The organism is Streptomyces sp. NPDC051921 (genome assembly GCF_040680975.1).
Classification (GTDB): Bacteria; Actinomycetota; Actinomycetes; order Streptomycetales; family Streptomycetaceae; genus Streptomyces.
In genome coordinates this window covers 110,720-167,687 of the sequence record NZ_JBFAXU010000001.1, presented here as the reverse complement: position 1 = coordinate 167,687, position 56,968 = coordinate 110,720, and the positions used below count along the sequence as shown (strand labels likewise).

52 protein-coding genes (2 of these 52 cut by a window edge) are annotated in these 56,968 nt (G+C 72.8%); 21 read left to right on the top strand and 31 right to left on the bottom strand.

Annotated elements, in window-relative coordinates; genetic code table 11:
- From AB0M16_RS00800 to AB0M16_RS00785, 4 genes are all read right to left on the bottom strand, one after another.
- Positions 1-156, bottom strand: partial view of an ATP-binding protein gene (locus AB0M16_RS00800; protein WP_365337279.1) — the start only. It extends 279 nt beyond the left edge of the window; only the first 156 of its 435 coding nucleotides appear in the window; the start codon lies at positions 154-156; its stop codon lies beyond the left edge, outside the window.
- 378 nt (positions 157-534) lie between these two features.
- The gene (locus tag AB0M16_RS00795; protein WP_365337277.1) at positions 535-1,398 is read right to left on the bottom strand and encodes an acyl-CoA dehydrogenase family protein; all 864 of its coding nucleotides are present in this window, start codon (positions 1,396-1,398) and stop codon (positions 535-537) included.
- 8 nt (positions 1,399-1,406) lie between these two features.
- Positions 1,407-2,540, bottom strand: a complete 1,134-nt coding sequence (locus tag AB0M16_RS00790; protein ID WP_365337275.1) for an acyl-CoA dehydrogenase family protein — start codon at positions 2,538-2,540, stop codon at positions 1,407-1,409.
- Positions 2,540-3,730 carry an amidohydrolase family protein gene (locus AB0M16_RS00785; RefSeq protein WP_365337273.1) on the bottom strand — a complete coding sequence of 397 codons (1,191 nt, stop codon included), beginning with the start codon at positions 3,728-3,730 and terminating at the stop codon, positions 2,540-2,542. The genes AB0M16_RS00790 and AB0M16_RS00785 overlap by 1 nt, the downstream gene beginning before the upstream one ends.
- Positions 3,731-3,890: 160 nt before the next feature.
- Between AB0M16_RS00785 and AB0M16_RS00780 the strand changes: the two genes are divergently transcribed.
- Entirely contained in the window at positions 3,891-5,402 is a 1,512-nt protein-coding gene (locus AB0M16_RS00780; protein ID WP_365337923.1) for an AMP-binding protein, read from the top strand.
- Between the two features lie 233 nt (positions 5,403-5,635).
- On the opposite strand, the gene AB0M16_RS00775 is transcribed toward AB0M16_RS00780, so the two are convergent.
- Positions 5,636-6,010 carry an STAS domain-containing protein gene (locus AB0M16_RS00775; protein ID WP_365337271.1) on the bottom strand — a complete coding sequence of 125 codons (375 nt, stop codon included), beginning with the start codon at positions 6,008-6,010 and terminating at the stop codon, positions 5,636-5,638.
- A gap of 261 nt (positions 6,011-6,271) precedes the next feature.
- Here AB0M16_RS00775 and AB0M16_RS00770 point away from each other — a divergent pair, with 261 nt between their 5' ends.
- Positions 6,272-6,826 (top strand): sigma-70 family RNA polymerase sigma factor, encoded by a 555-nt coding sequence (locus tag AB0M16_RS00770; protein ID WP_365337269.1) that lies wholly within the window; start codon positions 6,272-6,274, stop codon positions 6,824-6,826.
- Entirely contained in the window at positions 6,823-8,130 is a 1,308-nt protein-coding gene (locus AB0M16_RS00765; RefSeq protein WP_365337267.1) for a maleylpyruvate isomerase N-terminal domain-containing protein, read from the top strand. The genes AB0M16_RS00770 and AB0M16_RS00765 overlap by 4 nt, the downstream gene beginning before the upstream one ends.
- Positions 8,131-8,262: 132 nt before the next feature.
- Here the strand turns inward: AB0M16_RS00765 and purU are convergent, their stop codons facing one another.
- Positions 8,263-9,114, bottom strand: coding sequence for a formyltetrahydrofolate deformylase (purU, locus tag AB0M16_RS00760; RefSeq protein ID WP_365337265.1), 852 nt, complete (start codon positions 9,112-9,114; stop codon positions 8,263-8,265).
- A gap of 145 nt (positions 9,115-9,259) precedes the next feature.
- On the bottom strand, positions 9,260-9,778 hold the full coding sequence (locus tag AB0M16_RS00755; protein WP_365337263.1) for a hypothetical protein: 519 nt from the start codon (positions 9,776-9,778) through the stop codon (positions 9,260-9,262).
- Positions 9,779-9,899: 121 nt separating this feature from the next.
- Between AB0M16_RS00755 and AB0M16_RS00750 the strand changes: the two genes are divergently transcribed.
- Positions 9,900-11,174 carry an ABC transporter substrate-binding protein gene (locus AB0M16_RS00750; protein ID WP_365337262.1) on the top strand — a complete coding sequence of 425 codons (1,275 nt, stop codon included), beginning with the start codon at positions 9,900-9,902 and terminating at the stop codon, positions 11,172-11,174.
- A gap of 42 nt (positions 11,175-11,216) precedes the next feature.
- Here AB0M16_RS00750 and AB0M16_RS00745 read toward each other — a convergent pair whose 3' ends face one another.
- On the bottom strand, positions 11,217-12,491 hold the full coding sequence (locus AB0M16_RS00745) for a hypothetical protein (RefSeq protein WP_365337260.1): 1,275 nt from the start codon (positions 12,489-12,491) through the stop codon (positions 11,217-11,219).
- Positions 12,492-12,638: 147 nt separating this feature from the next.
- Entirely contained in the window at positions 12,639-14,021 is a 1,383-nt protein-coding gene (locus tag AB0M16_RS00740; protein ID WP_365337258.1) for a transcriptional regulator, read from the bottom strand.
- Positions 14,022-14,340: 319 nt separating this feature from the next.
- Here AB0M16_RS00740 and AB0M16_RS00735 point away from each other — a divergent pair, with 319 nt between their 5' ends.
- From AB0M16_RS00735 to AB0M16_RS00720, 4 genes are all read left to right on the top strand, one after another.
- A complete protein-coding gene (locus tag AB0M16_RS00735; RefSeq protein ID WP_365337256.1) occupies positions 14,341-15,018 on the top strand; it encodes a bifunctional DNA primase/polymerase in 678 nt (225 codons plus the stop codon).
- A 93-nt stretch (positions 15,019-15,111) separates the two neighbouring features.
- Positions 15,112-15,951, top strand: coding sequence for an ABC transporter ATP-binding protein (locus AB0M16_RS00730; RefSeq protein ID WP_365337921.1), 840 nt, complete (start codon positions 15,112-15,114; stop codon positions 15,949-15,951).
- The gene (locus AB0M16_RS00725; RefSeq protein WP_365337254.1) at positions 15,948-17,597 is read left to right on the top strand and encodes a transporter; all 1,650 of its coding nucleotides are present in this window, start codon (positions 15,948-15,950) and stop codon (positions 17,595-17,597) included. Before AB0M16_RS00730 ends, AB0M16_RS00725 begins: the two co-directional genes overlap by 4 nt.
- 485 nt (positions 17,598-18,082) lie before the next feature.
- Complete coding sequence (locus AB0M16_RS00720; RefSeq protein WP_365337919.1) at positions 18,083-18,469, top strand: subtilase-type protease inhibitor; 387 nt, start codon at positions 18,083-18,085, stop codon at positions 18,467-18,469.
- A gap of 23 nt (positions 18,470-18,492) precedes the next feature.
- Here AB0M16_RS00720 and AB0M16_RS00715 read toward each other — a convergent pair whose 3' ends face one another.
- The 4 genes from AB0M16_RS00715 to AB0M16_RS00700 form a co-directional block, all read right to left on the bottom strand.
- Positions 18,493-18,798 (bottom strand): hypothetical protein, encoded by a 306-nt coding sequence (locus tag AB0M16_RS00715; RefSeq protein WP_365337252.1) that lies wholly within the window; start codon positions 18,796-18,798, stop codon positions 18,493-18,495.
- 24 nt (positions 18,799-18,822) lie between these two features.
- Complete coding sequence (locus tag AB0M16_RS00710; RefSeq protein ID WP_365337250.1) at positions 18,823-19,827, bottom strand: hypothetical protein; 1,005 nt, start codon at positions 19,825-19,827, stop codon at positions 18,823-18,825.
- A gap of 257 nt (positions 19,828-20,084) precedes the next feature.
- Positions 20,085-20,936 carry an alpha/beta hydrolase gene (locus AB0M16_RS00705; RefSeq protein ID WP_365337248.1) on the bottom strand — a complete coding sequence of 284 codons (852 nt, stop codon included), beginning with the start codon at positions 20,934-20,936 and terminating at the stop codon, positions 20,085-20,087.
- Positions 20,937-21,409: 473 nt separating this feature from the next.
- Complete coding sequence (locus AB0M16_RS00700) at positions 21,410-22,102, bottom strand: metal-dependent transcriptional regulator (RefSeq protein WP_046906584.1); 693 nt, start codon at positions 22,100-22,102, stop codon at positions 21,410-21,412.
- A 150-nt stretch (positions 22,103-22,252) separates the two neighbouring features.
- Here AB0M16_RS00700 and AB0M16_RS00695 point away from each other — a divergent pair, with 150 nt between their 5' ends.
- Entirely contained in the window at positions 22,253-23,008 is a 756-nt protein-coding gene (locus AB0M16_RS00695; protein WP_365337246.1) for an SIS domain-containing protein, read from the top strand.
- A gap of 194 nt (positions 23,009-23,202) precedes the next feature.
- On the opposite strand, the gene AB0M16_RS00690 is transcribed toward AB0M16_RS00695, so the two are convergent.
- The 3 genes from AB0M16_RS00690 to AB0M16_RS00680 all read right to left on the bottom strand — a co-directional run bounded on the left by AB0M16_RS00690 (position 23,203) and on the right by AB0M16_RS00680 (position 29,042).
- Positions 23,203-26,337, bottom strand: a complete 3,135-nt coding sequence (locus AB0M16_RS00690) for a hypothetical protein (protein ID WP_365337244.1) — start codon at positions 26,335-26,337, stop codon at positions 23,203-23,205.
- A gap of 114 nt (positions 26,338-26,451) precedes the next feature.
- Positions 26,452-27,801, bottom strand: a complete 1,350-nt coding sequence (locus AB0M16_RS00685) for a PAS domain-containing protein (RefSeq protein ID WP_365337242.1) — start codon at positions 27,799-27,801, stop codon at positions 26,452-26,454.
- A 101-nt stretch (positions 27,802-27,902) separates the two neighbouring features.
- Positions 27,903-29,042 (bottom strand): helix-turn-helix transcriptional regulator, encoded by a 1,140-nt coding sequence (locus tag AB0M16_RS00680; protein ID WP_365337240.1) that lies wholly within the window; start codon positions 29,040-29,042, stop codon positions 27,903-27,905.
- 259 nt (positions 29,043-29,301) lie between these two features.
- Here AB0M16_RS00680 and AB0M16_RS00675 point away from each other — a divergent pair, with 259 nt between their 5' ends.
- From AB0M16_RS00675 to AB0M16_RS00635, 9 genes are all read left to right on the top strand, one after another.
- Positions 29,302-29,964, top strand: a complete 663-nt coding sequence (locus AB0M16_RS00675; RefSeq protein WP_365337238.1) for an NAD(P)-binding domain-containing protein — start codon at positions 29,302-29,304, stop codon at positions 29,962-29,964.
- Between the two features lie 56 nt (positions 29,965-30,020).
- Positions 30,021-30,884, top strand: coding sequence for an AfsR/SARP family transcriptional regulator (locus AB0M16_RS00670; RefSeq protein ID WP_365337236.1), 864 nt, complete (start codon positions 30,021-30,023; stop codon positions 30,882-30,884).
- 143 nt (positions 30,885-31,027) lie between these two features.
- Positions 31,028-32,401: an FAD-binding oxidoreductase gene (locus tag AB0M16_RS00665; RefSeq protein WP_365337234.1), complete on the top strand. Its 1,374-nt coding sequence runs from the start codon at positions 31,028-31,030 to the stop codon at positions 32,399-32,401.
- 137 nt (positions 32,402-32,538) lie between these two features.
- Positions 32,539-33,903 carry an MFS transporter gene (locus tag AB0M16_RS00660; protein WP_365337232.1) on the top strand — a complete coding sequence of 455 codons (1,365 nt, stop codon included), beginning with the start codon at positions 32,539-32,541 and terminating at the stop codon, positions 33,901-33,903.
- Positions 33,904-34,072: 169 nt separating this feature from the next.
- Positions 34,073-35,131: a phenazine biosynthesis protein gene (locus AB0M16_RS00655; RefSeq protein WP_365337230.1), complete on the top strand. Its 1,059-nt coding sequence runs from the start codon at positions 34,073-34,075 to the stop codon at positions 35,129-35,131.
- Complete coding sequence (locus AB0M16_RS00650; RefSeq protein ID WP_365337228.1) at positions 35,131-36,507, top strand: aldehyde dehydrogenase family protein; 1,377 nt, start codon at positions 35,131-35,133, stop codon at positions 36,505-36,507. Before AB0M16_RS00655 ends, AB0M16_RS00650 begins: the two co-directional genes overlap by 1 nt.
- A gap of 40 nt (positions 36,508-36,547) precedes the next feature.
- The gene (locus AB0M16_RS00645; RefSeq protein WP_365337226.1) at positions 36,548-36,940 is read left to right on the top strand and encodes a tyrosinase family oxidase copper chaperone; all 393 of its coding nucleotides are present in this window, start codon (positions 36,548-36,550) and stop codon (positions 36,938-36,940) included.
- 29 nt (positions 36,941-36,969) lie between these two features.
- Positions 36,970-37,890, top strand: a complete 921-nt coding sequence (gene griF / locus AB0M16_RS00640) for a grixazone synthase (protein WP_365337224.1) — start codon at positions 36,970-36,972, stop codon at positions 37,888-37,890.
- A gap of 81 nt (positions 37,891-37,971) precedes the next feature.
- On the top strand, positions 37,972-39,225 hold the full coding sequence (locus AB0M16_RS00635; RefSeq protein ID WP_365337222.1) for an MFS transporter: 1,254 nt from the start codon (positions 37,972-37,974) through the stop codon (positions 39,223-39,225).
- 60 nt (positions 39,226-39,285) lie between these two features.
- Here AB0M16_RS00635 and griH read toward each other — a convergent pair whose 3' ends face one another.
- The 4 genes from griH to pdxH form a co-directional block, all read right to left on the bottom strand.
- Entirely contained in the window at positions 39,286-40,392 is a 1,107-nt protein-coding gene (gene griH / locus AB0M16_RS00630) for a 3-amino-4-hydroxybenzoic acid synthase (RefSeq protein WP_365337220.1), read from the bottom strand.
- A 33-nt stretch (positions 40,393-40,425) separates the two neighbouring features.
- Entirely contained in the window at positions 40,426-41,256 is an 831-nt protein-coding gene (locus tag AB0M16_RS00625) for a 2-amino-3,7-dideoxy-D-threo-hept-6-ulosonate synthase (RefSeq protein ID WP_365337218.1), read from the bottom strand.
- 67 nt (positions 41,257-41,323) lie between these two features.
- Positions 41,324-42,586: an aspartate kinase gene (locus tag AB0M16_RS00620; protein ID WP_365337217.1), complete on the bottom strand. Its 1,263-nt coding sequence runs from the start codon at positions 42,584-42,586 to the stop codon at positions 41,324-41,326.
- A gap of 371 nt (positions 42,587-42,957) precedes the next feature.
- Entirely contained in the window at positions 42,958-43,584 is a 627-nt protein-coding gene (gene pdxH, locus AB0M16_RS00615) for a pyridoxamine 5'-phosphate oxidase (RefSeq protein WP_365337917.1), read from the bottom strand.
- Between the two features lie 236 nt (positions 43,585-43,820).
- On the opposite strand from pdxH, the gene AB0M16_RS00610 reads away from it, so the two are divergent.
- Complete coding sequence (locus AB0M16_RS00610) at positions 43,821-44,930, top strand: citrate synthase 2 (protein WP_365337215.1); 1,110 nt, start codon at positions 43,821-43,823, stop codon at positions 44,928-44,930.
- Here the strand turns inward: AB0M16_RS00610 and AB0M16_RS00605 are convergent.
- From AB0M16_RS00605 to AB0M16_RS00555, 11 genes are all read right to left on the bottom strand, one after another.
- The gene (locus AB0M16_RS00605) at positions 44,900-45,940 is read right to left on the bottom strand and encodes a 2-oxoglutarate and iron-dependent oxygenase domain-containing protein (RefSeq protein ID WP_365337213.1); all 1,041 of its coding nucleotides are present in this window, start codon (positions 45,938-45,940) and stop codon (positions 44,900-44,902) included. The two genes, AB0M16_RS00610 and AB0M16_RS00605, sit on opposite strands and share 31 nt — an antisense overlap.
- A 311-nt stretch (positions 45,941-46,251) precedes the next feature.
- Complete coding sequence (locus tag AB0M16_RS00600) at positions 46,252-46,830, bottom strand: TetR/AcrR family transcriptional regulator (RefSeq protein ID WP_365337211.1); 579 nt, start codon at positions 46,828-46,830, stop codon at positions 46,252-46,254.
- The gene (locus AB0M16_RS00595; protein ID WP_365337209.1) at positions 46,818-47,552 is read right to left on the bottom strand and encodes an enoyl-CoA hydratase family protein; all 735 of its coding nucleotides are present in this window, start codon (positions 47,550-47,552) and stop codon (positions 46,818-46,820) included. Before AB0M16_RS00595 ends, AB0M16_RS00600 begins: the two co-directional genes overlap by 13 nt.
- Positions 47,549-49,135, bottom strand: a complete 1,587-nt coding sequence (locus AB0M16_RS00590) for a 4-coumarate--CoA ligase family protein (protein WP_365337207.1) — start codon at positions 49,133-49,135, stop codon at positions 47,549-47,551. The genes AB0M16_RS00595 and AB0M16_RS00590 overlap by 4 nt, the downstream gene beginning before the upstream one ends.
- A gap of 211 nt (positions 49,136-49,346) precedes the next feature.
- Positions 49,347-50,480 carry an MFS transporter gene (locus tag AB0M16_RS00585; protein WP_365337205.1) on the bottom strand — a complete coding sequence of 378 codons (1,134 nt, stop codon included), beginning with the start codon at positions 50,478-50,480 and terminating at the stop codon, positions 49,347-49,349.
- A gap of 62 nt (positions 50,481-50,542) precedes the next feature.
- A complete protein-coding gene (locus tag AB0M16_RS00580) occupies positions 50,543-51,514 on the bottom strand; it encodes an LLM class flavin-dependent oxidoreductase (RefSeq protein WP_365337203.1) in 972 nt (323 codons plus the stop codon).
- Positions 51,511-52,509 (bottom strand): FkbO/Hyg5 family chorismatase, encoded by a 999-nt coding sequence (locus AB0M16_RS00575; protein WP_365337201.1) that lies wholly within the window; start codon positions 52,507-52,509, stop codon positions 51,511-51,513. The genes AB0M16_RS00580 and AB0M16_RS00575 overlap by 4 nt, the downstream gene beginning before the upstream one ends.
- Position 52,510: 1 nt before the next feature.
- On the bottom strand, positions 52,511-53,200 hold the full coding sequence (locus AB0M16_RS00570) for a DsbA family oxidoreductase (protein WP_365337199.1): 690 nt from the start codon (positions 53,198-53,200) through the stop codon (positions 52,511-52,513).
- An 86-nt stretch (positions 53,201-53,286) separates the two neighbouring features.
- Positions 53,287-53,772: a nucleoside deaminase gene (locus AB0M16_RS00565; RefSeq protein ID WP_365337197.1), complete on the bottom strand. Its 486-nt coding sequence runs from the start codon at positions 53,770-53,772 to the stop codon at positions 53,287-53,289.
- Between the two features lie 114 nt (positions 53,773-53,886).
- Positions 53,887-54,297: a multidrug efflux SMR transporter gene (locus AB0M16_RS00560; RefSeq protein WP_365337195.1), complete on the bottom strand. Its 411-nt coding sequence runs from the start codon at positions 54,295-54,297 to the stop codon at positions 53,887-53,889.
- 67 nt (positions 54,298-54,364) lie between these two features.
- Positions 54,365-54,685 carry an SMR family transporter gene (locus AB0M16_RS00555; RefSeq protein WP_365337193.1) on the bottom strand — a complete coding sequence of 107 codons (321 nt, stop codon included), beginning with the start codon at positions 54,683-54,685 and terminating at the stop codon, positions 54,365-54,367.
- A 143-nt stretch (positions 54,686-54,828) separates the two neighbouring features.
- Here AB0M16_RS00555 and AB0M16_RS00550 point away from each other — a divergent pair, with 143 nt between their 5' ends.
- A complete protein-coding gene (locus AB0M16_RS00550; RefSeq protein WP_365337191.1) occupies positions 54,829-55,278 on the top strand; it encodes a MarR family transcriptional regulator in 450 nt (149 codons plus the stop codon).
- Positions 55,279-55,618: 340 nt separating this feature from the next.
- Positions 55,619-56,968, top strand: partial view of an AMP-binding protein gene (locus AB0M16_RS00545; protein WP_365337190.1) — the 5' portion only. 147 nt of this gene lie beyond the right edge of the window; 1,350 of the gene's 1,497 nt are visible here — the first part of the coding sequence; its start codon is at positions 55,619-55,621; its stop codon lies off the right edge, out of view.

The window sequence follows — 56,968 nt, the reverse complement described above, 5'->3', positions numbered from 1 at the left end:
CGTCACGAGCTCGGAGATCAGCAGCACCAGCGTCTCCGCCAGCGGCTCGTCGTCCTCTATCCCCGAGCCGGCCATCCGTGACCGCGCCCACCGCCGGGCGCGCCCCACTTCCGCCGGGTCCGGCCCGACCTCCAACTGAACCTGAAGCACCTGCACCGTTCACACCATCCGAACCGGCGTCCTCGACGACCTAACGGAACGTGATTCCCTTGTGAGACAGCATGGTTGACGTACAGTCACCGCAACAAGCGCTTCGGGCATATTCCAGCGCGAAGGAGTACGCATGGTCCATACTGTGCGACGCACGTTGCGGGGAGTCGAACAGAGGCGCGCGCGAGGCCGCCAGGGGGCGCGAGCGGCGGGCATTCCCGAGCGCGGAACCACCGCAGGGGCGGCACCGGCGCGATCCGGGCACACGAGCACTCGCATCTCACGGAGCGTACCGGAGCCGGAGGGTGACTCCGGCCCGTGACGACCTCGCCGAAGGACACAACCCGATATCGACGCTGCGTGACGCCGCGACCACTCCGGCACCTACAGCGCGGCCGCCACCAGCTCCTCCGCCGCCGCCCCCGAGCCGCCCCGCTCGGCCCGCAGCCAGGCCCGTTTCAGATGCAGGTGCACATCGGCCTCCCAGGTGAAGCCCATGCCACCGTGCACCTGCAGGCAGTCACGGGCACAGCCCACCGCGGCCTCGTCGGCGAGCAGCCGGGCGCCGGCGATCTCGACCGGATCGGCCGTCACCGCCGCCGCGTAGACCGCGGCGCGGGCGACTTCCGTTCGTACGAGCATCTGGGCGCACAGGTGCTTGACGGCCTGGAAGGCGCCGATCGCCCGTCCGAACTGCTCCCGGCCCCGGGCATGGGCGACGGCCAGCTCCGTGGTCCGGCCGGCACTGCCGAGCTGCTCGGCGGCGGTGAGCAGGGACGCCTCGTCCCCGAGGGGCGCCGCGGCGACGGGCAGCCGGTGCAACGGCGTCAGCGGATCCACGGACCGGATCGGGGCGGCCCCCTCGGTCGGGCCGAGCACCACGTCCGCCGCGTCCAGCCACTCGACGAGCTCCCCGTCGGCCGCGGCGACCACGACCTCCCCCTCCGCCGCCCCGGCCACCCGGCCCGCGGCCAGGTGCGTGGCGACCAGCGGCCCCGGCAGCAGCACCCGGCCCGCCTCCTCGAAGAGAAGGACCGCCTCGGGCAGGCCGAGCCCCACCCCGCCCTCGTCCTCCGGCAGCCGCAGCGCGAAGAAGCCGGCCGCACCGAGCTCGCGCCACAGGGCACGGTCGAGCGGACCGCCCGCGTCGACCGCGGACCGCAGCGCGTCCCGGTCGAAGTGGCGGCCGAGCAGCTCCCGCACCCCGCGCCGCAGCGCCCGCTGGTCCTCGGTGAGTCGGAAGTCCATGCGGCGGTTCACCGGCCCTTCGGCAGGCCGAGGATGCGCTCGGCGACGATGTTCTGCTGGATCTGCGAGGTGCCGGCGGCGATCGTGTACGACAGCGAGGACAGCCGGTCGAGGTTCCAGTCGCGCCCCAGGTCGAGCGCGTCGGGCCCGAGAACGGCGGCGGCCGTGTCGTACAGGTCCTGGCGGGCTTGCGAGTAGCGCAGTTTGAAGACGGAGCCGCCGACGCCGGGGACCCCGCCGGTGGCCTGGGCCTCGCTGACGTTCCACTGGGTGAGCCGCCACAGGGCCTGGAACTCGGCGCCGAGCCGGCCGAGCCGGCGGCGCAGCACGGGATCGTCCCAGCGCCCGTTCTTGCGTGCCGCGCGGGCGAGTTCTCCGAGGACCCTGCGGCAGGCGACGACCTCGCCGACGAAGGCGGTGCCGCGCTCGAAGGACAGGGTCACCATGGTGACCCGCCAGCCGTCGTTCTCCTCCCCCACCCGGTCGGCCACCGGCACCCGCACCTCGTCGAGGAACACCTCGGCGAACTCCGTCGACCCGGCGAGGGTCCGCAGTGGCCGGACCGTGATGCCGGGGGCGTCCATGGGCATCGCGAGCCAGGTGATGCCGCGGTGCTTCGGCGCGTCCGGGTCGGTGCGGACGAGGAGTTCGCACCGGTCGGCGACCTCGGCGTGCGAGGTCCAGATCTTCTGGCCGGTGACGACGTACGCGTCGCCGTCCCGTACCGCCCGGGTCCGCAGCGAGGCCAGGTCGGAGCCGGCCCCGGGCTCGCTGAAGCCCTGGCACCACACCTCGTCGCCGCGCAGCACCGGCTCCAGCCAGCGCTCCCGCTGCTCGGGCGTCCCCTCGGCGGCGATCGTGGGTCCGGCGTGCAGGAGGCCGACGAAGTTGGCGCCGACGTAGGGGGCGCCGGCGCGTTCGGTCTCCTCCAGGAAGATCAGCCGCTGGGTCGGGGAGGCGTCCCAGTGGACGTGCCCGTACCCGGCGTCGTACAGCCGTCGCTGCCAGCCGCAGTCGTACGCGCGCCGGCCGGGCCAGTCGAGCGGGTCGGGCCGGGCCGGCAGGGCCGGCAGCTCGGCGGCCAGCCACTCCCGCAGCCGGGCCCGGAAGTCTTCCTCCTCCTCCGTGTACGCGAGCTCCATCAGACGATTCCGAGGTCGAGCATGCGGATGGCGTTGCCGCGCATCAGCTTGTAGACCGTCTCGTCGTCGAGGCCCTTCACGTGGTCGAGGGCGACCTCCTTGGTGTGCGGGAAGGTCGAGTCGACGTGCGGGTAGTCGGTCTCGAAGGTGGCGTTGTCGCGTCCGACGACGTCCAGCGAGGCGATGCCGTGCTTGTCGCGGAAGAAGCAGCAGAAGATCTGCCGGTAGTAGTACGTGGACGGCGGCTCGGGGATCAGGTCGCGCACACCGCCCCAGGCGCGGTGCTCCTCCCACACGTCGTCGGCGCGCTCCAGGGCGTACGGGATCCAGCCCATCTGGCCCTCGCTGTACGCCAGCTTCAGCCGCGGGAACTTCACGAGCACCCCGCTGAAGAGGAAGTCCATCATCGAGGCCATGGCGTTGTTGAAGCTGAGCGAGGCCTGGACGGCGGGCGGGGCGTCGGGCGAGGCGGCCGGCATCTGGCTGGACGAGCCGATGTGCATGTTGACCACGGTCCCGGTCTCCTGGCACACCGCGAAGAAGGGGTCCCAGTAGCCGGAGTGGATCGACGGCAGGCCGAGGTGCGTCGGGATCTCGGAGAAGGTCACGGCCTTCACCCCGCGGGCCGCGTTGCGCCGGATCTCGGCCACCGCGAGGTCGATGTCCCACAGCGGGATGATGCAGAGCGGGATGAGCCGGCCGCCGCTGTCGCCGCACCACTCCTCGACCATCCAGTCGTTGTAGGCGCGGACGCAGGCGAGGGCGACCTCCTTGTCCTTCGCCTCGGCGAAGGTCTGGCCGCAGAAGCGCGGGAAGGTGGGGAAGCAGAGCGAGGCCTCGACGTGGTTGAGGTCCATGTCGGCCAGCCGCGCCTTGGGGTCCCAGCAGCCGCGCCGCATCTCCTCGCGGGTGATCCCTTCCAGGGTCATGTCGTCGCGGTCGAAGCCGACGGCCGCGATGTTCCGCTTGTACGGGAACTTGAGGTCCTCGTAGATCCACCAGTCGGTGGGCGGGCCGTCGGGGTCCATCGTGATCTGGTACTTGCCGCCGATGTACGCGAGCTCCCCGATCCCGGCCGTCAGGGCCTTGGGCCCACGGTCCCGGTACGCGGCCGGCAGCCAGGTCTCGAAGAGATGCGCGGGCTCGATCACGTGGTCGTCGACGCTGATGATGCGGGGCAGTTCCGTCATGACCCCTCCGGTTTCTGATGACCCGTCAGATACGGGCTCCGCATCAGGCTAGCCCCGCACCCCTGGACCGACAAGGACCGGCCCTCTACGCTCTCCGCACGATCTGACGGATTGTCAGTTGCGGGAGTCGTCAGCCAGGGGAGCCGTCGTGACCGAAGCCGTGACCGAAACCGCACACGCCCTGGGCGCGTCCCGGACGCTCTGGGAACTCGTCGCACGCCGGGCCGCGCTCACCCCGGACCGGCCCGTCCTGCTCCAGGGCGACCGCACCCTCACCTTCGGCGAACTCCGCGACCGCGCCGAGCGCTGCGCCGCCGGGCTGTACGGGATGGGGGTGCGCCCCGGGACCGTCGTCGCCTGGCAGCTGCCCACCCGCATCGAGACCGCCGTGCTGACCTTCGCGCTCGCCCGGCTGGGGGCCGTGCAGTCGCCGGTCATCCCCTTCTACCGGGACAAGGAGGTCGGCTTCGCGCTGCGCGGGTCCGGCGCCGAGTTCTTCGCCGTGCCCGGGGTGTGGCGCGGCTTCGACCACACGGAGATGGCCCGTCGGCTCGGCGCGCGCGGGGTCTTCGAGGCGTACGACGCGGACGACCTGCCCGACGGGGATCCCGGCGTGCTGCCGCCCCCGCCGACCGACGGGACCTCCGTCCGCTGGATCTACTGGACCTCGGGGACCACCTCCGACCCCAAGGGCGTGCTGCACACCGACCGTTCGCTGATCGCCGGCGGCTCCTGCCTGGCGCACGCCCTGCACCTGAGCGGGACCGACGTCGGCTCGATGGCCTTCCCGTACGCGCACATCGCGGGCCCCGACTACACGGTCATGCTGCTGCTGTACGGATTCCCGGCCGTCATGTTCGAACACTTCGCGCTGCCGGACGCGCTGGACGAGTACCGCAAGCACGGGGTCACCGTCGCCGGCGGGTCCACCGCCTTCTACTCCATGTTCCTCGCCGAGCAGCGCAAGCATCCGGGCGAGCCGGTCATCCCCACCCTGCGGCTGCTCGCGGGCGGCGGCGCGCCCAAACCGCCGGAGATCTACCACGCCGTCGTACGGGAGATGGGCTGCCAGCTCACCCATGGCTACGGCATGACCGAGGTCCCCATGATCACCATGGGCGACCCCGGCGACACCCCCGAGAACCTGGCCACGACCGAGGGCCGCCCGCCCGCGGGCATGGAGATACGCATCGCGGAGGGCGGCGAGGTCCGGCTGCGCGGCGAGGCGGTGTGCCGCGGCTACCTCGACCCGGCGCAGACGGCCGCCGCCTTCGACGAGGACGGGTTCCTCATCACCGGGGACGTGGGGCACCTGACCGGGAGCGGCCACCTCGTGCTGACCGGCCGGGTCAAGGACATCATCATCCGCAAGGGCGAGAACATCTCGGCCAAGGAGATCGAGGACCTCCTCCACGAGCACCCCGGCATCGGCGACGCGGCCGTCGTCGGGCTGCCCGACCCCGAGCGCGGCGAACGGGTCTGCGCGGTGGTCGAACAGCCCCCGGGCGCCGCACCGCTGACCCTGGAGACCGTGACGGCCTTCCTGCGCGCGGCGGGCCTGTCCGTCTTCAAGCTGCCCGAGCAGCTGGAGGTGGTGGACGCGCTGCCGCGGAACGACACACTGCGCAAGGTGCTCAAGTACAAGCTGCGCGAGCGGTTCGCGGATTCCTGAGGCCCGGCGGTCCGGTCAGGCGGCCGGGCGTGCGGGCCGGACGTGCCGACCGGTCGGGCGGGTTCGCGTCGGCGGGCGAGGCACGACGGACGAGCCCGGCGGGTTCGCACCGGGCGGGCGAGGCACGACGGACGAGCCCGGCGGGTTCGCACCGGGCGGGCGAGGCACGACGGGCGGACCGGGCGGGTTCGCGTCGGACGGGCGAGGCACGACGGACGGACCGGGCCGGCCGTTCAGGCCGAGAGGGGTGGGGCCGTGTCGTCGAGGGCGGCGGGCACGTCCGCGTACACCTCGAAGAGGCGGCGGACGCCGAGCGCCGCGAGCACCCGGTTGACGTGCGCCCCGTCCTCGGCGCCGCGGGCGGGCAGGATCAACCGGAGCCTGCCGCCGCAGGAACGCATGAGGCGCCGGGCGGCGACGAGCACGCCGACCCCGCTGGAGTCGCAGAAGCGGACGGCGGACAGGTCGAGGACCACGTCGTGCCGGCCGCCGGCCACGGCCGCGTGGACGCGTCTGCGGATCAGCGGGGAGGTGACCAGGTCCACCTCCCCGCTGATCCGCAGCACGGTCCACGTTTCCTGCTCGTCCTCGTCGACCCGGATCGTCACGAGCGGCGCCTTTCAAGCGGGGGCAAGCGGAGGCTGTGCTTCCTGTCCCCTCCCGCTGCCCGCTGCGCCCCGATCGAAACCCTCGTCGGCGGGGTTGACGCTTTCCTTACCACTCGGCGCTCCGTCAAGGGCGCACTTGCCGCAAAGAGAGGTGCGCCGGGTCCGGGCGCATTACTTTGGAACGTGTAACTCGGGTCGGGAGGGCTGTCGGGAGGGCCACGGATGGCGGCGAAGGACACACCACCGCGCTGGGACCGCAGAATGCAGCAGCGGTTGGCGCGCGGTGAGGCGGCCGCGCTGGGCGAGCTGTACGACCGCTTCGCCTCCCTCGTCCACAGCCTCGCGCACCGGGTCCTCGACGACGACGAGGCCGCCGACCAGATCACCCGCGAGGTCTTCGGCTACATCTGGGAGAACCCCGACGCGTACGACCCCAAGCAGGGCAACATGCGCTCGTGGGTGGCCCGGCTGACCCAGCGGCAGGCCGTGTACCGGCTGCGGCAGTCGGAGGCGGTGGCGTACGCCGAGCGCGGCGAGGGCTCGGCGGAGGAGCTGGAGCAGAAGGTGCGCCGGGCCTCGGCCGCGGCCCGCGCCGACTACATCGTGACGTCCATGCCGACCCCGCTGCGCCAGGCCCTGGAACTGGCGTACTTCCAGCGCCGGGACTACCGCCAGACGGCTGCCGACCTCGGGGTGACCGAGGACGAGGCGCGGCGCCGGCTGCGGCTCGGGCTGCAGCTCCTGTCGACGGCCAACACCCGGCCCCTGGAGGGCTCTTCGCCGCCCGGTTCCGGCGGCTACGGACGGGCACTGTGACCGGGGCGAACGACGGTCCCGAGGAGATCGCACGCGCCCCCCGGATACCGGGCCCACGGCCGGCCGCCGACGACCACGCGGACCTGACGACCCCTCTCCGGGACGTCGGCGACGGTGGGGACGGCCAGGACGTCCGGGATGTTCAGGGCCTTCCGGACTTTACGGACGGCGCCCCGTCGGCCGAGGCCGCCGAGCCGGTCCTCGAACTCCCCCACCGCGTGCTCAAGTCACTCCTCGGCGCATGGGCGCTGTCGGCCTGCTCGGCGGAGGAGACGCGGGCCGTCGAGTACCACCTCACCGAGTGCGCCCCCTGCGCGGACGAGGCGCTGCGGCTGCGCGACGCGGTGGGGCTGCTGCACGCCGAGCGTGACCTGGACCTCGACCCCCTGCTGCGCTCCCGTGTCCTGGAGAACTGCCTGGGGCGGCGCCCGGCCCGGATCCCCGTCCCGGCCTGGGCGACGCCGTACGACGCGGAGACCGCGCGGCTCGACGCGCTGCTGCGGGACATCGGCGAGTCGGAGTGGCACGCGCCGGTGCGGCTCAAGTGGTTCGAGGACGAGCGGCGGGTGCACCGGAAGACCACGGTCGCCGGGGTGATCGGACACCTCCTCGCCGTGGACGGCCTGGTGGCGGCCTCCCTCGGCCTGGACGACCCGCTGGGCGCGGGCACGGACGAGCTGTCGCCGGCCGAGCGGACGGACCAGTACTGGAACTCCGCGCACCGTCCGCCGACCCGGACGATCCGCGAGCCGTGGCGTGAGCAGAGCCACACCTTGATCCGCACGGTCTCCTTCGCGGGGCGCGGGGTGGCGGATCTGACGGTGACGTACGGGGACTTCGCCCTGCCGCTGCGGGACTCGCTCCTGGAGCGGGCCTTCGAGTGCTGGGTGCACGCCGAGGACATCGCGCAGGCGGTGGCGTACCCGTACGACCCGCCGACCGGCGCCCATATGCACGGCATGATCGACCTGGCGGCCCGGCAGCTGCCGGCTGCCCTGGCCGGCCGGCGCCGCGCGGGTCTCGCGGCCCCGGCCCGCGAGCTCGTCACGGCCGGCTCGCCCGGCCGCTCGCTCCACCTGGAGATCGAGGGCGCGGGCGGCGGCCACTGGTACATCGCCCTGGACTCCCCCGCGGCCCTCGGCTCGCGCGACCACGCGGTGGCCCAGGTGGCGATGGACGCGGTCGAGTTCTGCCAGCTGATCGCGGGCCACGTGCCGCCGGAAGAGGCGGCCGCGGGCCAGGACGGCGACCGCGAGGCCATCCGCGACGTGCTGTTCGCGGCGGCCTCGCTGAGCCGCCTGTAGCCGCTGCGCGAAGGCCTGGGGCGGACGCGTCGCGCGAAGGCCTCGGGCGCACGCGTCGCGCGGGGCCTCGGACGGAGGCGTCGCGCGAAGGCCTCGGACCAAGGCGGCCGGTGGGAGCCTCGGGCGGGCGCGTCAGGCGAAGACGACGGTGCGGCGCCCGTTGAGGAGGATGCGGCGTTCCGCGTGCCACTTGACCGCGCGGGCCAAGGCCTGGCACTCGACGTCACGGCCGATGGCGACCAGCTGGTCCGGGGTCACCTCGTGGCCCACCCGCTCGACCTCCTGCTCGATGATCGGGCCCTCGTCGAGGTCGGCCGTCACGTAGTGGGCCGTCGCGCCGATCAGCTTCACACCGCGGGCGTGCGCCTGGTGGTAGGGCTTCGCGCCCTTGAAGCTCGGCAGGAAGGAGTGGTGGATGTTGATGATCCGGCCCGAGAGCTGCTTGCACAGGTCGTCGGAGAGGACCTGCATGTAGCGGGCGAGGACGACGAGCTCGACGTTGTGCTCCTCGACCAGGGCCAGGAGCTCCGCCTCCGCCTCCGGCTTGGTGTCCTTCGTCACGGGGATGTGCCGGAAGGGGATGCCGTACGAGCCGACCAGCTCCGCGAAGTCGGTGTGGTTGGAGACGACGGCGACGATCTCGACCGGCAGCGCGCCGATCCGGGAGCGGAAAAGCAGGTCGTTCAGGCAGTGGCCGAACTTCGACACCATCAGCACGACGCGCATCGGCTCGTCGGCCCGGTTGATCTGCCAGTCCATCGCGAAGGCGTCGCCGACGGCGGCGAAGCTCGCCCGCAGCTTCTCCACCGTGACCGGGGACTCGGCCTGGAAGTGGACCCGCATGAAGAAGAGACCCGTGTCACGGTCTCCGAACTGCTGGCTGTCCTCGATGTTGCATCCCGTGATGAAGAGGTAGCTCGACACGGCGTGCACGATGCCCTGCTTGTCCGGGCACGAGAGAGTGAGGACGTACTGGTCGGTCATCCGGCTAGCGTGCCACACCCGGCGGGCCGGGCCCCCGGTCGTCCGTCAGACGGACGTCGAGCGGACACCGGACGGACACCGGACGGACCGCGCGCGGACGCCAGGCAGGCGGCGGCAGGCGGCAGGCCGTGGACTCGCCACGGCCTCAGGCGGAGCCCGTCATGATGCGGAGGACCTCCAGCGAGCGCGGCGGCGCGTCCGGGTCCTCCTCGTCGGCCGTCGCGAGCCGTACGTGCGCCTCGCGGGCCGCTCGTACGGCCTCCGGCCAGCCGTGGTGCTCCAGATACGCGGAGACCGGGGCGTCCGCGCCGACCTGGTGCATGATCCTCAGCACCCGCAGCACGGCCACGTCGACGAGGGCGGCCTCGCCGGAGTCGCGGAATATCGTCCCCACGTACTTCTCGGCTGACCAGCTGTCCAGCCAGGTGTCCTCGACCAGTCGGTAGACGGCGTCGGTGACGTCGCCGAACCCGTCCTGGCCGGCCAGCCAGGTCGTCTCGTGGAACCCCGGGTCCGAGAGCATGTGCAGCGCGGAGCGCACATTGGCGCGCCAGCGCCACCACGGCATGTCGTTGAGCGGCATGCCGCCCATGGTGGAGGAGCGACGGCCGCGACGGGAAGGGTTCACCGAACCGGAGGTGGGGGTGGAGGTGGTACCGGACATCGCTCGATCGTACGTTTCCCCACTGACAGCGCCCCTCCCGACCCCGGCCGACCCCGGTAATTCACCTTGACGTCACCTTGCGTTGAGTCTTGCTCACTCCCGCGTTACCCGTGGGGCGGAATTGTGCATGGTCATGACCGGTAGGCGACTCACCCCACTTCTCGCGTACGTCACGACAGCGGCGGCCGCAGCGTCGCTGCTCACCGGCTGCGGCGTTCTCCCTGGGGCCACGGGGGGCTCCAGGGAGCCCGTCACCGTCATGACGTGGGCCCCTGACCAGACCCGCGCCACCAACATGCCCGGCATGCCCGCCATGGCCCAGGCCTACGCCCGCTGGATCAACGCCAACGGCGGCATCGACGGCCACGAGCTCCGCGTCCTCACCTGCAACGAGCAGAACAGCAACTCCGGCGCCGCGGCCTGCGCGCGCCGGGCCGTCCAGGAAGGGGCCGTCGCCGTCGTCGGCTCCTACAGCCAGCACGGGCGCGCCTTCATGGCCCCGCTGGAGGGCGCCGGCATCCCCTACATCGGCGGCTACGGCCTCTCCGAGGACGAGTTCACCAGCCCGCTCTCCTATCCCGTCAACGGCGGCCAGGCCTCCCTCATCGCCGGACACGGCATGCAGCTCGCCGCGAGCTGCCGCAAGGTCTCCCTGGTCCGCCCCGACACCATCGCCGGCGACAAGCTGCCGGACCTGCTCAACTCCGGCCTGCGCGACGCCAGCCACCGCGGCGCCGTCGACATCCCGGCGGTCGAGGACGCCGCCGAGTACACGGAGCAGGCCGGCAAGGCCCGCCTCCGGGCCGGCAGCGAGAAGGGCTGCGTCACCGCCGTCCTCGGCGAGCGCACCCAGACCTTCTTCGACTCCTTCCGCCGCCTCCCGGAGCGCAAGGGCGACGACGGCGAGTCCGTCCGCATCTCCTCCGTCCTCGGGAGCGTCGGCCAGCCGCTCATCGACCGCACCGGCGGCGCGCACAGCCCGTTCGAAGGCGCCTACGTCACCGGCTGGTACCCGGACGCCGACGACAAGGCCTGGGAGCCGATGCGGAAGGTGATCAAGGAACACGCCTTCGTGGACAACCGGGTCGACCCCACGGACGCGGGCGTGCAGACGACCTGGATCGCGTACACCGTCTTCAAGCAGGTGGTCGAGTCCCTCGGCGGCGACAAGGTCACCGCCCTGCGGATCAGCCACGCCCTCGACCAGGGCGCCAAGATCGACACCGGTGGTCTGACGCCCCCGCTGCGCTGGCGCTACGACGACCTGCTCGGCGCCCGCGACTTCCCCCGGATCGTCAACCACGAGGTGACGTTCCAGGTCGTCCGGAACGGGCGGCTCGTGGCGCAGAAGCCCGGTTTCGTCGACGTCGGCGAGACGGTCCTGGCCGCACCGTAGCGGCCCGGAGCGCGCCCGCCCGCCGTCGGGCGGGCGCGCGGCCTACAGCTGGGTGGGCTCGCGCTTCGTCAGTCCGTACTTGTCGGCGGTCGGGTTCCACAGCCCGGCCGCCTCCTTCTTGGCGCTCGTCGCCTCGGCGCTCTTCTTGGTGGCCTCGACCGTCTGCGAGGTCGACCGGGCGTGGCCGCCCTTGCAGATCTTCTTGCCCTTCGCCTGCTCCGCCCAGGCCGCGTAGTGGTCGTCGGCGGCGGCGGACGCCTGCCAGGCCTTGGTGAGCGCCCCGGTCAGCGCCGAGCTGTTCGGCAGCTGGTCCACGGAGAGCCCCTGGAGCCGGGTGACCAGACCGCGGCGCTGCTCGGCGGCGCCGCGCAGGTCGCTCGCCGCCTGGTCGAGGTTGGTGCAGTTCTTGATCGCCTCGACGGAACGGATCACCGCGCCGCGACTGTTGTTGCTGTCGGCGAGCAGCTTGTCCAGCGCCTTCGCCTGCGTCTCCGCCGGGTCGGCGGCCTTCTCGGTCGCGCCGCCGGACGGCGCGGCGGAGCTGGCGGCCACGTTCTGCCCGCCCTTGGCGGTGTCCTTCTTGTCGTCGTCGCCGCCGCTGAGCAGCGCGCCCGCGCCGAGGCCGACCACGGCGCAGCCGGCGACCACGGCCGCGATCAGCACGGCCGGGGACCTGCGGCGCGCCGGCTGGGGCTCGTCGTCGTAGTACGCGTCCTGGTAGGCGTCCTGCTGGTACGCGTCCTGGTAGCCGTACTGCTGCGGGGGCGGCGGCTGCGGCGGCTGGTACTGCGGCTGCGGCACGACCGGGGGCGCCGCGGCCGGCTGCGGGGTCTCGCTGCGGAACAGGTTGTCGAAGTCGGCGAGCGGCGGCCGCTCCGGCTGCAGGTGCGGGGCCGGGGCCTGCGGGGGCACGGGCGCCATGTACTGGGTCGCCTGGGCGTCGGGGCCGCCCATGGCCGCGGGCGCCGGGCCACCGGCGACGGGCGGCAGGTACTGCGTGGCCTGGGCGTCCTGCGACCCCTGCGGGGCCTGCGGCGGCACGGGCGCGATGTACTGCGTCGCCTGCGAGTCCGGGCCCGGGTAGCCGTACCCGGGCTGCGGCTGGGCGGCCTGCGGGTAGCCGTAACCCGGCTGCGGGGCCTGGGCCGGCGGCGGATATCCGTAACCGGGCTGCGGCGGCGCCACCGGCGGCTGAGCCGGGACCGGCGGCAGGTACTGCGTCGCCTGGGCGTCCGCCGTGCCGCCAGGGGTCACCTCAGGGGGGAGGGGCTGAGCGGCCGGATACTGCTGCTCCGGCCCCTGTCCGCTGTGCGTCACCGGGACTCCTGTTGATGGACTGCTGGACCGAACCTACGGAATCGTCGGCTCACGCTACCCGGTGCGTGCGACCCCCCGCACACGTGTGTGACAGAGGTGTGACGTAGGCCCCGTCCGGCGGCCCCGGCCCCGGTCGCCGGACCGGCCCTACGCCGCGTAGAGGTCGAGCCGCGCCCCGAACTCCCGCACCACCGCCTCCCCCGCGTACGGCTCCAGGCGCTCCCGCAGGTCGCCCAGGTACTCCGCGCCGCGCGAGGAGCGCAGCGTCGCGAGCAGTTCCAGGGCGCGGGTGCCGGTGTGGCAGGCCTGCTCGACCTCGCGCTGCTGGACCTGTGCCGAGGCGAGCAGCGCCAGGCCGATCGCCCGCCGCCGGGCCCGGGTCCCGGGGTGGCCGGACAGCGACCGCTCGGCCGCCATGGCAGCCTCCCGCGCCTGCCCCAGGTCCCGGTGGCAGTGCGCCAGCTCGTCCGCGAGGTACGCGTCGTCGAAGTGGGCGATCCACGGGGGGTCGTCGCCCGCCTCCGGGTCGGCCCGCTCCAGGGCCTCCTCGGCGAGCCCGGCGACGCGCTCGAAGGCGTACGCGTCGCCGAGCAGCGCGTGGCCGCGGGCCTCCGCCGCCAGGAACATCGCCTCGGCCCGCGGCGGCACCTGGCCGCGTGCGCCCTCCTGCGCGGCCCGCGCGAGCTGCGCGATCTCCCGCGGGTTGCCGAGCTGGGCGGCCAGGTGGCTCATGGACGCGGCGAGCACATATCCGCCGTACGCCCGGTCGCCGGCCGCCTGCGCGAGCCGCAGGGCCTGGATGTAGTAGCGCTGGGCGAGCCCGGCCTGGCCGGTGTCCACGGCCATGTAGCCGGCGAGCTCGGTCAGCCGGGCGACCGCCGCGAACAGCTCCCGGCCCACCGTCTCCCGGTACGAGCCGGAGAGCATGCCCGACACCACGCTGTTGAGGTAGTGGACCACCACGGGCCGCACGTGCCCGCTGCCGAACCGCCGGTCCAGGTCGACCAGGGCGGCGGTCATCGCCCGTACCGCCGCGACGTCCGAGGCCCCGACCCGCGCCCCGGCGGCGCGTGCCACCTGCGGGTCGGCGGCGGTGATCAGCCAGTCCCGGCTCGGCTCGACGAGCGCGGAGGCGGCGACGGTCGAGCCGGACAGGAAGTCGCGCCGGCCGACGTCGCTGCGCCACAGCTCGCAGACCTGCTCGATCGCGCCGAGCACAGTCGGTGCGAACTGGAGCCCGACGCCCGAGGCGAGGTTGCGGCCGTTGGCCATGCCGACCTCGTCGATCGTGACCGTGCGGCCGAGCTTGCGGCCCAGGGCCTCGGCGATGATGCCGGGAGCCCGGCCGCGCGGCTGCTGCCCGCGCAGCCAGCGCGCGACCGAGGTCTTGTCGTACCGCAGGTCGAGGCCGCGCTCCGCGCCGACCATGTTGACCCTGCGGGCGAGGCCGGCGTTGGAGCACCCGGCCTCCTGGATGAGCGCCTGCAGCCGTTCGTTGGGCTGGCGGGCGACGAGTGGCCTGGCTGCCATGTTGACTACCCCCTGAGGCCGGTGCGGTGATCACGTCGGGTCCGGCGGTCAACGGCCGTTGATCGACGGGACTGTTGATCACTGTGCCCGGCTGATATCCGGTCAATGCAGATGTGAACACGCGAAACCGGACACGTCGGCCGCGGCCCTCGTGACGGCACGCCGCCGACGCCCCCCACCCGTGGATACCCACCCGCCGCTCGCCGGCCCCACGCGCGCCCCCGCTCATGCACCCGTGCGCCCCGCATGCAGGATCGATGCGCCACCCCGCTCGTCGCCCCGCCCGTAACCCCAGGTGACGGCGGCAGTTGAGTTCGACGTGGAAGAGACCATCGGAGTCACGGAAGCCGCACAGATCCCCCAGCAGCGAGGCGAGCTGCTGCTGGACAGCGCCGTGCGGTACGCGGAAGAGCGGCACTGGGACGTGTTCCCCGGGACCTGGCTGGAGGCGGTCGAGGGCAGGGAACGCTGCTCCTGCGGCGCGGACGCCTGCCCGTCGCCCGGCGCGCATCCGGCCAGGCCCGACTGGTCGACCCAGGCGACGGGCAGCGCCGTCGGGGCCCGGCGGATGTGGTCGAAGCAGCCGAAGGCGTCGATCCTGCTGCCCACCGGCCGCACCTTCGACGCGATCGAGGTGCCGGAGTCGGCCGGCTTCCTCGCCCTGGCCCGCATGGAGCGCATGGAGCTGACCCTCGGCCCGGTGACCTGCACCCCCGACCGCCGGATGTTCTTCTTCGTGCTGCCCGGCGCCGCGGTCAAGATCCACGACCTGGTGCGCAAGTTGGGCTGGGTGCCGTCCTCGATCGACCTCACCACGCGCGGCGAGGGGCACTACGTGGCCGCGCCGCCGACCCGGGTCGGCGGCTTCGGCGCGGTGCAGTGGGCCCGCAAGCCCACCCCGGCGAACCGCTGGCTGCCGGACGCGGAGGAGCTCATCAGCCCGCTCGCCTACGCGTGCGGGCGGGAGGCGGCCGACGCGCGGACGCGACGGGCCTGAGGACGGGGCTCTTTGGCCATACGGCCGTAAGGAGCCCAGCCGTATGGTTGTGCCCATTACCAACGGGGACAACCGAAGGGTTGACGCAACATGATGCCTGACCAGGCATTTGACGGAGTGTTCGAAACGGCGGGCGACGCATCGGGATCCGGTGGCGTGCCCGCCGTTCATGTCGAGGGGCTGTGGAAACGTTTCGGCCAGCAGATCGCGGTGAACGGGATCGATCTGGTCCTGCCCGCGGGCAAGTTCATCGGCCTGGTCGGCCCCAACGGCGCCGGCAAGACCACCACTCTGTCGATGATCACGGGGCTGCTCCGGCCCGACGCGGGCCGCATCCGGGTCGCCGGCCACGACGTGTGGGCCGACCCCGAGTCCGTCGCCCAGGTCAAGGCGAGGATCGGCATCCTGCCCGAGGGACTGCGCCTCTTCGAGCGCCTCTCGGGCCGTGAGCTCCTCGCGTACAGCGGCCGGCTGCGCGGACTGCCCGGAGCCGAGGTCGACAAGCGCGCGACCCAGCTGCTGGAGGTGCTCGACCTCGCCGGCTCGCAGCACAAGCTCGTCGTGGACTACTCGACCGGCATGCGCAAGAAGATCGGCCTCGCCGCCGCACTGCTGCACAACCCCGAAGTCCTCTTCCTGGACGAGCCGTTCGAGGGCGTCGACCCGGTCTCCGCGCAGACCATCCGCGGGGTCCTGGAGCGCTACACCTCCTCCGGCGCGACCGTGGTCTTCTCCAGCCACGTCATGGAGCTCGTGGAGTCGCTGTGCGACTGGGTGGCCGTGATGGCCGCCGGCCAGATCCGCGCGCAGGGCCCGCTGCAGCAGGTGCGGGGCTCGGCGCCGTCGCTGCAGGCCGCGTTCCTCGAACTGGTCGGCGCCCAGGGGCGGGACGCCGGGGAGTCCCTGGACTGGCTGGGCGGTCGGACCCGATGACCACAGCCACCCCGCCGGCCCCGACCGCCACGGCAGCGGCGGTCGCCTCGCCCTCCCTCACCTCCGTCTTCGTACGGCTCAAGCTGTCGCTGCTGAGGAACGGCCTGAAGCAGTCGGGCAGCCGCACCGCCGCCTACGTCGTCTCGATCGTCTTCTCCGCCCTCCTCGCCGTCGTGATGCTGTTCGCCTTCGTCCTGATGCGCGGGCACACGGCCGCGCCGACCGTCACCGTCCTGCTCGCCGGCGTCATCGCGCTGTCCTGGACGGTCATGCCGCTGTTCGTGCCGAGCGGCGACGAGACCCTCGACCCCTCGCGGCTCGTCATGCTGCCGTTGCGGCCCCGGCCGCTGGTCCGGGCGCTGCTCGTGGCCTCCCTGGTGGGGGTCGGCCCGCTCCTCACCACGATCCTGGCGGTCGGCGCGGGCCTGGCCCTCGCCGTCGGCGCGGCCGGGACGGCGGTCGCCGCCCTCGCGGTGCCGCTCGTCGTACTGACGTGCGTGGCGCTCTCGCGTTCGGTGGCCGCCGCGAACATCCGGCTCCTCACCTCACGCAAGGGCCGTGACCTGGCCGTCCTGTCCGGCCTGGTGATCGCGGTCGGCATGCAGTTCGTCAACTTCGGCGCGCAGCGGCTCGGGCGGGCCGGCGGCGTCTCCTCGCTGGAGCCGGCCGCCGAGGTGGTGGGCTGGCTGCCGCCGGCCTCCGCGGTCTCCGCGATCGACGCGGCCGGTGACGGCGACTACGCGATCGCCGCCGTCAAGCTGGTGCTCACCGCGGCCGCGGTGCTGGGGCTCCTGTACTGGTGGCAGCACAGCCTGGTCCGCCTGATGACCGAGCCGGACGGCTCCACGATCGGCGCGTCCCCGGACGCGGGGGCCAAGGACACGTCCGCCTCCTCCGGGCGGCTCGGCCGACTGCTGCCGGGCGGGCGCACGGGCACGGTCATGGAGCGCAGCCTGCGCTACATCTGGCGCGACCCGAAGACGAAGTCGGCGTGGGTGACCTCGCTCGCCATCGGCGCGATCGTCCCCCTCTTCAACGCGCTGCAGGGCACGGGCTCGATCTACTTCGCCTGCTTCGCCTCGGGCATGCTCGGCATGCTGATGTACAACCAGTTCGGCCAGGACACCTCCGCCTTCTGGATGGTGGCGCAGACCATCGCGACACCGGCCGACGCGTACGCCGAACTCCGGGCCCGGGCCCTCGCGCTGCTGACGATCACGGTGCCGTACACGGCCCTCGTGACGACGGCGACGGCCGCCGTGCTCGGCCGTTGGGACCGGCTGCCGGAGGCCCTGGGCGTCGCGTTCGCACTGCTCGGCGCGATGATGTCGACGGGGGCTTTCGCCTCGGCGAACTTCCCGTACTCGATCCCGCAGGACAGCGCCTACAAGAACGTGGCCCCGGGCCAGGGCGGCCTCGCCTGGATCTCCATCTTCGGCGGCATGCTCGCCTCGGCGCTGCTGTGCGCCCCGGTGATCGGCCTGACGCTCTTCCTCCACCTCGCGGACCACGAGTCGCTGCTGTGGGTCCTGCTCCCGGGCGGTGTGCTCTACGGCGCGCTGCTCGTCCAGGGCGGCCTGAAGCTGGCGGCGCCGCGCGTGGCGGGCCGGCTGCCCGAGATCCTGGCGGCGGTCAGCAAGGGCTGACGTCTCGTCGGACCGCCGGGAAGGACGGAAGGGCCGGGCTCCTGCGGGGGTCCGGCCCTTCGGCGTGTTTCCGGTCGAGCCGAGCGGGTCGGATGTCCTACAAGGCCGAACCAGTTTTGGATCGGCGCAGGTCAGGGGGTTGTTCGGGCTTGAACCGCCCGCGCGCACGAGTCCCCGCGAGGCGGTCCGGAAGTGGCGGTTCCCCTGCCCCAGCTGGCCGAACGACCAGTCGGTCGGCCCCGGCCGGGCGGACCGGCCGGAAAGCGGCGCACGGATGTGCGATCACCCTCCGCGTCGACAAGACTCCACTCCGCATCCACATCTGCGTGCACAACCGTGCCCACCGCATCTGCGCACACAACCGTGCACACCCGCAGCTGCGTGCACATCCGCACCCGCAGCCACACAAGCGAAAGGGAATCCCCGTGCGTTACTTCCGCGCATTCGGCGCCACCGCGCTCGCCACCGCGAGCGGCCTCGCCCTCATCGGCACCGCGATCACCGGCACCGGCACGGCCCAGGCCGCGCCGACGGGCCTGTACGCGCCCTCGGCGCTCGTCCTCACCGTCGGCAAGGGCCAGCGCCCGGCCACCGCCACGGTCGTCCGCGCGGTCACCCTCGCCTGCGCCCCCGGCGCCTCCGGCAGCCACCCCGACCCGGTCGCGGCCTGCGCCGAACTGTCGGCCGTCGGCGGTGACTTCGCCCGCCTGCAGGCCTTACCGGGCAACCGCCCCTGCACCCGCGAGTGGAACCCCGTCTCGGTCACCGGCGAGGGCGTCTGGCAGGGCAAGCGCGTCCGCTGGTCGGCCAACTACGGCAACCCGTGCGAGCTGCGGGCGCGTACGGGCGAGAGCACGGTCTTCGCCTTCTGACGGCGCTGCGCGAACCGGCCGGCTCACGGGTCCACCGGCATGTCCGGGACCCCGCTCTCGATGAGGCAGTCGCGGCGCGGATCCACCGCGTGGGTCCGGCTGTCGCCGGGAGAGACGGACGGGGTGGGGTCGCCGGGCGGCTCGGCGGCCGCGGGCGTACCGGAGGAGGACGGACATGGCCGCTCCTCCTCCGGTACGGGACCGCCGGCCCCTTCGTCCCCGCACGCGGCCAGCGTGCACAGCAGCAGCACCACGGTGACGACACCGAACGTGCCGAACGGGCCGTACCTGCCGTACCTGCCGTACCTGCCGTACGCGGACCGCGTCATGGAACACCGCCTGTCGGGAGACCGTCAGTAGGTCGAGTACTTGTTGAACGCGTCGCCGACCCAGGTCGCGAAGTACGGCGAGCGCATCTCGGTCGGGTTGTTCTTGTCGTTGACGTTGCTGTTCACGCCGTTGACCCAGCCGCTGTAGTAGACGTTGTCGTCCTTGCCGTAGATCCAGGGACCGCCACTCGATCCGCCGGTCATGTTGCACGGCATCTTGATCTGGTCGGTGGTGAAGATGCTGCGCTGGGAGGTGGTCGCGGCGCAGTAGTACTGCCACTGGCCGTCGAAGGGCGGGGCCTGCGGATAGCCCATGGCGGTCATGTAGCGGTCCTTGGACTGGTTCCACTGGAGGCCCAGGCCGCCGACGGCGTTGACGAGTTCGCCGCTGGAGTTCGGCGAGGTGATGACGATGCCGAGGTCGTACCCGAAGTTGCCGCTCTGCGTCCAGCCGTTGAACGCGACGAGGGTCTCGGCCCACCAGGTGCCGTAGGGCCGGCTGCCGTGGTCGTAGTACGGCACGAACTGCCAGTTGGACGACCAGGACTTGCCCGGACCGCCGTGCACGCAGTGGCCGGCGGTGAACACCATGTTCTTGTTGGCGCTGTTGACGGCCGAGCCGGAGCAGACGTAGTCGACGCCGTCCGAGCCCCTGTAGAAGACCTTGCCGACGACCCGGGTCGCGGTGACCGCGATCTTGATGCCGCCCGGGGCCGTCACGGTGCCGGGCACCGGGTCGGAGCCGGTGACCGCGGGCCCGGTGGGCCGCTGCGGCGCTGACGTCGTGCGGACGCTGCTGCGGCCGACCGGCTCCGCCGGGACGGCCTTCGCCATCCGCTCGGGAGTCCAGTACCGGGCCGTACGGGCCGCGGCGCCGGACGGGACGGCGTGCTCGACGGCCTGGGAGGCGACGGGGGCCGGTGCCTCGGCGGGCGCCTGACCGGCATGAGCAGCGGTGGGGAACAGGAGCAGGGCGGCCGCGGCGGCGATGCCCGCAGCGAGGGAACGTCTGTGACGTAGGCCCGACACGTGATACCTCGATCTCCGTTGCTGACATGGACACGCAAAGCTCAGCGGCTGCGTGACGGTCCGTCAACGGAGAGTGAGGGGAATGGCCGGTTCGCCCGTGCGGTTTTCGGCCGGGCACGGCGACCGGGCGGTGAACACACGAGAACGGCCGGCCTCGTGGGCTCGGCGCGCCCGGCCGGATCGGCGCGGACGGACGCGCTCGGGTGCGGGCGGGGTCCCGCCGGGCCTCCGGGCGGTGGGGCCCGGCCCGGCGGGCGTCACGAGGTGAGGGCGCCGTTCAGGAACGGCTCCACCGCCTCCCACCAGGCGTCCGCGTGCTCGTAGTGGAGGAGGTGGCCCGCGTCCGGGATCTCCGCGTAGGCGCCGTGCGGGAGGACACGGACCATCTCCTGGGCCTCGGCTCGGCCCAGTTCGCCGTCGAGGCCGCGGACGACGAGGGTGGGGCAGCGCACCTGGGCGAGGGAGTCCCAGTGGGCGTCGTGGACCCAGGTCTCGCGGGAGGTCAGCATCTGGTCCGGGTCGAAGGCGGGCCGCCAGCCGTCCGGCCGCTCGGTCATCACCTCGGCGAAGAACGCACCGCGCGCCGGGCGGGGGCGCTCCACCCAGGGGTCGTCCTCGCCGAACCACTGGCGGACGGCGTCGAGCGAGGCGAAGGGGACGGGCCAGCGGCGGAACCAGTCCTGCCATTCCCGCTGGGAGGCGGCGCCGAGGGCGGAGGCCCGCATGTCGCAGATGACGAGGGCGCGGACGAGGTCGGGCCGCTCGGCGGCGAGCTGCCACGCGGTGAGCGCGCCCATGGAGTGTCCGACCAGGGTGACGGGGCCGAGGCCGAGCCCCTCGACCGCCGCGATCGCGTCGGCCACGTACGCCTCGCGCGTGAAGGGGCCGGTGGCGGGCTTCTCGCTGCGCCCGTGCCCCCGCTGGTCCAGGGCGACGGTGCGGTGGCACGGGGCGAGCCGGCGGGCGGCGGGCGCCCAGTGGGAGGCGCTGCCCATCAGACCGTGCAGCAGTAAGACGCCGGGCCCGGACTGCGGGGCGGTCTGTTCCGTGAAGTCCCAGGCCGCCAGGCGTACGCCGTCGGCTCCCGTGACGTCGAGTCGTCGCACCATGCTGCTCGGCACCCCCTCTTTCCATGGCCCCGTGGTTGACCCCGTGGAACTGCCTCGTGGAACTGCCTCGTGGAACTGCCTCGTGGAACTGCGCCAGACTATCGAACCCGTATTCGAAAATGCCCTTCTGCCACTCAACACCCCACGTTCGAGTGACAGCGCTCAAGGATTGACGGCTGCTGCCGAGGGGAGATCTTCAGCGGGAGGCGGACCGCTCGGGGAAAACGGTCCGAGGGGAATGACCCTGGGAGCTCGGGGCTCCGGGTCAGCACAGGGGAGGACGGACCCCGGCGCCGGGAGGCGCCGGGGTTCTCCGTATGAAGGGTGGCCCTCATCCCCCCAGCGTGGCACGGGAGGGGCCGCGGGCGTGGCGATTCCGCCGTAAAGCGGGCCGGGAGCCGAGTGGCGGACCCGGATCCGGGTCGATCGGCCGCCACCGGGCCGCCGTCCGTCCGCCGCTCGCCCGCCTCCCGCTACCGCTTGGCGACGAAGACGTGGGCCGCGACCTCGGCGTCGAGCTCGGCCGCCTCGCCGCTGCTGCCCACCAGGACGCCGCCCGGGGACTCGGTCACCGACACCACGGAGCCGGGCTGCACGCCCGCGCGGCGCAGCGTGTACATCAGCTGGGCGTCCGTCTGGATCGGCTCGCCGATCCGGCGGACGATCACGGTCTTGCCCTCGCCGCCGGCCTCCAGGTCGGCGAGCGAGACCATCGAGTCGTCCAGGAAGGACTCCGCCTCGGCCTTCTCGCCCAGCTCCTCCAGGCCCGGGATCGGGTTGCCGTACGGCGACTCCGTCGGGTGGCGCAGGAGCTCCAGGACGCGGCGCTCCACGGCCTCGCTCATCACGTGCTCCCAGCGGCAGGCCTCGGCGTGCACCTGCTCCCACTCCAGACCGATCACGTCCACGAGCAGGCACTCGGCGAGCCGGTGCTTGCGCATCACGCGGGTGGCCAGGCGGCGGCCCTCGTCCGTGAGCTCCAGGTGGCGGTCGCTCGCGACGGCCACCAGGCCGTCGCGCTCCATGCGGGCCACGGTCTGGCTCACGGTCGGACCGCTCTGGTCCAGCCGTTCGGCGATCCGGGCGCGCATGGGGACCACACCTTCCTCCTCCAGCTCAAGGATGGTGCGGAGATACATCTCCGTGGTGTCGATCAGTCCGGACATACGTGCCCCTCGATGAGTCGTGCGCTGGCCCTGCACCAATTCTTACGCATCGCACCGACAACCGGGGCGCGCCCGGGCGAGGTGGTATTGACAGAGCAATGGTCCAGACCGCACCGTGATCCGCGACCACGACGAGAAGGAGCCGCCGCCATGGGCGAGAGCAAGCTGGCCGGACAGTTCTTCGACGCCGCGATCGGCCTGCTCCAGAAGGTGCGGGACGAGGACGCGGACGAGATCGCGGCCGCCGGGACCGCCATCGCCGAGGCGGTCGCGAACGGCAACCGCCTGTTCGCTTTCGGCGCGGGTCACTCGTCGCTCGCGGCGCAGGACGTGGTCTACCGCGCGGGCGGTCTCGCCCTGATGAACCTCCTCGCGGTCCCCGGCGTGGTCGGCGTCGACGTGATGCCCGCGACCCTCGGCTCCGCCCTGGAGCGCGTGGACGGCCTGGCCGGCGCGGTCCTGGACTCCTCCCCCGCCAAGGCGGGCGACGTCCTGATCATCATCTCCCTGTCCGGGCGCAACGCCCTGCCCGTCGAGATGGCGATGAACGCGCGCGCCCTGGGGCTCACCGTGATCGGCGTGACCTCGGTGGCGTACGCGACGGAGACGAAGTCCCGGCACGCCTCGGGCACGTACCTGAAGGACCACTGCGACATCGTCCTCGACTCCAGGATCGCCGTCGGCGACGCGGAGCTCACCCACGAGGGCATCGAGGCCCCCTTCGCGCCCGCGTCGACGGTCGTGACCAGCGCCCTGATGCAGGCCACGATGGCGGCGGCGGCCGAGGACCTGGTCCGCCGCGGCATCGAGCCGCCGCTGCTGCGCTCGGGGAACGTGGACGGCGGACACGAGTGGAACGGCCGCGTGATGACGGAGTACGGCGACCGCATCTTCTTCCGCCACTGACGCACGCCCCGGACGCACACCCCTCACGCGACACCCCTCACGCGACACCACCGACGCGACACCACCGGCGGGACCGATCCGGCGGGACCGATCCGGCCAGGCAGACCGGAAACGAACGTGGGGGCCGCGGCGAGTTCTCGCCGCGGCCCCCACGTTCTCTGTCAGGTCTTAGGACACGTAGTAGCCGGCAGGTCTTAGGACACGTAGTAGCCGGCGACATCCGCCAGCAGGTCGACGGACCCCGCGTGGTTGTAGAAACTCGCCTTCCCGTTCACCACGGGCACGACGACCAGGTTCGGGATGGTGGTCCCGGCGGTGAAGTTGAGGTTCGAGGTGGGCGGGCGGGGCGCCCCGTCGGGGAAGACGGAGACGTACCCGTTGGCGGTCGGCGCCACGGCGGTCACGTTCATGACGACCGCGGTGACCCCGGAGGCCGGAATCCCGGACACGCCGGCGACCTGCAGGGTGACCGTCTTCCCCGGACCGACCTTCCCCTGGGCCACCCCCAGCCCGGCCATGGTGTTCATCAGCCGCGTCGGTGCGATCGGCGCGAAGGCCGAGCCCGTGCCGTCGGTGGTGAAGTAGCCCGCCACATCGGCGAGCAGGTCGACGGAGCCGCTGTGGTTGTAGAAGCTCACCTCCCCGTTCGCCGACACCGGCACCACGACCAGGTTCGGAATCGTCCGCCCCGCCGTGAAGTTGAGGTTCGACGTCGCCGGACGGTCGGACAGCGCCGGGAAGACCGAGACGAAACCGGCCGCCGTCGGCGCCACCGCCGTCACGTTCATGACGACCGCCGTGACACCGGTGGCCGGGATCCCGGAGGTGCCCGTCACCTTCAGGGTGACCGTCCGGCCGGCGCCGACCTTCCCCTGGGCCACGCCCAGACCGGCCATCGTGTTCATCACGCGTACCGGCCCCAGGGGCCGGTACGTGGCTCCCGAGCCGTCGTCGACGTAGTAGCCGGACACGTCGGCGAGCAGGTCCAGCGAACCGGCGTGGTTGTAGAAACTCACCTTGCCGTCGGCCGACACCGGCACCACGACCAGGTTGGGAATGGTCCGCCCCGCCGTGAAGTTCAGGTTCGAGGTCGCCGGACGCGCCGTCCCCGCCGGGAAGACCGACACGAAACCGGCCGCCGTCGGCGCCACCGCCGTCACGTTCATGACGACCGCCGACACCCCCGTCGCCGGGATCCCGGAAACGCCCGCCACCTGAAGGGTGACCGTCTCGCCGCCCCGCACCTTGCCCGACCGCACGCCCCAGCCCGCCATCGTGTTCATCAGACGGAGCGGGGCGATCGGACGGAAGGTACCGAGGCCGGAGGCCGCCGGCGTGACGGTGAACGTTCCGGCCGTGTAGGCCTGGCCGAGCGCGTGGACGCGCACCGACCAGTCGCCGGTGGCGACGGCGGTGCCCAGTGCCACCGTCACCGTCAGGGACGTGGCGTCGGGCGAGACCGCGACCCCCGTGGTCGACAGCGTCGTCCCGTCCTTGGTGAGCTTGACCGTGTCCTTCGTGCTCAGCGAGGTGCCGTGCACGGTGAGCGTCGCGAGCGAATTGCGCGGGGCGGACGACGGAGTGACCGACGAGGCGGACACCGGCACCCCGCCGCAGAGGGTCCGGGTGTCCGTGTTGCAGGCGACCTCGGCCCGGTACGCGACCTGGGACGCGTCCTCGGGCAGCCCGAGCACCAGGACGGTCGGGGCGGGCACCGGCGTCGCGGACCGCTCTCCGAGCACGCAGCGGTAGCCGAGTCGCTGATCGGTGCGGCACGTGTTGTTCAAGCCGGTGTCCCACAGCGAGGCGACCGCCGTGGTCGCCGTCCCCGCCGGGTCCCTGACCGACACCCCGAGGTCGTCGTCGGACACGGTGGCCAGGGCGGCGCAGACGGCCGTGTGCTCCTCGTCCAGGACCCCCGCGGCCGGCTTGTAGGGATCGCGGAGGCTCAGCACCTTCGCGCACTCGGGAGCCGGGCCCGCCGAGGTGGCGATGCGGACCGCGTCGAGACGGTAGGCGGCCTTCGGCCGGTAGACCGGGGCGGCGACGACGACCGCGTAGCGCGTGGAACCGGTGACGTTGCAGCCCGCCGAGCAGGAAGTCTGCCGACCGGCCTCGTCGATCGCGGTGGCTCCCGCCCCGTAGTCGCCCCGGAGGTTGAGGAACAGCACGTCGCCGGGGTCTTCCGTGGTCACCTGATGGCAGCTGACCGTGCCCGAGATGCCCAGGGGCCCGCCCTTCGACGGACCGCCCGCGGCGGTCGCGGGCTGCGCCGTGCAGCCCGGCGCCGCACCGGTCAGGTCACGGCGTACGGCCGAGAACCCGTCCTGCGGCACGGTGCGGACGAGCACGGTGTAGCCCGCGCCCGGTGCCAGCGCGCAGGTGGACTCGCAGACCCGCACGCCCTGTGCGTCCAGGACCGAGTGCTCGGCGAAGGAGTACCTCGTGGGATGGCCCTGGACCGAGCTCAGGGAGAGCCATTCGCCGTCGAGCGCCTCGGTCCGGACGAGCTCGGACCTCGGCCGGTCGTCGGCCGGAATCGTGAAGCAGTACGCGAAGACGTCCGCCCCGGCCGGGACCGATGCCTTGGGGCTCGACGTCGTGAAGTCACCGTCCGGGACGACCGGGCAGTCGTTGGGCACGTCCGTGCGGTAGAGAGCCAGCCGGTACGCGCCGATCGGCGCGTAGGCGGAGCCGGTGGAGACCAGCGCGCGGTGCGGGGCGGGGCCGGTCAGCTCGCAGGTGCGGGCGGCCAGACCGCCCGCCACGCAGATCTTCGCGCCCCTTCCGTCCACGACCTCCACGAGGTCGTCGGACCCACGCGGGGTGAGCGCCTCCACGTGAGCCCCCACGGGGAGCGACAGCGTCAGGCAGTCGACGGCCCCGGCCGCCTCGATCGCGCCCTGGAGGGCACCGGGTTCCGCCGCGACACAGCCCAGCTGCGAGGACCGGTCGAGGATCAGCGTCAGGTCGGCGGTGATCACGCGGTAGGTGCTGTCGGCCGTCAGCCGGCACTCGCCCTCGGCGGCGCACACGGCCGCGCCCGTCGCGTCGTACACCGTGAGCCGGGTACGCGCCGCGCCCGCTACGCCGAACACGTCGTACGGGCCCGTGGTGGGCGTGGTGAACTCCTTGCAGTTCCCGGCCGACTCCGCGGCCGTCGGCGCGGAGCCGTAGGCGTTCACGGGCACGGTCACGCAGTCCGTGAAGTCCGGAGCGTCCGCCGCCCGGGCCGCGCCCGCCGGTCCGATCGGCAGGATCGGGAGCAGCAGCGACAGCACGAGCGTGAGCGTGGCGAGCAGAGCGGTGTACGGCGCGGATCGCGGCACCGTACCTGACGGTTGTGGCATGTCCCGGTCCCCCCAGGAGGTACGTCGTCGCGATCGTCGTCGCGGAGTTCCGCCGCATGATCGCACAGAGGACCGACACCGCTCGCGGCGGATTCAGTCCCGCGCCACGCCCAGCGCGTCGCCCAGGTCCAGCGCCGCCGCCACCCGGGACGCCACCGTCTCCGCGTAGACCGCGTCCTCGCGTTCGAAGGCCGGGCGGGACGGGGTGCGGAGGAAGGTGGCGATGCCGAGGGTGCGGGCGCGGGTGCGGAGGGGGAGGCAGAGGGCGTGCGCCGTGTCGGGGGGCCAGAGGCGGTCGGTGGACCAGCGGGGGCTGCCGGGCGTGGCGCTGGCGCGGGTGGGGCCCTGGCGGCCGAGGGCCTGGAGGGCGGGGTGGGTCGTGGGGTAGCGGAGCGGGATGCCGCCGCTGGCGACGGGGGCGACCGGGCCGGGAGCGCCGGTGGGGCTCGCGAGGGTGCGGACCAGGCGGCCCTCGGGGGTGGCGCGGTCGACGAGGACGTGGTCGGCGAAGCCGGCCAGGGCGAAGTCGAGGAGGACGGCGGCGGCCCGGACCGGGTCCTCGCACTCCGCGGCGGCGGCGCTCGCACGGTGCAGCTGGCTCCAGCGGAACCGCAGCCGGTCGGCGTCCTGTTCGGCGAGGCGGGTCTCGGTGACGTCCTGGAAGAGCCAGCCGACACCGAGCGGCACGGGCTCGGGCTCCTCGGCCAGCGGGGAGGCGAGGCGGACGAAGCCGCAGCGCCAGCACCGGCGGCGTTCGCCCCGGGCGCCGCGCAGGGTCACCCAGACGTCGGCCGGCTCGGGCGGGGCGCCGGAGGCCAGGACGTGGTGGAGGGCGCTCTCCAGCTCCTCGACGCCCTGGGTCACGAGTTCGCCGAGCGGGCGGCCGAGGAGCGAGCCGCGGGCGGTGCCGAGGGCGCGGGCCGCGTAGCCGTTGACGACGGCGGGCCGCAGGTCGACGTCGACGAGCACGACGCCCCAGGCGGCGTCCGTGAACAGGGCCTCGCTCAGGGCGAGGGAGCGTTCCAGGTCGATCTGGGTGTGGACCTCGCTGAACGCGCAGTAGACGCCCGCCGGTCGGCCGTCGGCCGCGCGTACGCCGGCGGTCTGCGTGCGGACCAGGACCCGGCCGCCGTCCTTGCGCAGCATCGCGAACTCGTGGACCTGGCGGCCCGGCGCGGTCATCGCGCGCAGCAGCCGGGCCAGGACCTCCGCGGCGTCGGCGCTGCGGGCCGCCCAGCCGTCGAAGCCGTGCCGGCCGACGGCCTCGCCGGCGGTCCAGCCGAGGATCCGTTCGGCCTCGCGGTTCCAGTGGGTGACGGTCCCGGACGCGTCGAGCGCGCACAGCGCCGCGTCCATCCCGTCCAGCAGGGCGGCGAGGAGGTCCGCTCCCGGCACCCCGGGAACCCTCGCCGTATCAGCCGTGTCACTCGCAGAGCCACTCATCCGGGCACCCCCCGGCCTCATTCAACTGGAACGTGACCCAGGACACATCCCTTTCGGGGAAACCGAGGGAAAACGGGGACCAACTCCCCTGCGGACGGCGCTCATTCGCCGTGGACGCGGACGATCCCCTTCTCCGCGAACGGCGCGTAGTACTCGGTGAAGAGCTTGCCGACGAGCTCGCCGCGGCTGGAGACGCCGACCTTCTCGAAGACGCCCTTGATGTAGTCGCGGACGGTGTGCGGGGAGAGGTGCAGCTGTTCGGCGATCTTCCCGGTGGGCAGCCCGCGCGCGATGCACTGGGTCACCTCGGTCTCCCGCTCGGTCAGTTCGAAGGCGTCCACGATCAGCGGCACGATCTCGGAGGTCTTGGCCGGCTCGATCACCACCGCCGAGGCACCGAGGCGTCCGTCCGCCTCGCGCAGGCAGGAGGCGTGGCAGACGAGCCAGTGCCCGGTGCGGGTGCGCACCCGCACCCGGGCGTGACCGCGGTCGCGGTCCTGGGAGATGGCGCGGGCCTTGAGCGCGGTGGCCTGGACCCAGGCGGGCACGCGGAGTCCGGCAGCGGCGATGGCGGGGCCTTCGGGGAGGTCCGCGAGATGGGCGCGGGCGTCGTCGTTGGCCGAGAGGAGGGCGCCGGAGGCGTCGAAGAGGAGCAGGCCGGGGCCGTGCGGGGAGTCCGGCAGCGGCTGCGGGGCCGTGCCGGCGAAGGAGCGCAGCCGGCGGGCGAGCGGGGTGACCAGGCTCTCGACCAGCCGGGTCTCGGCGGGTCCGAAGGCGGGCCGGCCGTGGGCGCGGAAGAGGCTGATGTGGCCGTGCGGGCGCCCGCCGACGCGCAGCACGGCCCGTAACTCGTCCTGCAGGCCCCGGGGTTTCATGAAGGAGTGGTAGAGGCTGCTGCGGGCCGGCAGGTCGCCGGTGGCCTCGCGCAGGCCCGCCACCGGCACCTTCGCCTGAGCGAGGTCGCGGAACAGGTTGACGTTCTCGGTGAAGAGCTCGGTCTCCCAGTAGACGGCGCAGCCGTGCTCGTCGAGGTTCTCGGCGCGGATGGGCGCGGCCATCATGCCGGTCTCCGGGTCCGTGACGCGCCAGACGGCGGCGTCGTACGGAACGAGCCGGCGGACGTGGTGGGACGCCTCGGCGAACATACCGAGGGCGTCGTCGCTCTTTGCGGCCCGCGCGAGCAGCTCGGCGCGACCGATCTCGATTCGGGAAGCACGCGAAACGCGTCCGGCACTGGTCACCCCTTGATCCTGACAGGATGCGGGCCGGGCGCCAACCCCTCACTTGAGGGGGGTGAATCGGTGGTGAGGTGACCACGGGATTAAGCCGTCGCGAGAGCGCCCATTTGAAGGGTGAACGGGCTCTCCGGCAACCCCCCGAAAGGGGGGATGAAACGGAGCGGCCCCTGCGGGAGAATTCCCCCGCACGCATTTCGGCAGGGCTCCGACGGGACTCCACGAAGCTCTTTCGGACAGCGACTTCTCGGCAGGCGGTGGGCGTATGAGAGTGGGCATCATCGGCGCGGGCGGGATGGGCAGGGCCATGGCCCGCCGTGCGGCACTGGCCGGATCGGCCGTGCGGCTCGCCGACCGCAGCGTCGGCCGGGCGCACCGGGTGGCCCGCGAGGCGATGGCCGGAACCACGGGGGTCGTCGAGGCCGCGACCGTCCGGGCCGCGCTGCGTCCGGGGCTGGTGATCCTCGCCGTGGACCGGGCCGAGTCCCTGGAATTCCTGCGCTCCCACCGCCGACTCCTGGCGGGGAAGGTGCTCGTGGAGGTGACCGCCCCACGGACCGAGGCGTACGGGACGGGCGGGTGCGCGACCGGGGGGTACGGCGCCGAGCCGTACGGCACCGAGATGGGCGACCTGACGGCGGCGGTGCCCGGCGCCTCCTGGGTACGGGCCTGCGCCGCCGGTGACGCGGAGTCGATCTACCGTGGCCTGATCGACGGGCATCCCGTCGACATATTCGTCGCCGCCGACGACGAATCGGCCAAGATCCGGGTGATCGAGCTGGCCAATCGATCGGGTCTGCGGGCCCTCGACGTCGGAACGCTCGACCGCGCCCGGGTTCTCGACGAATTGACATCTTTGGGTAGGGAAATCAGCCATAGGCTGGCTGCGCCGGAAGGCTGGGGAATAAAGTTGCTGCCCAGCTGGTGAGCGGCCGTCAGACCAACGGCCAATTCCACCGGCAATCCGATCTTGGGGGAAGATCCATGACCAGAGAACCGGCGACTTTTCTCGCCTTGGGAGCCCTTGTCGTGCACGGTGCGGACGGCGAGGTGAAGCTCAGCGGAAACCGGCAGCGCATATTGCTGACGATGTTGCTGCTCGAGGGCAACCGGGTGGTCGGCGTCGACCGCCTCATCCGGGCCATCTGGGGCGACGCGCCGCCCGCCACCGCCCGCAGCCAGATCCGCATCTGCGTCTCCTCGCTGCGCCGTCAGTTCGCGTCCGGCGACGTCGCCGCGACCATCGAGACCCACAAGACCGGCTACCGGCTGCGGACCCCGGAGTCCGGCATCGACCTGCACCGCTTCGGGCAGCTGATATCCCGGGCCAGAGGCGAGGCGGCCGACCGCCCCGACCTCGAACTGGCGTTGCTCTACCGAGAGGCCCTCGCCCTGTGGCGGGGGCCTCTCGGCGAAGGGCTCGGCAGCCCGCTCCTGGACACGGTGGCGCTCAAGTACCACGAGGACTACCACTCCGCCCTGGAGGACTGCTACGAGCTGGAGCTGCGGCTCGGCTACCACCGCCGGGTCCTCGGCGAGCTCACCCACCACGTCTCCGAGCACCCGTTCCGCGAGACGCTCATCGCCCAGCTGATGATCGCCCTCTACCGCTCCGGCCGGACGGCGGACGCCCTCGCGCTGTTCCGCGACACCCACCGCCGCTTCCGCGACGAGCTCGGCATCGTGCCGGGCGAACGGCTCCAGTCGATCGAGAGCCTGATCCTCGGCGCCACCGACAAGACGACCACCGACCGCGGCGGGCTTCTCGACGCCCCCGCCCAGCACCCCTGCCCGGACGAGGCCCTCCTCTTCGGGCAGCCGGCCGCCGCCGGCCGCATCCGCCACTGACCGGCTTCCCCCCTCAGCTGAGGGGGGCGGCCGGCGCGAAGTCCCTCCTCCGCAGGGGATGGGGCGCCCCGCGCGCCACGGAAAGACTCGGGGCGCATCCAGGCACGGCACTCAAGGGCCGTACGCAGAGAGAGGGGCCGTCCATGGCTCGCCAGCCTCAGTACTCCGTCATCCCGGACAGCGCGGTGGACCGGCTCGTCTCCGAGGTGAAGGGCGAGGTCTTCCTCCCGGACGACCCGGGGTACGAGGCCGAGCTCGACGGCTTCAACCGGATCGACCGGCACCACCCGGCGATCGTGGTGGGCGCGGTCGCCGCCGAGGACGTCGTCGCCGCGGTCCGCGTCGCCACCGAACTCGGGCTGCCCGTCGGCGTACAGGCCACCGGCCACGGCATCGCCGCCCCCGCCGAGGACGCCCTGCTGATCACCACCCACCGGATGAACGCCGTCGCCGTCGACCCCGTCGCCCGGATCGCCCGCGTCGAGGCCGGCGCCCAGTGGCACCAGGTCATCGCGACCGCCGCGTACCACGGCCTCGCACCCCTCAACGGCTCCTCGCACCTGGTCGGCGTCGTCGGCTACACCCTCGGCGGCGGTCTCGGTCCGCTCGGCCGGCTGTACGGCTACGCGGCCGACCACGTCACCCGCGTGCACCTGGTCACCGCCGACGGCCGGCACCGCACGGTCACCCCCGAGGCCGACGGTGACCTGTTCTGGGCGCTGCGCGGCGGCAAGGGCAACTTCGGCATCGTCACCGCCCTGGAGTTCCGTCTGGTCCCCGTCGCCCGGCTCTACGGCGGCGGCCTCTACTTCCCCGGCACCGAGGCCGCGGCCGTGCTCGACGCCTGGCGGGGCTGGACGCGGACCGTGCCCGAGGCCCTGACCTCCTCCGTGGCCCTGCTCCGGCTGCCCGGTCTGCACCAGGTGCCCGACCACCCGGCCGGCGAACTCGCCGCCCACGTCCGGATCGCGTTCACCGGCAGCCGGGAGGACGGCGAGGAGCTGCTGCGCCCGCTGCGGGAGGCCGGCACGCTGCTCGCCGACACCGTCGCCGAGATGCCGTACGGCGACGTCGCCGAGATCCACCAGGACCCGACCGAGCCGCTGCCGTACCACGAACGCAACACCGTGCTGCGGGAGTTCGACGAGGACGCCCTGGCCGCCCTGCTCACCGCGGCCGGCCCGGACAGCACCTGCACCGACCCGATGGTGGAGCTCCGGCACCTCGGCGGGGCGCTGTCCCGGCCGCCGGCCGTGGCCAACGCGGTGGGCCGCGACGGGGCGTACACCCTGTCCACGCTCTCCCTGCCCGGCTCCCCGGACGTCGTGCTCCGGCCGCTGTCCGCCTGGTCCACCGGGCGCCGCTACCTCAACTTCCTCGCCGGGGCCGACACCGCCGGCTCCGCCCCCGACTGCTTCGACCGGGCGACCTTCGCCCGGCTGCTCCAGGTCAAGAAGCACTACGACCCGCACAACACGTTCCGGCTCGGGCACGCGCTGCTCCCCGACGCCTCCTGAGCCGCTCCACCGGCCGGGCCGGGCCCGTACCCCCGGACGGGCCCGGCCCGGCCCCCTTCCCGACACCTCGGCGCGCAGCCGAAGCCTTCCCCCGCCCACCGACCCACGCCCCCGCTCGTCTCCGTAGGAGGAGACCCATGACCACCGACCAGGCCGTGTCCACCACTTCCGGGCAGCCGGCCGCCGTCCTCAGCGCCCGGTCCGCCGGGCTCCGCTACGGCGCCCTGTTCGGGCCCGCCGTCTTCGGCGTCACCGCCGCGGGCGTCGCCCTGCCCGACGTCGCCAAGGCCCTGCACGCCACCCCGGCCACCGCCGCCTGGGTGCTCACCGCCCACGCGCTCGCGCTCGGCGTCGGCACCGCCCTCTTCGGCCGGCTCGCCGACTCCAGGGGCGTGCGCACCTCGCTGCTCGTCGGCTCCGTCGTGCTCGCCGTCGGCACCGTGATCTGCCTGCTGGCCCCGAACATCGGCGTCCTCGTCGGCGGCCGCTTCGTGCTCGCCGCCGGCTCCGGCGCCATGACCTCGGGCGCCCTCGCGCTCTCCGCGGGAGCGCCGCCGGCCGACCGGCCCAAGGTCCTGGGCGGGTTCGGCGCCACGATGGCCGTCTTCTCCGCCAGCGCCACCCTCGCCGGCGGCGTGTTCACCCAGTGGGTGACCTGGCGCATCGCCCTCGTGCTGCCCGCCCTGTCGCTGCTCGCGGTGCCGCTGTGCCTGCGCGCCGCCTCGGTCCGGGCCGGCAGCGGGCGCAAGCTCGACCTGCCGGGCGCGGCGCTGCTGACCGTCGCCGCCATGTCCTTCCTGCTGCTCATCCAGTCGTACTCGCTCGGTCTGTCCACCTCGGTGGTGATCGCCCTCGCCGTCGCGCTCGTGGTGTCCCTGGGAGGCCTGATCCAGCGGGTGCGGACCACCGAGGGCTCGTTCGTGCCGCGCCGCCTGGTGGCGGACAGCGTGTTCCTGCGCGCCTCGATCACCGGCGTCGGCGCCTATGCGGGCCTGTTCGCCGCCATGTACCTGGTGCCGCAGATCCTCGTCGGCGGGCACGGCTGGAGCGTCCTGGCCGTCGGCTCGTGGCTGCTGCCCGGCGCGGCCGTCGGCGCCGTGCTGTCCCGCTTCGCCGGCAAGTTCGCCGGCGGGCAGGCCGGTGCCGTGATGCTCGGCCTGATCGCCCTCACGATGGCCGTGGTGCTCGCCCTGACGGCCGCCACGACCAACCCGACGCCGCTGCTGGTCGGTGCCTCGCTCGGCTTCGCCGGCTTCGCCGTCACCCAGGTCATCACCACCGCCCTGATGTCGGCGCACGTCGAGCCGGCCCTGCGCGGCGGTGCGATGGGCCTGCTGAACCTGACCTTCTTCGTGGGCGGCGGCGTCGGCAGCGCCACCGCCGGCGCGCTCGTCAAGTCGATGGACCTGACCACCGTGCTCGCCGTCGTCGCGGTCTTCCCGCTGATCGCCGCGGCCGCCGCGCTCACCCTGCGCGCAGGCGGCGGCGCGGCGAAGGCCTGACGCCCCGGACCGGCCGCGAGGCCCGCCCGAAGCCGTACCCGAGCCGTACCCGGTGCCTGGCCCCGCGCGGGGCCAGGCACCGAAACAACACCAATACAGCCGCGATAGGCGCCGACCGAAGGATGGGCACGTCGGCGCCTCTTCGCGTTGAAGGAGACCAGTACTCGTCATGACCGACTCCCCGACCACGGAATTCGACCTGCACATACGGAAGCTGATGGCCTGGCACTTCGGTGCGGACACCGGCTCCCCGTTCTGGCTCGCCAAGCGCGACAGCCTCGGCTTCGACCCGCTCACCGACGTCGGCGGCCTCGCCGACCTCACGCGCTTCCCCGACGTCAGCGCCGAGCTGCGCACCGTGCCCGTCGGCGACCTCGTTCCGCGCGGCGTCTCCGACCGCGTCTTCCGCGTGTACGACTCCGGCGGCACGACGGGCTCCCCGAAGCGGATCGTCGACAGCGCCGCGCGCGCCGAACTCCTCGTCTGGGCGCGGCAGCGGCTCATCGAGAGCGGCGTGCCCGCCGAGGGCGACTGGCTGCACCTGGGCCCGAGCGGGCCGCACGTCATCGGCTACGACGTCTCCCGCTACGCGGCCCTGTCCGGCGCCCTCTTCCACACCGTCGACCTCGACCCGCGCTGGGTGAAGCGACTGCTCGCCGACGGCCGCGAGGACGAGGCGGACCGCTACGTCCAGCACCTGCTCGACCAGGCCGAGACCATCCTCACCAGCCAGAAGGTGGCCGTCCTCAGCTCCACCCCGCCGCTCCTGGAGGCCATCTGCGCCCGCCCCGGGCTCTACGAGCTGGTGCGGAGCAACGTGCGGGCGGTCATCTGGGCCGGCACCTCCATCAGCGCCGAGAGCCTGCGCATGCTGGACCAGGAGTTCTTCCCCGACGCGGCCGTCGTCGGCGTCTACGGCAACAGCCTGATGGGCGTCGCCCCGCAGCGGCCGGCCGCGCCCGGCGACAGCCACCCGTGCGTCTTCGAGCCGTACCCGGCCACGACCCGCCTCGAACTCGTCGACGCCGAGGGCCGGCCCGTGGCGTACGGGGAGCGCGGCCGGGTCCGGCTGCACCTGGTCGCCGAGGAGATGTTCCTGCCCAACGTCCTGGAGCGGGACAGCGCGGTCCGCGTCGCCCCGCGCCCGGGCTCCCCCGTGGACGGCCTCGCCGACGTCCAGACCTACCGCGCCGTCGACGACGTGCGCGTCATCGAGGGGGTCTACTGATGACGGACACCCGGCTGATCGGTGTCGATCCGCTCGTCTGCGGCCGCCCCGTCACCAGCTCCGACCGCGGCCGGCTGCCCGACGTGCGCGGCGGCGACCTCGCCGACGTCGGCTCCGCGCCACGGCTCATGGCGCTCGCCGCGTTGCGCGAGCTGCGTGCCCACGCCGACGGCGTCCCGGTCGCCCAGGAGGTCTTCGACCGGGCGGCCGGGCTCTTCGAGGAGGCCGTCCTGGAGGGCGAGTCACCCGAGGAGTACGCCGACCGCGTCTCGTACGCCACCGGGCTCACGGCCGCCGCCGTCGCGCAGTCCGTCCGCGACCTCGTCGACGAGCTGCGCGAGCTGTCCGAGACGACCGCCGCCGAACTGCCCGGCACGGGCTTCGGCGCCGGCTTCGCGACCCGCTGGGTGCCGCGCGGCCGGGTCTTCGCCGCCGTCATGGCCAGCAACCACCCGACGCCCAACGTCACCTGGGCGCAGGCCCTCTTCCACGGCTACAGCGTCGCCGTGAAGCCGGGCAGCCGTGACCCGTTCACCCCGCTGCGCCTCACCCGGGCGCTGCTCGCCGCCGGGCTGCCGCCGCGGAAGCTGGCGTTCCTGCCGGCCTCGCACCAGACCGGCGAGTTCCTTCTCAAGGAGGCCGACCGCGGCATCGTCTACGGCGGAGACAGCGCCGTACGCCGCTGGCAGGGCGACGAGACGGTCGCCGTGCGCGGCCCTGGCCGTACGAAGGCGCTGCTGGACGCCGAGGCCGACGAGCCGACCGTCGCGCACCTGGCGCTGTCCGCCTCCTTCGACGGCGGCACCCGCTGCACCAACCTCTCGGCGGTCCTGACCAGCCGCCCGGTGCGGGAGGTCGCCGACGCGCTGGCCCGGCGACTGGCCGCGCTGCCGAGCGTGCCCGTCACCGCCGCCGGCGCCACCCTCCTGGTCGCCGACCGGGAGCGGGCGGCGCGGATCCGCCGCCAGGTGGACGAGCTGCGGGCGACGCCCGGGGTGACCGACCACAGCGCCGGCCACGACCCGGCGGGCGCGGACACCGTCGTCGAACTCGGCGACGGCTCACACCTGTTGCGGCCGCTCGTGCTGTCGGTCGACCGGGTGGACCACCCGGCCGTCGGCACCGAGCTGCCGTTCCCGTTCGTGGTCGTGGCGCCGTGGACACCCGCCGACGGGGTCGCGCCGCTGCGCGCGTCGCTGGCCCTCAACCTGCTCACCGAGGACGAGGCGCTGGTCGACGCGGCCGTGCGCGAGCCGAGCGTCCGCAAGGTCACGCGCGGCGCGGTCCTGCCATGGACGGCGGTGCCGGGCATCCCGCACGACGACAACTACACGCAGTTCCTGCTGGAGCCCAAGGGCGTCGTGGCCGCGGCCTGACGCGGTCACCCACCCAGTCACCCACCCGAAGGGAACCACCGTGTCCATCAAGCGACGCGACATGGTCAAGCTGACCGCCGGCGCGGCCCTCGCCGCCTCCGCCGCCGCGGTCCCGTTCGCCACCGGCGCCATCGGCGCCGACGAGGACCCCGCCCAGGCCGGCGGCGCCGCCGGGGGCGAGTACACCGAGACGTACCAGGGCCGCACCATCCGGGTCGCGTCCGCCGCGGCCGGCGGCGGCGTGTACATCGACGGGCGGCCGCTGCACCTCATGAAGTTCGCGGACGACGCCTACCTCAGCTCGCTGTGCCACTACGAGATGGCGCCGACCCCGCTGGTCGCCGCCCGTCGCGCCGTCGAGGAGCTCCGCGGCGCCCACCTGCTGCCGAACGTCCACGGCGCCCACGTCATGGACGCCACGACGCCCGCCTGACCCGACCGTCCCCGAAACGGAGCTCCGCCATGGTGCACGTACGCAAGAACCACCTCGACATGACGGCCGAGGAGAAGCGCCGATTCATCCACGCGGTCAAGGAGATCAAGCGGAGAGGCATCTACGACCGCTTCGTCGACCTGCACATACGCGTCAACTCCCAGGACTACCTGGACAAGGTCACCGGCAAGCGGCTCGGCCACATCAACCCCGGCTTCCTGCCCTGGCACCGCCAGTACCTGCTGCGCTTCGAGCGCGAGCTGCAGAAGGTCGACCCGCGGGTCACCCTGCCGTACTGGGACTGGTCGATCGACCACGGTGTGGACTCCCCGCTGTGGGCCGACAACTTCATGGGCGGCAACGGGCGCCCCGGCGACCGCCGGGTCATGACCGGCCCGTTCGCCCGCGACAACGGCTGGGTCCTCAACATCAGCGTCATCCCCGTCGGCGACGAGAACCCGGCCCTCAACGGCAACTACACGCACGACGACCGGGACTTCCTGGTCCGCGACATGGGCACCCTGACCGACAAGCTGCCCACCCCGAAGCAGCTGGACGACACCCTGAACCTGAAGGTGTACGACTCGGCGCCGTTCAACCACACCGCGGGCAGCGAGCCGCCGTACGCGAGCTTCCGCAACCACCTGGAGGGCTACACCAAGTTCGCCTGGGAGGAGAGCGCCGGCAAGCTGCACGCGGCCGGGCACGTGTGGGTCGGCGGCCACATGATGTACATCGGCTCGCCCAACGACCCGGTGTTCTTCCTCAACCACTGCATGATCGACCGCTGTTGGGCCCTGTGGCAGGCCCGCAACCCCGAGGTCCCGCCCTACCTGCCGCTGCAGCCCACGCAGGACGTCCCCGACATCAACACCTCGCTGGGCCCCTGGCACACCATGACGCCCAGGGACCTGATCGACCACACCAAGTGGTACCGCTACGACCACTGACACCCGGCAGGCGCCGGATCTCGGTCTCCCCGGAGACCGGGGTCCGGCGCCTTCGTGTCTCCCCACCCCGTGGAGGTAATCGTGCTCGCCCGAAGACACTCCCCCGTGGCCGTCCTCGCCCTGTGCTGGGCGGCCGTCTTCTTCGACGGCTTCGACGTCATGGTGTACGGCGCGGGTCTGCCGTACATGCTCGACGACCCCGCGTTCGGTCTCGACGCGGCGACCGCCGGCACCGTCGGCAGCTGGACCACCTTCGGCATGCTGCTCGGCGCCCTCGGCTGCGGCAGCCTCACCGACGGCGTGGGCCGCCGCCCGGTCCTCGTCGGCTGCGTCCTGGCCTTCTCCGCCGGCTCCGGCGTCTGCGCGGCGGCCGGCTCGGTCGGCGTCTTCGGCGCCGGACGCTTCCTCACCGGCCTCGGCCTGGGCGGGCTCATCCCCGTGTGCCTCGCCGTCGTCGCCGAGTTCACCCCCGAGCGCCGGGTGCCGCTGGCCACCGGCATCCTCATGTCGGCGTACCACGCGGGCGGGATGACCGCGACGGGCGTCGGCCTCTCCCTCGCCCCCGCGTACGGCTGGCGCTGGGCCTTCGCCGCGGGCGTCCTGCCCGCACTCGTGGCCGTACCGCTGCTGCTCCGCTTCCTGCCCGAGTCGCCGACCGTCCTGGCGAACAGGGCCCTGCCGGGCCGGAGGCGGTCCGGGGAGCGGACGCGGGCCGTGGCCGCGCTCGTCGGCCGCGAGCACCGCGCGTCCACGCTGCTGCTGTGGCTGGCCTCCGCGTGCGGCCTGATGCTCGTGTACGGCCTGAGCACCTGGCTGCCGCAGCTGATGCGGGTCTCGGGCTACGGGCTCGGCTCCTCGGTCGGCTTCCTGATGGCGGTCAACGCGGGCGGCATCGTCGGCATGCTGCTGGCCGGCTGGGTCGCCTCGCGGTTCGGCGCCGTACCGGTGGCCGGGACCTGGTTCGTGCTCACGGCCGGCTCCCTGCTGCTGCTCTCGGTGCGGATGCCGGTGCCGGTGACGTACGTCGTGGTGACGGTGACCGGGATCTGGCTCTACAGCGCCTCGACGATGGTCTACGCGGTGGCCGGCGGCTTCTATCCGGCGGCGCTGCGGGCCCCGGGGCTCGGCTGGGTGGCCGGGGTCGGCCGGCTCGGCGCCGTCCTCAGCCCCTGGCTGGGCGGCTACCTCTTCGCCCACGGCCACGGCCGGTGGGGCTTCTTCGTCTTCGCGGCGGCCGGCCTGCTGGGCGCGGTCGCGGTCCTCCTCAGCCGGGTGGCGCGGCGCACGGCGGCCGTGCCGGCGGCGGACGTCCGGGCCGGTGCGGCCGCCGGGTGAGACGGCCCGGCCGTGCCACCCGCGAGGGGTGGCACGGCCGGGGGGCGCACCGCGGAGGACCTACTTCTCCAGGCAGAACTCGTCGATCGGGTAGCCGACGTGGCGGTCCTCGCTCGGCAGGTAGCCGAGCACGACGTCACCCGGCTTCAGCTCCGTGCTGTTGAGCACGACGCCGTTGGGGCCGAGGACCCGGACGTGCCAGTCGTCCTGGAGGATCAGGTTGACCCGCTGCCCGTTGGGGGCCTCGGCGTCGATGGAGATGAGCGGACGGGACTCGATCTTCACCCGGCCGACCGTGACCAGACGCGTGTTGCCCTTCACGTCGACCGCGGTGACCTTGCTGCCTGCCTTGAGCTCGCTGAGGTAGTTGGTGCGCTCGTCCTTGCCCAGCGTGTACGAGTGGATCGCGCCGGCGTTGACGCGGAACGGGCGGGTCGGCATGTACGGCAGCGGGTGGGTCTCGCTGACGCACAGGATCATGCCCTTGGAGTGCGAGCCGACCAGGATGCCCTCGTCCTCGCGGAAGTGCGTGCAGGTGTCGACGCAGGCCCGCTCGCCCATGCCGATGTGGGTGGTCTCCACGATGCGCAGCTCGGTGAGGTTGACGTTCGGCACGTCGGCTTCGGCGGCCCGCTTGAGGGCGGCGGTGTCGCCGACCTTCGCCGGGGCCATCATGACGCCGTCCGAGCCGTGCTCCAGGACGCCGAAGATGATCTCGGCCTCCTCGACGTCCTGCGCGACGGTGACGAGCGAACCGGTGGCCCGGGCGGCCGCCGCGATCACGATCTCCAGCGGGATCTTCGTGGGGTCGCGGAACAACAGCACGCTCCACTTCTCGGTGCGCGCCGACTCACAGGCGTCCTCCAGGGTGGGGGCGTCGATGATCTCGACGAACCGGCCGACCTCCACCTCGGGGTGCTTCAGGGCGAGCTCGGCCGGGGTCACGCCGTGCTTGGCGGGGTCGACGATGACGACGGTCGCGTCGCCGAAGTCCTCCGGCAGCGGCTTGTTCTGCGGGAACAGGACCTTGGTGATGGTCGGCGGCAGATCCTCGAGGTGCGCGGTGTCGTCGGCGACGACCGCCTCCACGCGGTGGTGCAGCGCCTCCTGGAGGATCGCCTCGCGGGCCTCGCCGAGCGAACGGATGTCGAGCCAGCTGATCTTCACGGAACTCTCCTGATCTGTCGGTCTGCTTGCGCTTCAGCGAGTGGTCTGAACGACGCGGTGCGGGTGGTGCGGCGGAGCGGAGGCGGTGGTGCGCCGTCCGTGCACGAGGTCGGAAAGCTTGTCGGTGAGGGCGCCCGGGTTCGGGGCCTGGAAGACGTTGCGGCCCATGGCGATGCCCGCGGCGCCGCCGCTGAGGGCCTCCTCGACGTAGGCGAGGGTGGCCGCCTCGTCGTCGTTGCGGGGGCCGCCGGTCACGATGACCGGGACGGCGGCGGTGGCGGTGACGTCCCGCATCGCCCCGACGGAGCCGACGTACGGGCTCTTCACGATGTCGGCGCCGAGGTCGGCGGCGAGCTGGATCGCGTGGGCGACCAGGGCGGGGTCCCGCGGGTCGGCGATCTTGGGGCCGCGCGGGTACATCATCGCGAGCAGCGGCACGTTCCAGCGGTCGCAGGCATCGCCCACCGCCGCCAGGTCCGCGACCTGCCGGCGCTCCTCGTCGGCGCCCAGGTTGACGTGCACGCTGACCGCGTCGGCGCCCAGCCGCAGCGCCTCCTCGACGCCCGCCACCAGGTACTTGGCGTTCGGGTCGGGGGCGTGCACGGTGCTGGCGCTCAGGTGCACGATCAGCGAGGTGTGCGCGAACCACTCGGGGTCGATCCGCCGCAGCGCGCCCTTGTGCAGCACGACGGCGTCCACGTGGTGGCGGGCCAGGTCGCCGACGAGCGCGCCGACCCGGCTGCCGCCGGTCACCGGGCCGTCGGTGACGGAGTGGTCGAGCGGCACGACGAGGAGCCGGTCAGGGGCGTGGCGGTACAGCCTCCGCAGCCGTAAGCGGCGGGCGAAGGACAGCTGCTCGGTCATCGGTTCTTCTCCCAGAGGGGGACGGTGTGCGGGTGGCTCGGGTGCGGGCGGCGCACGGGTGGGTGGCTCATGTGCGGCTCGCGAGGGTCAGCGGGGTGTCGTCCGGCGAGCCGTCGAGCTCGAACTCGGTGTGCAGCAGCCGGACCGCGCGGTCCACCTCGGCCCGCGGCACGGTCACCGAGATGCGCAGCTGGGAGGCGGAGAAGGCGCCGGCGCTGATGCCGCGGTCGGTGAGCGCGGACAGCATCCGGGCCGCGTACTGGGGGCGGCTGAGCAGGCCCTTGCCGACGATCGACACCTTCGCCACCGTGTCGTCGACGGTGAGCGCGTCGGCGCTGTCGGCGGCGTGAGCGGCCAGGAACTCCCGTACCGCCGCCACCCGGGTGTGCGGCACGGTCAGGCCGATGGTGTGACCGCCGCCGCGCTCCTCGTGCACGGACGTCATGTCCGCCGGCACGGCCTGCTGGCCGAGCGCGCGGAAGACGGTCAGCGCCGGGTTCTCCGCCGTCCGCGCGGTGCGGACGGTGACGCGGGCCGCGTCCTGGTCGTGGACGACCGCCATGACGGCGGCCTGGGTCTCGAGCATGCTGTCTCCGTCCGTCGCGTGGATACGGGTGCCGACCTCGGGGGCCGCGGAGTGGCCGACGTGGATGTCCAGGCCGCAGAGCGCGGCGAGTTCGACCGCTCGGGAGTGCATGACCTTCGCGCCGGCGAAGGCCATCTCCGCCATGACGTCCATGTCGAGGCGGGGCATCAGCCGGGCCCTGGGGACCAGGCGGGGGTCGGCGGTGAGCACGCCGGGGACGTCGGTGTAGATCTCGCAGTGGGTGGCGCCGAGTTCGGCCGCGGCGGCGACGGCCGTGGTGTCGGAGCCGCCGCGGCCCAGCGTGATGATGTCGCCGGCCGCGTCGACGCCCTGGAAGCCGGCGATGACCACGACCTGTCCGGCGTCGAGGAGCCGTACGGCGCGCTCGGTGTCGATGGCGACGATGACGCCCGCGCCCGGCGGCCCGGAGGCGAGGATCCCGGTCTGGGCGCCCGCGAGGGCGGTCGCCGGGGTGCCGAGCCGCTGCAGCGCCATGGCCGTGAGGGCCGCGGAGGCCGCCTCGCCGGTCGCGAGGAGCTGGTCGAGCTCGCGGCCGTCGGCGTCGGGGTTGATCTCGCCCGCGGTGCCGATGAGGTTGTCGGTGGTCTTGCCCTGTGCCGAGACGACGACGGCGACGCGACGGCCGGACGCGGCGACGCGGGCGATCCTGCGGGCCACCCGGCGCAGGTGTCCGGTGGTGGCCAGCGAGCTGCCGCCAAACTTCTGCACCACTGTGCTGCCCATGACTCCCCCGCTCGCTGGTGAACTCGTGCCACCGAGCCAACCCGAGCGCCGTATCGGGCCCCGTATTGCGCGGGCTATCCGGAGCGCATCGGGCTCGCATCGGAGCGTGACAGCGAAAAAAGGGGTTGAAGGAGAGCGGAGGAGGTTCTTAGTGTGTGGGCACACGCGAAAGGAGGTGATCCGAAAAAATGGTTTCTTTTCGGACTCGTGAGGTGACTGCGGGCTAAGGCCTGCCGTCGCACTCTGTGCACCTCGGCAGGCCTTCTGCCGAACACCAACGCAGTCACCCGACCCGTGGGCCGCCGGTCAGTCCGGCCGGCTCCCGTCCGAACCTAGGCGGACGGGACCAAGGCCCACGGGTCGTCCGCGTCTCAGGGGGAGAGTCGCTCCACCCGCCAGGCCGCGCCCTCGCGTACGTACCGCAGCCGGTCGTGCAGGCGGTTCTCGTGCCCCTGCCAGAACTCCACCGTCTCCGGTACGACCCGGAAGCCGCCCCACTCCGGCGGCACCGGCACCTGCTCGCGCTCCGGGTAGCGGGCGGCCAGCTCCTCGTAGCGGGCGAGCAGCTCGGTCCGCGACTCGATCACCGAGGACTGGTGACTGGCCCAGGCCCCCAGCTGCGAACCGTGCGGGCGGGTGCGGAAGTAGGCGACCGTCTCGTCGCGGCCGGTGCGTTCGGCGCGGCCGGTGACGATGACCTGGCGGGCCAGCGGATGCCAGGGGAAGAGCAGGGACACGTACGGGTTGGCCGTCAGCTCCTGCCCCTTGCGGGAGCCGTAGTTCGTGTAGAAGACGAAGCCGGCCTCGTCGTAGTGCTTGAGCAGCACCGTGCGGGAGGACGGGCGGCCGTCGGGGGCGGCGGTGGAGACGACCATCGCGTTGGGCTCGTGGATCGCCGGACTGTCGGCGGTCTCCTTGAACCAGCGCGCGAACTGTTCGATCGGTTCGGGAGCGAGGTCGGCCACGGTCAGCTCCATGGTCCGGTACACCTCGCGCATGTCGGCGGGATCGAGAGCGTCGGTCACGAGGCCATCCTGCCGTAGCGTCGGAGTGTGCCCCGCATCGCCGGGCGCCAATCCTTCCTCGCCGATTCGGCGGAGTGTGCCGGATGTCACCTTTCCCCGCATCATCGGAACCGTACAGACTCATCCCCTGGATCGCTGTTGCCCTCCACCAGCCAACGGCCGAATGATTGATCATCGATCAACCGTTCTCGTGAATCAGGAGCCGCCTCATGTCCGACTTCGTACCCGGCCTCGAAGGAGTCGTCGCGTTCGAGACGGAGATCGCCGAACCCGACAAGGAGGGCGGTGCCCTCCGCTACCGCGGAGTCGACATCGAGGACCTGGTGGGTCACGTCTCGTTCGGCAACGTCTGGGGCCTCCTCGTCGACGGCGCCTTCAACCCGGGCCTGCCGGCCGCCGAGCCGTTCCCCATCCCGGTGCACTCCGGTGACATCCGGGTCGACGTGCAGTCCGCGCTCGCGATGCTCGCGCCGGTCTGGGGCCTGAAACCGCTCCTGGACATCTCCGCCGAGCAGGCCCGTGACGACCTCGCCCGCGCCGCCGTCATGGCCCTGTCGTACGTCGCCCAGTCGGCCCGCGGCCAGGGCCTGGCGATGGTGCCGCAGAGCGAGATCGACAAGGCCCAGTCCGTCGTCGAGCGGTTCATGATCCGCTGGCGCGGCGAGCCGGACCCGAAGCACGTCAAGGCCGTCGACGCCTACTGGACCTCGGCCGCCGAGCACGGCATGAACGCCTCCACCTTCACCGCCCGCGTGATCGCCTCGACCGGCGCCGACGTCGCGGCGGCGCTCTCGGGTGCCGTCGGCGCCATGTCCGGCCCGCTGCACGGCGGCGCCCCCTCCCGCGTGCTCGGCATGATCGAGGAGATCGAGCGCACCGGCGACGCCACGGCCTACGTGAAGCAGGCCCTCGACAAGGGCGAGCGCCTCATGGGCTTCGGCCACCGCGTCTACCGCGCCGAGGACCCGCGCGCCCGCGTCCTGCGCCGTACGGCGAAGGAGCTCGCGGCCCCGCGCTTCGAGGTGGCGGAGGCCCTGGAGAAGGCGGCCCTGGAGGAGCTGCACAACCGGCGCCCCGACCGCGTCCTGGCCACCAACGTCGAGTTCTGGGCCGCGATCGTCCTCGACTTCGCCGAGGTCCCGGCGCACATGTTCACCTCGATGTTCACCTGCGCCCGTACGGCCGGCTGGTCGGCGCACATCCTGGAGCAGAAGCGCACCGGCCGTCTGGTCCGCCCGTCGGCGCGCTACACGGGCCCCGGTCAGCGGGACCCGCGCGAGATCGAGGGCTACTCCGACATCACGGACATCGCCGGCTGACCGTCCTTGACCAGCAGGTCCGCGTGGTGCCGGGCCGCCGCCAGGGGGTGGGCGCGCAGCTTGCCCTTCAGCTCGTTGAAGCCGTACTCGGCGAACAGGGGGTTCGCCGGGTCGGCCGTGAGGCCGGGCGCGGCGGCGGCGTACGGGAACTCCAGCGGGGCGATCCGGGCGTCGAGCCGAGGGTTGTAGAAGAACGGGACGGAGAACCGTTCGGTCACCCCGGGCGGTGACACCACGCGATGGTTGGTGGCGACGAGGTAGCCGTTCGTCGCCACCTCCAGCAGTTCGCCCAGGTTCACCACGAACGCCCCCGGCAGCGGCGGCACGTCGTGGAAGATCCCGTCCTCCCGCTCCACCTGGAGCCCGCCCACGTCGTCCTGGAGCAGCAGCGTCAGGAAGCCGTAGTCCTTGTGCGCGCCGACGCCCTGGTCGTCGCCCTCGCCGCTGCTGCCCGGGTAGCGGACCAGCTTCAGGTGCGGGTGGGCGTGCGCGCCGAAGTCGGCGTCGTAGAAGTCCGGCCGGGCGCCGATCGACGCGAGCAGCTCGTGCAGCAGCCGCTCGGCCACGCCGCTGAGCCGCTCGATCCAGTTCAGCGCGGCGAGCCGCAGCTCGGGCAGGCCCTCGGGCCACTGGTTCGGACCCTGCAGCCACCAGTACGGGGGTTCACCCGGCCCCGGCACGTGCGCGGGCCGCTCCGCCCCGATGTCCAGCTGGTCCCGCCAGTCCCGGGCCCCGCCGGTCCGCTCGTCGCCGACGCGGGTGTACCCGCGGAAGTGCGGCGAGTACGTGGTGTCGAGCGCCAGCCGCTCCGCCTCCGGCAGCTCGAAGAAGGCCCGCATCGCCGACGTCAGCGCCAGCTTCTCGCCGGCGGTCACGCCGTGCCCGACGAGCTGGAAGAAGCCCACGTCATGGGCGGCGGAGTGAAGCTGCGCGTGGAGCAGGCGCCGGGCCTGGGGGCCTCGGTCGGCGGCGGAGAGGTCGACGATGGGGAGCTGCGAGGCATAACTCATGATGTGCGTCCGCGGGGGTGTACGGCGCCCGGTGCCGCGCCTGGGGTGGCGGCGCTGCCGGACGATGGGGTGGGGCGTGGGTCAGGGGTGACGGAGACCCGGACAGCCCATGCTCGCGACGCGGAGCAGATCCACGTGGCGGCGACGTACGAGCGAAAGCATGCGACAAGCGTACTGCGGCGAAGGGGTGACGGCGGGGGCGCGCGGTGTCTCTTGGCTCACGCCCCGGGAGGCGGTGGCCGTGGTGCCGGACGGTGGCCCCGACGACCCCGGTGCCCCCGCCCGGCCCTCCCGCACCGCCCCGGAGCCGGTCAGCCCAGCGCCCCGTCGAGGATCGCCGCCCACTGGGCCACGACCCGCTCGCGGCGGGCGCGGTCGTCCGTGAGCAGGGTGGCGAGGCCGAGGCCGCGGGCCATGTCGAGGAGACCCTGGACGGATTCGCGGACGCCCGGCCGGGACTCGTCCGCGCCGAGGAGTTCGACGGCGATGCGGTGCGACTCGCGGCCCACCCGGGCCTCCAGCTCGGTGACGCGGGCGCGCAGCTGGTCCTCGTTGGAGGCGGCGACCCACAGGTGGAGGGCGGCCCGGAAGAGGGGGCCGGTGTAGAGGTCGACGAGCGCGCCGACGACGGCGCGGCGGTCCTGGGTGGGGAGGGTGCGCAGCGCCTGGGAGCGTTCCTCGGCGACGTACTCGACGGCGGCCGTGAAGAGGTCCTCGCGGGTGGGGAAGTGGTGCTGGGCGGCGCCCCGGGACACCCCGGCCCGTTCGGCGACCACCGAGACGGTGGAGCCCGCCCAGCCGTGTTCGGCTAGGCAGGCCACCGCCGCCTCCAGGAGCCGCTGCCGGGTGGCGCGGCTCCTGTCCTGCTTCGGGCCGGTCAGAGCCGCCACGTCGGGTCCCGTCGTTCGAGGAAGGCCGTCATCCCTTCGCGTGCCTCGGCCGAGGCGAACAGCGAGGCGGACAGCTGGACCAGCTCCTCCGCATCGCGCTCGAAGGTCTCCAGGACTCTAGCCGTGACCAGCCGCTTCGCCTCGCGCAGCCCCTGCGGGGAGGCGCCGCGCAGCCCGTCGAGGACCGCGTCCAGGTCCTCGGCGCCGGCCGTCACGAGGCCCATGGCGCGGGCGGCCGGCGTCCCGAACCGCTCTCCGGTCAGGTAGTAGCGGGCCGCCGCACGGGGCTCCAGCTTCGGCAGCAGCGTCAGCGAGATGACGGCGGGCGCGACCCCGATCCGTACCTCCGTGAGCGCGAAGTCGGAGCCCTCCGAGGCCAGGACGACGTCGCAGGCGCCGAGCAGTCCCAGGCCGCCGGCCCGGGCGTGCCCGTCGACGACGCCCACGACCGGTTTCGGGAGCTCGACGATCTGCCGGAGCAGGTCCACGAAGGCGTACGGCCCGGGCGGGGCCTTGAGGTCGGCGCCCGCGCTGAAGGTGGCACCGGTGTGGGTGAGGACCACCGCCCGGACGCCCGGGTCCTTGCCGCACGCGCTGAGCGCGTCCGCGAGTTCGGTCACCAGGGGCGCGGAGAGCGCGTTGCGGTTGGCCGGGGAGTCCAGGGTCAGGGTGGTGATGCCCCGGTCGGCGGCGATGCCGACCAGGCTCGTGTCGGTGCTCATGAGCGGTCCCTCAGTTCCCGGCGCAGGATCTTGCCCGACGCCGCTCGGGGCACGGTGTCGATGAACTCCACCTGCCGGATCTTCTTGTACGGCGCGACGCGCTCGGCCACGTACGCCATGACGTCCTCGCCGCCGAGGCCGGCCGCGGCCGGCTGGCGGACCACGAACGCCTTGGGTATCTCGGTGCCCTCCGCGTCCGTCACCCCGATGACGGCGGCGTCGGCGATGCCCTCGTGGGTGAGGAGCAGCGCCTCCAGTTCGGCCGGCGGGACCTGGAAGCCCTTGTACTTGATGAGCTCCTTCACCCGGTCGACGACGTACAGCCAGCCGTCCTCGTCGACCCGGCCGACGTCCCCGGTGTGCAGCCAGCCGTCCGCGTCGACCATGGCGGCGGTGGCCTCGGGCCGGCCGAGGTAGCCCTTCATGACCTGCGGGCCGCGGATGACGATCTCGCCCTCGTCGCCGGGCGCGGCGTCCTTCGCCGGGTCCTCCAGGGAGACGAGCCGCATCTCGGTGGCGGGCAGCAGCTTGCCGACGGTGCCGGGCGGGGGGGTCTCGGCCGCGAGCGGTACGAGGTGGGTGGCCGGCGACAGTTCGGTCATGCCGTACGCCTGGAGGATCGGCGGCAGCCCGAGCCGCGCCGAGCAGGCCTCGGCGAGCGCGGCGTCGAGCGGTGCGGCGGAGCTGACGATGTACTTCAGGGACGACAGGTCGTACTGCGCGACGGCCGGGTGCTTGGCGAGCGCGAGGACGATCGGCGGCGCGACGTACAGGGCGTTGATGCGGTGCCGCTCGATGGCGGCGAGGAAGCCGTCGAGTTCGAAGCGGGGCAGCACGACGACGGTGGCGCCCTGTCGCAGCGGCGCGTTCATCAGGGCGGTCAGGCCGTACACGTGGAAGAAGGGCAGGACCGCGAGGATCCGGTCGCCGGGGCCCATCGGCATGAACGGTTCGAGCTGGGCGAGGTTGGTGGCGATGGAGGCGTGGGTGAGCATCACGCCCTTGGGGATCCCGGTGGTGCCCGAGGAGTACGGCAGCGCGGCCACGTCCGTCGCGGGGTCGACCGCGAGTTCGGGCTCGGGCGCGGTGGAGCCCAGGAAGGCCTGGAGCGAGCGGGTCCCGTCGCCGTCCGGCGCGGTGTCGCAGACGAAGATCTCCGCGACGCCGCCCGCGAGTTCGGCCGCCGCGCGGGCGGTGGCGAGCAGCGGCGACACGGTCACGATCCAGCGCGCGGCCGAGTCGCGCAGCTGCTTGGCGAACTCCTCGGGAGTGGCGAGCGGATGCACGGTGGTCACGGACGCCCCGGCCCGCGTGGCCGCGTAGAACGCGACCGGGAACAGCACGGTGTTGGGGCTGTGCAGGGCGAGGACGTCGCCCTGCCGTACGCCCGCCCCGGCGAGCCCGGCGGCGACCCGCCGGTGGAAGGCGTCGATCTGTCCGTACGTGAGGGTGAGCGCCCCGTCCCCGCCGGTGCCGTCGATCAGCGCCGGCAGCTCGCCGAACTCGGCGGCACGGCCGAGGACGGCGTCGTGGATGGGGAGGGAGACGACCGGGACGTCGGCGTACTCGCTGCTGAACACCATGCGCGCGTGCCCCCTGACTCTGGGTGTGTGGTGGCGACAGAATGGCTTGTGCGGGTACGGCTTGGGGAGACCTCGGAAGGTCTTGGCAGGACCTTGGCAGCCGTACGCAAAACAAGCAAGCGTGCATGCATGATTTCAGGGCGGACGCGGACCGGCCCCGGATCACGATCCGGGGCCGGTCGGGCCGCGTACGTGGTTCTCGATGCGCCCCCTAAGAAGGGGCGACCGCCCGACGCGTCGTCCGGATCACCAGGGTCCCGGCCAGCGCGGCGGCCGCGATGAGCGTCGCGAAGGCCGTGGAGGACGTGACGACGTCGGTGGCGTCGACGGCGTACCCGGTCAGGATGGGGAGGATGCCGGCGAGCAGGTAACCGCCCGCGCTGAGCGCGGCGTTGGCCTCGGCGAGGCGGGGCGCGGGAACCTCGGTGGCCAGCCGGGTGAAGCCGCCGTACTGGCTCATGCCCTGGCCGACGCCCGCGAGGACCGCGGCGCAGGTCAGGGCGGTGAGGGACCGGGAGTGGACCGCGGCGGCCGTGCCGAGCATGGCGAGGCCGGTGACGGCTCCCGCGACGGTCAGGACGCGGCCTGCCGGCAGCCTCTTGGCGAGGAACTGGACCGCGGTGGACGCCCCGAACATCAGGAATCCGATACCGCCGGTGATCAGGCGGTTGGTGGTGTGCAGGAGCGAGCCGAGCAGGGTGGGGCCCAGGGCGAGCAGCAGGGAGGTTCCCGTCATGCCGGGGGCGTAGGCCATGAGGCTCGTGACGAGGCCGCGCCGGTTGGCGGGGGGCACGGAGGGCAGGCGCAGCCAACCGGCGCCGTCGGCGCGGTGGTCGGCGGGCCCGGGGCGGGGCAGGAGCCGGCGGACGACGGCCGCCGCGGACAGCAGCAGGAGGCCTTCGAGCACGAAGGCGGTGACGGTGGGGGCGCCGAGGTACTGGGAGATGGCACCGCCCACCAGCGGGCCTGCCGCCAGGCCGGTGCCGATGGAGACGGACGCGGCGAGGGACGCCTGGGTGCGGCGTCCGGGGCCGCCGACGTGGACGACGGCGGCGGTGCCGGCCGAGAGGACGGCGCCGACGGCCACTCCGGTGAGCAGCCGCGCGGTGAGCAGGGTGAGGACGTGGCTCGCCGTCATGAACAGGACGCAGGAGACGAGGGCCGCGGCCAGGGCGGGGGTGAGGACGCGGCGGGCGCCGTACCGGTCGGCGAGGGCCCCGGTGAAGGGGAGGGCCAGGAGCAGGCCTCCGATGTAGGCGGCGAAGATGACGGTCGTGGTGCCGGTGGAGTAGCCGATGCGGTGCTGCCACAGGCCGAGGAGCGGGGTCGGGATGTTGGACAGCATGAACACGGCCGTGATCGGCCATGCCGCTGCCCAGACATCCCAGGACCGCCGGGGTTCGCGCGTCACAGGTCGCGCAGGAGCGGGAGCAGTTCGTCCGCCGTGCGCCGCACCGCGGTGCGGTAGCCGGCCTCCGTCAGCTCGTCCGTGGGAAGGCGCAGGATCAGGTGGCGGGCGCCGTTCCTGACGTACTGCCCCAGCCAGTCGGCGACCTCGCCGGGGGTGCCGCCGAAGATGCCCTGGGTCGTGCGCATCGTGGTGAGGGGGAGTCCGTAGTAGGCCTGGAAATAGGACCAGAGGGTGTCCTCGGCCTGCTTCCTGGTCCGGTCGACGGCGACGGAGAGGTAGACGGCTCCGGTGACGGCCCCGTCCGGGCGGCCCGCTTCGCGGCGTGCGGCGTCGACCTGGTTCCAGCCTTCGGCGTACTTCTCGGGCGTGGTCGAGGTGGGCATCCAGCCGTCGAACCGCTGCCCTGCCCGTTGCAGCATCTTGGGGCCGGAGTGGGCGATCCACAGCGGCGGTCCCTGCGGCTGGTGCGGCACGGGCAGCAGGGCGGCGTCCTTGAGCTGGTAGTGCCGTCCGTCGTAGGAGACGGGGTCGCCCTTCGCGGCCCACAGCGCCTGGCAGATCTCGACGGTCTCGCGCATGCGCCCGAAGCGGGTCGAGAAGTCGAGCCCGTAGTTGCCGAATTCGCGTTCCGTGGCCGGTGAGGCGAATCCGGATCCGATGCCCGCGATGAGCCGGCCGCCCGACATCCTGTCGAGGCAAGCGAGTTCGTGGGCGAGGTGCACGGGCGGGCGCAGCGGCATGAGGACGGCGGTGCCCAGCTGGAGGCGCTCGGTGGCGGTGGCGGCCGCGGTGAGGGCGAGCAGCGGGTTCATCCGGGAGCGGGCCAGGGGGGATTCGCCGGCCCACACGGAGTCGAAGCCGCTCTCCTCGGCGAGGGCCGCGATGGAGGCGAGGTTCTCCGGGTAGGGGCCGTCGTCGATGACGGACTCGCGTCCGGGCAGGACGATGCCCACTTTCAGGGCGGTCACAGGTTCCACCCCCGCCCGGGGACGATGCCTTCGATCTCGACGAGGAGGTCGTCGCGGCAGACGGCGACGTTGAGGTACTTCACCTCAAGGCCAGCGCCAAGCGTCTCTTCACAGACCTCACGCACTGCCGGAATATCGCTGTCATGTCGCACGTAGGCCTTGATCAGTCGGAGGTCCTTGAGGCTGTGGTCGGCGTCGACGCCCTGGGCCGCGAGGTTGTCGCGGGAGATGAGGTGGGCGATGTTGTCGAGCGTCTGGCGGGTCTGGCGGCGCACGTCGCCTCGGTGGACGGTCTCGTGGCCGAGGATGGAGGCGGTGCCCGAGACGTAGAGGGTGTCGTCCAGGAGGGTGGCCCGGGCGAAGCTGGGCGGCTTGGGACCGTACTGGTCGGGATAGTGGTACGCGGCCGTCTGGTTGCTGTTCTCCAGGTGCCGGGGCACTCCCCCGCGGGTGGCGAGCAGGACGAAGGCGATGCCGCGGCTCTGGGTGCCGATGCCGGTGGCGGCGGGCAGTTGGGCGGTGCCGTCGCCGAGGTGGGTCCGGAAGGCCTGGGCGCGGCCCTGGACGAAGTCCTGGTAGACCTCCATGCCTTCGGCGTTGGTGCCGACGATGTCGCCGACGAAGTTCCACATGCGGAAGATGTGGCCGTAGTCGAGGTGGCTCGCGAGCGCGAAGGCCTTCTCGTACAGGGCCCGGACCGGGGGCGTGTAGACGTCCTGTTCCGGCAGGAGCCCGGCGATGAACAGGTGGTGGCCGTCGTGGGCGTAGGCGAGGTCGTCGCGCAGGGCCCAGCGGGGGCTGCCGTCCACGGTCCACACCTCGCGGAACGGTTCGCCGGTGCCCGTGACGGCCATGGGCACGGTCAGGTCGGGGTTGCCGTGGTCGGTGAAGGCGAGGCGGGCGGTGTCGCCGTAGGTGACGGTGGCCAGGACGTGCCGGCCCGGTTCGGTGCGGGGTATCTCGGTGGCGGAGGTGAAGTGGGCACGGATGCTCATGTCAGCAGCCCCCGTCCACGCTGCAGGCGGCGCCGTGGACCGCGTTCGGTCCGTCCTGCGCGGCCTGTGCGTCGAGGATCGCCTTTCGCAGCTGGGGAACGCTGGGGACGCCTTCGATGCGGGTGTCGCCGACGAGGAGGGTGGGCACCGACTGGATGCGGTGGGCGGCGGCCTCGCGCAGGGCGTCCTGGTGCGCGGCGCTGTAGGTACCGTCGTCCAGGGCCTTACGTAACTTCTGGCCGTCCAGGCCGATCTCCTCAGCGAGCCGGACGAGGACGTCCGGCTGCCCGAGGTCCTGGTCCTCCTGGAAGAAGGCGCGGAACATACGGGCGGTGTACTCGGCGCCCTTGCCCTGTTCGGCGGCGTACTGGTGGCCCTCGAACGCGAGCCGCGTGTAGGGCTGCGGGGAGACGGTGGGCAGCGTGATGTCGACGCCCATGCGCCGGGCCATGGGGTAGACGGCGCGCTGCCAGATGGCCGGCAGGTACTCGTCCTCGGGGCGCAGGGTGGGATGCGGGTGGGGCCGCAGCTCGAAGGGCTTCCACTCGATCTCGACGTCGACGCCGAGGCCCTCGACGGCCTCCTCCAGGGGGCCCTCCGCCAGCATGCAGAAGGGGCAGACGTAGTCCGACCAGATCTGGATCTTCACCGGGTCGCTCACCGACTGGTCACTCACGGGCTGGTCACTCACGGGCTGGTCGCTCACTGACTGGTCGCTCACTGACTGCACACTCACTGACTGATCGCTCGGTGCCTGGTCGCTCGTGGCGCGGTCACTCACCGCATCCGGCCTTTCTGGCCGGTCAGGAACTCCTGGAACGGCACTTCGTGCCCCTCGACGGGGGCGTGCGTCACCTTGAGCGGCCACGTGGTGGGGTCGTTGGAGAAGATGGCGTACGAGCCGGCGTAGTCGAAGCCGTAGGCGGCCGCGGTCGCGCGGTCGGCGGCGTACACGATGTGCTCGACGTTGAAGTAGAGGGCCGCCATGTAGCACAGGGCGCAGGGCTCGCCCGAGGCGATGAGGGTGGCTCCCGCGACGCCGAACCGGCCGGCCTTGCGCGTCGCCGCGCGCAGGGCGACGACTTCGGCGTGGGCGGTGGGGTCGTTGTCCTCGGCGACCCGGTTGAAACCGGTGCCCAGGACGTGGCCGTCGCGTACGACGATCCCGGAGAAGGGGATGCCGCCCTCGGCGACGTGCTGTCGGCTGATCCTGACCGCTTCCTCCACGTGGGGAGTGAGCCGGCCGAGTGTGTCAAGTGGCATGGTGGAGTGGGTCCTTGGGAGACGAGGGGACTGTCGGCGGGGGGTCCGAGGCGGTCAGCGCACCCGGGGCGGCCCGTCGTCCTGGCCGGAGGGCTGCCCGGGCGTGCCGCGCGCTCAGACGCCCGCGCTCCGGGCCTCCTGCGGCCGCTCGACGGCTTCCTGGGTGTCGTCCGCGCCGCTCGTCTTGTCGGCGAGCTTCAGCCAGACGACGCCGGCGATGATGACGGCGAGCCACACGGACTGGACGAGGTTGAGGCCCTCGTCGAAGAAGACGGGGCCGAGTGCCGCGGCTCCGGCAGCTCCGATGCCCGCCCACACGGCGTAGCCGGTGCCGACGTCGATGGTCTTCAGGGCGACGCTCAGCGCCCACAGCGTCAGCAGGAAGAAGACGACGGCGACCAGCGACCAGGTCAGGCGGGTGAAGCCGTGGCTTCCGCCGACCGAGAGGGCGTAGCCGATCTCGAAGACGCCGGCGAGGAGGAGCATGAGCCAGGCGTTGGCCGCGGAGCTGTTGGTCGAGGACATGAGCGGAGTTCCTTTCGGGAGGGCGCGAAGGCCTGAGGGTGCGGGTGGGGGGGTGCCGGGCGGGTGATCAGGCAGCGCCGCTGAGCTGGAGGCCGACGACCCCGGCGATGATGACCACGATGCCCAGGGCCTTGCTCCAGTTGAGCTTCTGGCCGAACAGCAGGGCGCCGAGAAGGGTGATGCCGACGCCGGAGACCGAGGTCCACAGGGCGTATCCGACGCCGACGTTGAACGTCAGCAGGGCCCTGCTGAGGAAGTAGGTGCCGAGGGCGCCGCTGACCAGGGTCACGGCGGTCCACTTGCGGTTCTTGAAGCCTTCGGCCTTGCCTGCCGCGAGTGCGACGCCGATCTCGAAGACGACGGCGATGGCGAGGTAGAGCCACTGCATGAGGGGAGCCCCTTTCGATTCATTGCTTGTACATGCAAGAACATGGTGGCCGATTACCCCTAGAGGCGCAATCGGGGAAACGTCAGGAGCTTGCATGAGCATGTACTCTGCTGTCAAACAGCCACTCCCGTGAGGACGCACCTATGGCAACTTCACCCCTCGCAACCCAGCGCAACTCCGACCACGCCGTGTGGAACCGCGTGCTCGCCCTCCATGCGCACGTGGAACGCGACCTGACGGTGGCCCTGCAGCGCCGGCACGCGATCGGCCTCTCGGAGTTCCGCTCCCTCGAGTACCTGCACCGCTCCGAGACCAGCGAGCTGCGCATGCAGGACCTGGCCGACAAGGTGGGCCTCAGCCAGTCGTCGGTGACGCGCCTGGTGGGCCGGCTGGAGTCGGCGGGCTTCGCCTTCAAGGACCTGTGCCCCTCGGACAAGCGGGGCGTCTACGCGGTCATCACGGACGAGGGCCGCCAGCGCTACGAGGCCGCGCGCGCCACCTACGCGGAGGTCCTGTCGTCGGCGCTGAACACCTTCGCCGCCGATGCCGAACTCGGCCCCACGGTCCGGGCGCTGCGCACGCCCCACGACTGACCGGCCCCACCCCCCCGACCCGCCCCGCACGGCGCGGGACGGCCCCACACCCCACAGCACGGCCCCGCGACGCGGTGCAGCCGCCCGGACACCGGTGACATTCCGGTTCCGGGCGGCCGCACCGCGTCGCGGCCTTTTTCCCGGCGCCCCGACGGATTCCGCATCGCCGATTATTGCTTGATCAAGCAAAAGTGAATGCCTTGGATCACACCGACTTCGCCAAGTAAGTGCTTGACCAAGCATGCAGTTGTCCGGATACCTTCGTGCTCGACACCGCAAGATTCGAACAGCCGAGCGACTCCTGTTTCGTCGCGGCTGAGCCGACCGCAAGGAATCCGCCGTGCCATCGCCCCGCCTGGCCGAGACCGTCGCCGTCCACGGTCATCACCGGCCCCACAGCATCGCGCTCCACTTCAACGACCAGGCCGTCACCTACGGCCGACTGCACGATCTGACCCAGAACCTGCGCGGCCAACTGCACCGCCTCGGTCTCCCGGCGGGCAGCACCGTGTACGTGCCGGCGCACAAGACGCCGCAGACCATCGCCCTGCTGCTCGCCGTCTTCCACGAGGGCCACATCGCGCTGGCCCCCTCCCCCGACCTGGGCAGCGCCGCCCGCGAACGGCTCGCCCACCAGGCCCGGGTCCGCCACCTGCTGGCCGTCGACGCCGAGGGAGTGCTCGACGCGACGCCCGTGGCGCCCGACGAGGACGAGGCCGCGGGATTCGCCACGCCGGATCCGGAGCGGACGCGTCTGCTGCTGACCACCTCCGGCTCGACCGGCACGCCCAAGATCGTCCCGATCGAGGCCGCCGGGTTCGACGCCTTCGCCGACTGGGCCGTCGAGGAGTTCGCCCTGACACCGGGCGAGACGGCGCTGTCCTACGCGCCCCTCAACTTCGACCTCGCCCTCCTGGACGTCTGGACGTTCCTGCGCCTCGGCGCGTCCGTGGTGCTGGTGGACAAGGAGCGGGCCACCGACGCCGCGCACCTGGCCGCGCTCGCCGCCGGACACCGGCTCACCTTCGTCCAGGGCGTGCCGATGATGTACCGACTGCTCCTCGAGGGCGGCGCGGGCCGCCGCGAGGACGGCGCCGGCGGCGGCACGTTCGACACCGTGCGCCAGGCCGTCTTCACCGGTGACCGGCTGCCGGCCGACCTGCTGGACCCGATCGCGTCGATGTTCCCCGGCGCCGCCTTTCACAACGTGTTCGGCTGCACGGAGACCAACGACTCCTTCATCCACCGCGTCGACCCCGGGGCGACCGGGCCGATGCCCATCGGCCGCCCCGTCCGCGGCACCGACGCCCTCCTCCTGGACGCCGACGGGCAGTCGGTGGAGGGGGCGGGCACCGGCGAGCTGCTGGTGGCCACCCCGTTCCAGACCGGCGGCTATCTGCGCCAGGAGCTGAACGGGACCGCGTTCACCCGCCTCGACGGCCGCGACTTCTACCGCACCGGCGACATCGTCTCCCGCGACGCCGACGGCCTCTACTTCCTCGAAGGCCGCGCGGACTGGCACGTCAAGGTCAGGGGAGTGCGCACCAACCTCCAGGAAGTGGAGAGCGTGCTCGCGGCCCACCCCGACGTCGCCGAGGCCGTCGTCGTCCCGCTGCCCGACCCGCACGCCGGTGTCCGGCTGCACGCCCACGTCACCCGCCGCCCGGGCACCGAACTGACCAGCCTGCGC

Coding starts and splice junctions, on each gene's coding strand:
- AB0M16_RS00795 (WP_365337277.1), bottom strand. CDS start 1,398: ATGGACTTCCGACTCACCGAGGACCAGCGGGCGCTGCGGCGCGGGGTG.
- AB0M16_RS00790 (WP_365337275.1), bottom strand. CDS start 2,540: ATGGAGCTCGCGTACACGGAGGAGGAGGAAGACTTCCGGGCCCGGCTG.
- AB0M16_RS00785 (WP_365337273.1), bottom strand. CDS start 3,730: ATGACGGAACTGCCCCGCATCATCAGCGTCGACGACCACGTGATCGAG.
- AB0M16_RS00770 (WP_365337269.1), top strand. CDS start 6,272: ATGCAGCAGCGGTTGGCGCGCGGTGAGGCGGCCGCGCTGGGCGAGCTG.
- purU (WP_365337265.1), bottom strand. CDS start 9,114: ATGACCGACCAGTACGTCCTCACTCTCTCGTGCCCGGACAAGCAGGGC.
- AB0M16_RS00755 (WP_365337263.1), bottom strand. CDS start 9,778: ATGTCCGGTACCACCTCCACCCCCACCTCCGGTTCGGTGAACCCTTCC.
- AB0M16_RS00740 (WP_365337258.1), bottom strand. CDS start 14,021: ATGGCAGCCAGGCCACTCGTCGCCCGCCAGCCCAACGAACGGCTGCAG.
- AB0M16_RS00730 (WP_365337921.1), top strand. CDS start 15,112: ATGCCTGACCAGGCATTTGACGGAGTGTTCGAAACGGCGGGCGACGCA.
- AB0M16_RS00725 (WP_365337254.1), top strand. CDS start 15,948: ATGACCACAGCCACCCCGCCGGCCCCGACCGCCACGGCAGCGGCGGTC.
- AB0M16_RS00715 (WP_365337252.1), bottom strand. CDS start 18,798: ATGACGCGGTCCGCGTACGGCAGGTACGGCAGGTACGGCAGGTACGGC.
- AB0M16_RS00705 (WP_365337248.1), bottom strand. CDS start 20,936: ATGGTGCGACGACTCGACGTCACGGGAGCCGACGGCGTACGCCTGGCG.
- AB0M16_RS00700 (WP_046906584.1), bottom strand. CDS start 22,102: ATGTCCGGACTGATCGACACCACGGAGATGTATCTCCGCACCATCCTT.
- AB0M16_RS00695 (WP_365337246.1), top strand. CDS start 22,253: ATGGGCGAGAGCAAGCTGGCCGGACAGTTCTTCGACGCCGCGATCGGC.
- AB0M16_RS00685 (WP_365337242.1), bottom strand. CDS start 27,801: ATGAGTGGCTCTGCGAGTGACACGGCTGATACGGCGAGGGTTCCCGGG.
- AB0M16_RS00675 (WP_365337238.1), top strand. CDS start 29,302: ATGAGAGTGGGCATCATCGGCGCGGGCGGGATGGGCAGGGCCATGGCC.
- AB0M16_RS00670 (WP_365337236.1), top strand. CDS start 30,021: ATGACCAGAGAACCGGCGACTTTTCTCGCCTTGGGAGCCCTTGTCGTG.
- AB0M16_RS00665 (WP_365337234.1), top strand. CDS start 31,028: ATGGCTCGCCAGCCTCAGTACTCCGTCATCCCGGACAGCGCGGTGGAC.
- AB0M16_RS00660 (WP_365337232.1), top strand. CDS start 32,539: ATGACCACCGACCAGGCCGTGTCCACCACTTCCGGGCAGCCGGCCGCC.
- AB0M16_RS00655 (WP_365337230.1), top strand. CDS start 34,073: ATGACCGACTCCCCGACCACGGAATTCGACCTGCACATACGGAAGCTG.
- AB0M16_RS00650 (WP_365337228.1), top strand. CDS start 35,131: ATGACGGACACCCGGCTGATCGGTGTCGATCCGCTCGTCTGCGGCCGC.
- griF (WP_365337224.1), top strand. CDS start 36,970: ATGGTGCACGTACGCAAGAACCACCTCGACATGACGGCCGAGGAGAAG.
- AB0M16_RS00625 (WP_365337218.1), bottom strand. CDS start 41,256: ATGACCGAGCAGCTGTCCTTCGCCCGCCGCTTACGGCTGCGGAGGCTG.
- AB0M16_RS00620 (WP_365337217.1), bottom strand. CDS start 42,586: ATGGGCAGCACAGTGGTGCAGAAGTTTGGCGGCAGCTCGCTGGCCACC.
- pdxH (WP_365337917.1), bottom strand. CDS start 43,584: ATGCGCGAGGTGTACCGGACCATGGAGCTGACCGTGGCCGACCTCGCT.
- AB0M16_RS00610 (WP_365337215.1), top strand. CDS start 43,821: ATGTCCGACTTCGTACCCGGCCTCGAAGGAGTCGTCGCGTTCGAGACG.
- AB0M16_RS00605 (WP_365337213.1), bottom strand. CDS start 45,940: ATGAGTTATGCCTCGCAGCTCCCCATCGTCGACCTCTCCGCCGCCGAC.
- AB0M16_RS00595 (WP_365337209.1), bottom strand. CDS start 47,552: ATGAGCACCGACACGAGCCTGGTCGGCATCGCCGCCGACCGGGGCATC.
- AB0M16_RS00590 (WP_365337207.1), bottom strand. CDS start 49,135: ATGGTGTTCAGCAGCGAGTACGCCGACGTCCCGGTCGTCTCCCTCCCC.
- AB0M16_RS00585 (WP_365337205.1), bottom strand. CDS start 50,480: ATGCTGTCCAACATCCCGACCCCGCTCCTCGGCCTGTGGCAGCACCGC.
- AB0M16_RS00575 (WP_365337201.1), bottom strand. CDS start 52,509: ATGAGCATCCGTGCCCACTTCACCTCCGCCACCGAGATACCCCGCACC.
- AB0M16_RS00565 (WP_365337197.1), bottom strand. CDS start 53,772: ATGCCACTTGACACACTCGGCCGGCTCACTCCCCACGTGGAGGAAGCG.
- AB0M16_RS00560 (WP_365337195.1), bottom strand. CDS start 54,297: ATGTCCTCGACCAACAGCTCCGCGGCCAACGCCTGGCTCATGCTCCTC.
- AB0M16_RS00555 (WP_365337193.1), bottom strand. CDS start 54,685: ATGCAGTGGCTCTACCTCGCCATCGCCGTCGTCTTCGAGATCGGCGTC.
- AB0M16_RS00550 (WP_365337191.1), top strand. CDS start 54,829: ATGGCAACTTCACCCCTCGCAACCCAGCGCAACTCCGACCACGCCGTG.